Origin of the sequence: Biformimicrobium ophioploci, assembly GCF_030270605.1 — a bacterium.
In the GTDB taxonomy this organism is placed as follows: domain Bacteria; phylum Pseudomonadota; class Gammaproteobacteria; order Pseudomonadales; family Cellvibrionaceae; genus Biformimicrobium; species Biformimicrobium ophioploci.
Window position 1 is genome coordinate 287,739 of record NZ_BSYJ01000001.1, and the last position, 57,351, is coordinate 345,089.

50 protein-coding genes, 1 tRNA gene and 1 pseudogene (2 of these 52 running past the window's edge) are annotated in these 57,351 nt (G+C 61.3%); 27 read left to right on the forward strand and 25 right to left on the reverse strand.

The window, feature by feature from the left end; genetic code table 11:
- Positions 1-758: the 3' portion of a dihydrolipoyl dehydrogenase family protein gene (locus QSJ80_RS01240; RefSeq protein ID WP_285762448.1), read on the forward strand. Its footprint begins 1,396 nt before the window's first position; only the last 758 of its 2,154 coding nucleotides appear in the window; the start codon falls outside the window, past its left edge; it ends in the stop codon at positions 756-758.
- Here the strand turns inward: QSJ80_RS01240 and hemW are convergent.
- The 8 genes from hemW to proC form a co-directional block, all read right to left on the reverse strand.
- Positions 755-1,900 (reverse strand): radical SAM family heme chaperone HemW, encoded by a 1,146-nt coding sequence (gene hemW / locus QSJ80_RS01245; RefSeq protein WP_285762449.1) that lies wholly within the window; start codon positions 1,898-1,900, stop codon positions 755-757. The genes QSJ80_RS01240 and hemW overlap by 4 nt on opposite strands.
- A 1-nt stretch (position 1,901) precedes the next feature.
- Complete coding sequence (rdgB, locus tag QSJ80_RS01250; protein WP_285762450.1) at positions 1,902-2,510, reverse strand: RdgB/HAM1 family non-canonical purine NTP pyrophosphatase; 609 nt, start codon at positions 2,508-2,510, stop codon at positions 1,902-1,904.
- Between the two features lie 57 nt (positions 2,511-2,567).
- Positions 2,568-3,017 (reverse strand): DUF4426 domain-containing protein, encoded by a 450-nt coding sequence (locus QSJ80_RS01255; RefSeq protein WP_285762451.1) that lies wholly within the window; start codon positions 3,015-3,017, stop codon positions 2,568-2,570.
- 36 nt (positions 3,018-3,053) lie between these two features.
- Positions 3,054-3,665, reverse strand: coding sequence for a methionine biosynthesis protein MetW (metW, locus tag QSJ80_RS01260; RefSeq protein ID WP_285762452.1), 612 nt, complete (start codon positions 3,663-3,665; stop codon positions 3,054-3,056).
- Entirely contained in the window at positions 3,665-4,819 is a 1,155-nt protein-coding gene (gene metX / locus QSJ80_RS01265; protein WP_285762883.1) for a homoserine O-succinyltransferase MetX, read from the reverse strand. The genes metW and metX overlap by 1 nt, the downstream gene beginning before the upstream one ends.
- Positions 4,820-4,898: 79 nt before the next feature.
- Complete coding sequence (locus QSJ80_RS01270; protein ID WP_285762453.1) at positions 4,899-6,866, reverse strand: dynamin family protein; 1,968 nt, start codon at positions 6,864-6,866, stop codon at positions 4,899-4,901.
- 246 nt (positions 6,867-7,112) lie between these two features.
- Positions 7,113-7,700 carry a YggT family protein gene (locus tag QSJ80_RS01275; RefSeq protein WP_285762454.1) on the reverse strand — a complete coding sequence of 196 codons (588 nt, stop codon included), beginning with the start codon at positions 7,698-7,700 and terminating at the stop codon, positions 7,113-7,115.
- A 73-nt stretch (positions 7,701-7,773) separates the two neighbouring features.
- Entirely contained in the window at positions 7,774-8,616 is an 843-nt protein-coding gene (gene proC / locus QSJ80_RS01280) for a pyrroline-5-carboxylate reductase (protein WP_285762455.1), read from the reverse strand.
- Between the two features lie 129 nt (positions 8,617-8,745).
- Between proC and QSJ80_RS01285 the strand changes: the two genes are divergently transcribed.
- Positions 8,746-10,746 (forward strand): S9 family peptidase, encoded by a 2,001-nt coding sequence (locus QSJ80_RS01285; RefSeq protein ID WP_285762456.1) that lies wholly within the window; start codon positions 8,746-8,748, stop codon positions 10,744-10,746.
- A gap of 14 nt (positions 10,747-10,760) precedes the next feature.
- Here the strand turns inward: QSJ80_RS01285 and QSJ80_RS01290 are convergent, their stop codons facing one another.
- A complete protein-coding gene (locus QSJ80_RS01290) occupies positions 10,761-11,453 on the reverse strand; it encodes a YggS family pyridoxal phosphate-dependent enzyme (protein ID WP_285762457.1) in 693 nt (230 codons plus the stop codon).
- 99 nt (positions 11,454-11,552) lie between these two features.
- Between QSJ80_RS01290 and QSJ80_RS01295 the strand changes: the two genes are divergently transcribed.
- The 5 genes from QSJ80_RS01295 (at position 11,553) to QSJ80_RS01315 (ending at position 20,065) form a co-directional block, all read left to right on the forward strand.
- Positions 11,553-12,587: a type IV pilus twitching motility protein PilT gene (locus QSJ80_RS01295; protein ID WP_285762458.1), complete on the forward strand. Its 1,035-nt coding sequence runs from the start codon at positions 11,553-11,555 to the stop codon at positions 12,585-12,587.
- A 2-nt stretch (positions 12,588-12,589) separates the two neighbouring features.
- Entirely contained in the window at positions 12,590-13,735 is a 1,146-nt protein-coding gene (locus QSJ80_RS01300) for a PilT/PilU family type 4a pilus ATPase (protein ID WP_285762459.1), read from the forward strand.
- A 214-nt stretch (positions 13,736-13,949) separates the two neighbouring features.
- Positions 13,950-16,838, forward strand: coding sequence for a TonB-dependent receptor plug domain-containing protein (locus QSJ80_RS01305; RefSeq protein WP_285762460.1), 2,889 nt, complete (start codon positions 13,950-13,952; stop codon positions 16,836-16,838).
- A gap of 135 nt (positions 16,839-16,973) precedes the next feature.
- Complete coding sequence (locus QSJ80_RS01310) at positions 16,974-18,668, forward strand: amidohydrolase (protein ID WP_285762461.1); 1,695 nt, start codon at positions 16,974-16,976, stop codon at positions 18,666-18,668.
- 23 nt (positions 18,669-18,691) lie between these two features.
- Positions 18,692-20,065: an APC family permease gene (locus tag QSJ80_RS01315; protein WP_285762462.1), complete on the forward strand. Its 1,374-nt coding sequence runs from the start codon at positions 18,692-18,694 to the stop codon at positions 20,063-20,065.
- 12 nt (positions 20,066-20,077) lie between these two features.
- On the opposite strand, the gene QSJ80_RS01320 is transcribed toward QSJ80_RS01315, so the two are convergent.
- On the reverse strand, positions 20,078-20,833 hold the full coding sequence (locus QSJ80_RS01320) for a LytR/AlgR family response regulator transcription factor (RefSeq protein ID WP_285762463.1): 756 nt from the start codon (positions 20,831-20,833) through the stop codon (positions 20,078-20,080).
- Entirely contained in the window at positions 20,830-21,978 is a 1,149-nt protein-coding gene (locus tag QSJ80_RS01325; protein ID WP_285762464.1) for a sensor histidine kinase, read from the reverse strand. The genes QSJ80_RS01320 and QSJ80_RS01325 overlap by 4 nt, the downstream gene beginning before the upstream one ends.
- Positions 21,979-22,140: 162 nt before the next feature.
- On the opposite strand from QSJ80_RS01325, the gene argH reads away from it, so the two are divergent.
- Together argH and cysK are read left to right on the forward strand one after the other, a co-directional pair.
- Positions 22,141-23,556 carry an argininosuccinate lyase gene (argH, locus tag QSJ80_RS01330; protein WP_285762465.1) on the forward strand — a complete coding sequence of 472 codons (1,416 nt, stop codon included), beginning with the start codon at positions 22,141-22,143 and terminating at the stop codon, positions 23,554-23,556.
- Positions 23,557-23,629: 73 nt separating this feature from the next.
- On the forward strand, positions 23,630-24,682 hold the full coding sequence (gene cysK / locus QSJ80_RS01335) for a cysteine synthase A (RefSeq protein WP_285762884.1): 1,053 nt from the start codon (positions 23,630-23,632) through the stop codon (positions 24,680-24,682).
- 42 nt (positions 24,683-24,724) lie between these two features.
- Here cysK and cyaY read toward each other — a convergent pair whose 3' ends face one another.
- Positions 24,725-25,051, reverse strand: a complete 327-nt coding sequence (gene cyaY / locus QSJ80_RS01340; protein WP_285762466.1) for an iron donor protein CyaY — start codon at positions 25,049-25,051, stop codon at positions 24,725-24,727.
- A gap of 99 nt (positions 25,052-25,150) precedes the next feature.
- Here cyaY and lptM point away from each other — a divergent pair, with 99 nt between their 5' ends.
- From lptM to QSJ80_RS01365, 5 genes are all read left to right on the forward strand, one after another.
- Positions 25,151-25,342, forward strand: coding sequence for an LPS translocon maturation chaperone LptM (lptM, locus tag QSJ80_RS15645; RefSeq protein ID WP_285762467.1), 192 nt, complete (start codon positions 25,151-25,153; stop codon positions 25,340-25,342).
- On the forward strand, positions 25,342-26,586 hold the full coding sequence (gene lysA, locus QSJ80_RS01350) for a diaminopimelate decarboxylase (RefSeq protein WP_285762468.1): 1,245 nt from the start codon (positions 25,342-25,344) through the stop codon (positions 26,584-26,586). The genes lptM and lysA overlap by 1 nt, the downstream gene beginning before the upstream one ends.
- A 97-nt stretch (positions 26,587-26,683) precedes the next feature.
- On the forward strand, positions 26,684-27,514 hold the full coding sequence (gene dapF / locus QSJ80_RS01355; RefSeq protein ID WP_285762469.1) for a diaminopimelate epimerase: 831 nt from the start codon (positions 26,684-26,686) through the stop codon (positions 27,512-27,514).
- Positions 27,515-27,517: 3 nt separating this feature from the next.
- Positions 27,518-28,228 carry a DUF484 family protein gene (locus QSJ80_RS01360; protein WP_285762470.1) on the forward strand — a complete coding sequence of 237 codons (711 nt, stop codon included), beginning with the start codon at positions 27,518-27,520 and terminating at the stop codon, positions 28,226-28,228.
- A 1-nt stretch (position 28,229) separates the two neighbouring features.
- Positions 28,230-29,141 (forward strand): tyrosine recombinase XerC, encoded by a 912-nt coding sequence (locus tag QSJ80_RS01365; protein ID WP_285762471.1) that lies wholly within the window; start codon positions 28,230-28,232, stop codon positions 29,139-29,141.
- A 56-nt stretch (positions 29,142-29,197) separates the two neighbouring features.
- Here the strand turns inward: QSJ80_RS01365 and QSJ80_RS01370 are convergent, their stop codons facing one another.
- The 4 genes from QSJ80_RS01370 to QSJ80_RS01385 form a co-directional block, all read right to left on the reverse strand.
- Entirely contained in the window at positions 29,198-29,458 is a 261-nt protein-coding gene (locus QSJ80_RS01370; RefSeq protein ID WP_285762472.1) for a hypothetical protein, read from the reverse strand.
- A gap of 326 nt (positions 29,459-29,784) precedes the next feature.
- On the reverse strand, positions 29,785-30,123 hold the full coding sequence (locus QSJ80_RS01375) for a P-II family nitrogen regulator (RefSeq protein ID WP_285762473.1): 339 nt from the start codon (positions 30,121-30,123) through the stop codon (positions 29,785-29,787).
- 135 nt (positions 30,124-30,258) lie between these two features.
- Positions 30,259-31,539: an ammonium transporter gene (locus QSJ80_RS01380; protein ID WP_285762474.1), complete on the reverse strand. Its 1,281-nt coding sequence runs from the start codon at positions 31,537-31,539 to the stop codon at positions 30,259-30,261.
- A 47-nt stretch (positions 31,540-31,586) separates the two neighbouring features.
- Entirely contained in the window at positions 31,587-32,288 is a 702-nt protein-coding gene (locus tag QSJ80_RS01385) for a TorF family putative porin (protein ID WP_285762475.1), read from the reverse strand.
- Positions 32,289-32,571: 283 nt separating this feature from the next.
- Between QSJ80_RS01385 and QSJ80_RS01390 the strand changes: the two genes are divergently transcribed.
- From QSJ80_RS01390 to rep, 3 genes and pseudogenes are all read left to right on the forward strand, one after another.
- Entirely contained in the window at positions 32,572-32,799 is a 228-nt protein-coding gene (locus QSJ80_RS01390; protein ID WP_285762476.1) for an accessory factor UbiK family protein, read from the forward strand.
- A 91-nt stretch (positions 32,800-32,890) separates the two neighbouring features.
- Positions 32,891-34,043, forward strand: a pseudogene (locus QSJ80_RS01395) (YifB family Mg chelatase-like AAA ATPase).
- A 63-nt stretch (positions 34,044-34,106) separates the two neighbouring features.
- Complete coding sequence (rep, locus tag QSJ80_RS01400; protein WP_285762477.1) at positions 34,107-36,143, forward strand: DNA helicase Rep; 2,037 nt, start codon at positions 34,107-34,109, stop codon at positions 36,141-36,143.
- Between the two features lie 68 nt (positions 36,144-36,211).
- Here the strand turns inward: rep and QSJ80_RS01405 are convergent, their stop codons facing one another.
- The gene (locus QSJ80_RS01405) at positions 36,212-36,625 is read right to left on the reverse strand and encodes a c-type cytochrome (protein ID WP_285762478.1); all 414 of its coding nucleotides are present in this window, start codon (positions 36,623-36,625) and stop codon (positions 36,212-36,214) included.
- A gap of 174 nt (positions 36,626-36,799) precedes the next feature.
- Between QSJ80_RS01405 and QSJ80_RS01410 the strand changes: the two genes are divergently transcribed.
- Positions 36,800-38,203: a serine hydrolase domain-containing protein gene (locus tag QSJ80_RS01410; protein WP_285762479.1), complete on the forward strand. Its 1,404-nt coding sequence runs from the start codon at positions 36,800-36,802 to the stop codon at positions 38,201-38,203.
- A 14-nt stretch (positions 38,204-38,217) separates the two neighbouring features.
- Here the strand turns inward: QSJ80_RS01410 and QSJ80_RS01415 are convergent, their stop codons facing one another.
- Positions 38,218-40,041 (reverse strand): hypothetical protein, encoded by a 1,824-nt coding sequence (locus tag QSJ80_RS01415; protein WP_285762480.1) that lies wholly within the window; start codon positions 40,039-40,041, stop codon positions 38,218-38,220.
- A 50-nt stretch (positions 40,042-40,091) separates the two neighbouring features.
- A complete protein-coding gene (locus QSJ80_RS01420) occupies positions 40,092-42,314 on the reverse strand; it encodes an OsmC domain/YcaO domain-containing protein (RefSeq protein WP_285762481.1) in 2,223 nt (740 codons plus the stop codon).
- A gap of 235 nt (positions 42,315-42,549) precedes the next feature.
- Between QSJ80_RS01420 and QSJ80_RS01425 the strand changes: the two genes are divergently transcribed.
- Positions 42,550-42,626 (forward strand) — tRNA-Arg (locus QSJ80_RS01425).
- Positions 42,627-43,152: 526 nt separating this feature from the next.
- Here the strand turns inward: QSJ80_RS01425 and QSJ80_RS01430 are convergent.
- On the reverse strand, positions 43,153-44,640 hold the full coding sequence (locus QSJ80_RS01430) for an amidohydrolase family protein (RefSeq protein ID WP_285762482.1): 1,488 nt from the start codon (positions 44,638-44,640) through the stop codon (positions 43,153-43,155).
- 167 nt (positions 44,641-44,807) lie between these two features.
- On the opposite strand from QSJ80_RS01430, the gene QSJ80_RS01435 reads away from it, so the two are divergent.
- The 4 genes from QSJ80_RS01435 to QSJ80_RS01450 are packed head-to-tail and all read left to right on the forward strand — an operon-like array spanning position 44,808 to position 49,213.
- The gene (locus QSJ80_RS01435; RefSeq protein ID WP_285762483.1) at positions 44,808-45,890 is read left to right on the forward strand and encodes an XdhC family protein; all 1,083 of its coding nucleotides are present in this window, start codon (positions 44,808-44,810) and stop codon (positions 45,888-45,890) included.
- Positions 45,887-46,477 carry a nucleotidyltransferase family protein gene (locus tag QSJ80_RS01440; protein WP_285762484.1) on the forward strand — a complete coding sequence of 197 codons (591 nt, stop codon included), beginning with the start codon at positions 45,887-45,889 and terminating at the stop codon, positions 46,475-46,477. Before QSJ80_RS01435 ends, QSJ80_RS01440 begins: the two co-directional genes overlap by 4 nt.
- Positions 46,468-46,959 (forward strand): (2Fe-2S)-binding protein, encoded by a 492-nt coding sequence (locus tag QSJ80_RS01445; RefSeq protein WP_285762485.1) that lies wholly within the window; start codon positions 46,468-46,470, stop codon positions 46,957-46,959. Before QSJ80_RS01440 ends, QSJ80_RS01445 begins: the two co-directional genes overlap by 10 nt.
- Positions 46,952-49,213, forward strand: a complete 2,262-nt coding sequence (locus QSJ80_RS01450) for a xanthine dehydrogenase family protein molybdopterin-binding subunit (RefSeq protein ID WP_285762486.1) — start codon at positions 46,952-46,954, stop codon at positions 49,211-49,213. Before QSJ80_RS01445 ends, QSJ80_RS01450 begins: the two co-directional genes overlap by 8 nt.
- Before the next feature lie 70 nt (positions 49,214-49,283).
- Here QSJ80_RS01450 and QSJ80_RS01455 read toward each other — a convergent pair whose 3' ends face one another.
- The 4 genes from QSJ80_RS01455 to hppD all read right to left on the reverse strand — a co-directional run bounded on the left by QSJ80_RS01455 (position 49,284) and on the right by hppD (position 52,938).
- Positions 49,284-50,078, reverse strand: coding sequence for an SDR family NAD(P)-dependent oxidoreductase (locus QSJ80_RS01455; RefSeq protein WP_285762487.1), 795 nt, complete (start codon positions 50,076-50,078; stop codon positions 49,284-49,286).
- Between the two features lie 148 nt (positions 50,079-50,226).
- Entirely contained in the window at positions 50,227-51,234 is a 1,008-nt protein-coding gene (locus QSJ80_RS01460) for a fumarylacetoacetate hydrolase family protein (RefSeq protein ID WP_285762488.1), read from the reverse strand.
- Positions 51,235-51,265: 31 nt separating this feature from the next.
- The gene (locus tag QSJ80_RS01465) at positions 51,266-51,814 is read right to left on the reverse strand and encodes a VOC family protein (RefSeq protein ID WP_285762489.1); all 549 of its coding nucleotides are present in this window, start codon (positions 51,812-51,814) and stop codon (positions 51,266-51,268) included.
- Positions 51,815-51,843: 29 nt separating this feature from the next.
- Positions 51,844-52,938, reverse strand: coding sequence for a 4-hydroxyphenylpyruvate dioxygenase (gene hppD, locus QSJ80_RS01470; protein ID WP_285762490.1), 1,095 nt, complete (start codon positions 52,936-52,938; stop codon positions 51,844-51,846).
- A gap of 289 nt (positions 52,939-53,227) precedes the next feature.
- Between hppD and QSJ80_RS01475 the strand changes: the two genes are divergently transcribed.
- The 4 genes from QSJ80_RS01475 (at position 53,228) to QSJ80_RS01490 (ending at position 57,267) form a co-directional block, all read left to right on the forward strand.
- Entirely contained in the window at positions 53,228-54,586 is a 1,359-nt protein-coding gene (locus tag QSJ80_RS01475) for a serine hydrolase domain-containing protein (protein WP_285762491.1), read from the forward strand.
- Positions 54,587-54,785: 199 nt separating this feature from the next.
- Positions 54,786-55,523, forward strand: a complete 738-nt coding sequence (locus QSJ80_RS01480; protein ID WP_285762492.1) for a hypothetical protein — start codon at positions 54,786-54,788, stop codon at positions 55,521-55,523.
- 9 nt (positions 55,524-55,532) lie between these two features.
- Positions 55,533-56,693 carry a M48 family metallopeptidase gene (locus QSJ80_RS01485; RefSeq protein ID WP_285762493.1) on the forward strand — a complete coding sequence of 387 codons (1,161 nt, stop codon included), beginning with the start codon at positions 55,533-55,535 and terminating at the stop codon, positions 56,691-56,693.
- Entirely contained in the window at positions 56,686-57,267 is a 582-nt protein-coding gene (locus tag QSJ80_RS01490) for a hypothetical protein (protein ID WP_285762494.1), read from the forward strand. Before QSJ80_RS01485 ends, QSJ80_RS01490 begins: the two co-directional genes overlap by 8 nt.
- 65 nt (positions 57,268-57,332) lie before the next feature.
- On the opposite strand, the gene QSJ80_RS01495 is transcribed toward QSJ80_RS01490, so the two are convergent.
- Positions 57,333-57,351: the 3' portion of a TonB-dependent receptor gene (locus QSJ80_RS01495; RefSeq protein WP_285762495.1), read on the reverse strand. Its footprint extends 2,036 nt past the window's final position; only the last 19 of its 2,055 coding nucleotides appear in the window; its start codon lies off the right edge, out of view — the gene reads right to left on this strand; the stop codon is at positions 57,333-57,335.

The window sequence follows — 57,351 nt, forward strand, 5'->3', positions numbered from 1 at the left end:
GCGGGCAGCAACCGACCCGGGCGAGCGCCAACGCCATGCAGTTCGATTGTGGTGGCAGCGCAAACACGGTGGAGTTTGACCGCCTGCTACTGGCCACCGGGCGCGAGGCGGCGACCGACAAGCTGGGGCTGGAGGCACTTGGTATCACTACCGATGCGCGCGGGTTTGTGCAGGTGGATGCGGCGCTGCGCACGCGCTTCCCGAATATTCTGGCCGCCGGGGACGTGGCGGGCCCCTACCTCTTCACCCATATGGCCGCGCACCAGGCCTACTACGCCTGCACCAATGCGCTGTTCGGCCCGCTGCGGGCAACGCCGGTGGACTACAGCGCCGTGCCCTGGGCAACGTTTACTGAGCCGGAAGTCGCGCGGGTGGGCCTGAGCGAAGCCGATGCCAACGCCCAGGGTATTGCTTTCGAGGTCACCGCCTACGACCTGGAGGATCACGATCGCGCCATTGCCGACGGCTGCGCAAGCGGTTTCGTGAAAGTCCTCACCCGCGCCGGCAGCGACCGTATCCTCGGCGCGACGATAGTGGGCAACGGTGCCAGCGAAATCATCGGCACGCTGGTGTTCGCCATGACCCACGGCATGGGCCTCAAGAAAATCATGGCCACCACGCATATCTATCCCACCTATGCGGAGGCGAGCAAATTTGCGGCCGGAGAATGGATGAAAGCGCGCAAGCCCGAGCGCGCGCTGGGCCTGCTGCAGAAATATTTCCGCCGCGTCAGGGGCAGTACCAGGCAAGAGGGTTAGAGGTACCGGGTCAGCATCTCGTCGACGAAATCAAAGCCCTCCGGTGTGGCCGCCAGGCGTTCGCTGCCGGCAACCGCCAGTCCCTGCGCCTGCAGCTGCCGCCACTGGGGCTCCAGCGCAGACAGCGGCAGGCCGGTGGCACTCGGAAAAAGCTTCGCCGGCACCCCGTCAACAAGGCGCAGTGCATTCATCAGGAATTCGAGTGGCCGCTCCTTTTCACTGACCAGCTTGAGCTCCGGCAGGTGCATACTGGCAGAAAGGTAATGGCGCGGGTGGCGGGTGCGCTGGGTGCGGCCGACCCGGTTACCGTCCGGTAGCGTGATCTTGCCATGCGCACCGGCGCCCACACCGATGTAATCGCCAAACGACCAGTAGTTGATATTGTGCCGCGCGCGCTGACCCGGCTGGGCGTAGGCGGAAATCTCGTAACGCGGATACCCGGCTTCAGCCAGGCGCGCGCGGCCGGTGGCCTGCATCTCGATCACCCGCTCGTCCGCGGGCACCTTCGGCGGATGCCGGTAAAATTCCGTATTCGGCTCGATGGTGAGCTGGTACCAGGATATATGCGGTACACCCAGCGCAATCGCCGTATCCAGGTCCCGCAGCGCATCCACAGTGGACTGGCCCGGCAGCGCATGCATCAGGTCGAGGTTGATATTGTCGAAGCCGGCCTCGCGCGCAACGCCCACAGCCACCCGCGCTTCGTCGGAAGAGTGGATGCGGCCGAGGTTACTGAGCTGCAGCGGATCGAAGCTCTGCACCCCGATCGACAGGCGATTGACGCCCGCCGCGCGGTAGCCGGAAAACTTTTCCTGCTCGAAGGTGCCGGGGTTGGCCTCAAGGGTGATCTCGATATCCGCGGCAAAGCCGAATGTGCGTTCCGCAGTTTGCAGGATCTGCGCGATGGCGGCGGCGGAAAACAGGCTGGGTGTACCACCGCCGAAAAAAATCGTCTGCAGGTGGCGACCCTGCGCCCAGCCGGCCTGGCTCTGCATGTCCGCCGCCAGCTGCTCTACATAGTCCTGTTCGGGAATGGAGTGATCGCCCACTCCGTGTGAGTTGAAATCACAGTAGGGACATTTGCGCACGCACCACGGCAGGTGAATATAGAGCCCGAGAGGCGGTAACTCGAGATGGGTCACTTCAGTGTTCTTCTGCCAGCGCCTGCCAGGCAGCCGCAAAATGCTCCATGGCGCGGGCGCGGTGGCTGATGCGGTTCTTGGTTTCGCGCGCCAATTCCGCCGAGCTGCAGCGGTGCTCCTCAACCCAGAACAGCGGGTCGTAGCCAAAACCCTGCTCGCCCCGAGGGGCCTGCAGGATCCGCCCGCGCCAGCTGCCGGTGCATACGACCGGCACCGGGTCTTCGGCGCTGCGCACAAATGCCAGCGCACAGTAAAAAGCCGCACCGCGATGGCTATCGTCCACGCCCTGCAACGCCTCCAGCAGGCGGCTGTTGTTCTTCGCGTCGTCCGCGCCGGCACCGGCGAAGCGCGCAGAGTAGATCCCCGGGGCACCCCCCAGTGCGTCGACCGCCAGCCCCGAGTCATCCGCGAGTGCCGGCAAGCCGCTGTGGCGGGCGGCATTGCGCGCTTTCAGGATGGCATTCTCGATAAAGCTGAGCCCGGTCTCCTCCGCCTCCGGCACATCGAACGCGAACTGCGGCAGGACTTCGACCTGCCACTCGGAAAAGATCTGGGAAAACTCCCGCAGCTTGCCGGCGTTGCCGCTGGCAAGCACGATTTTGTCGATCATTATTTTCTGCTGTGTCGTGTCTGTCAGAATCGCAGCGCTAGAGCGCCACGGAACCGCTTACTTGTCGAGCTTGCGGCGGAAATCCACCTGCGCGACCTCGCCATTGGGCAGTTCGACTTCGATGCGGAAAGTCAGGGTTTCCTCATCGTTGTAGCGCAGCGGCGCAAGATAGTAGACCGCATCCTTTTCGCGCACCTCGATAAACTCCAACGGACGGCGCTGTTGCATCAGGTTGGAAGCCTGGCCACTGATCTTGGCCGGCAGGCCCTTGGCCTCGCCTTTCTTCACCACCGCCACGTTGACATAAACGCGGTCCTTGGCGCGCACCAGGTTGTAATTGCTGGCGATCTCGGGGGTGAGGAAGTCGCTGTTGAATACGGAAAAAATGACTCGGTAATCACCGAAATCCTTATGGGTATCAATTTCCTTTGCCTGCTGGGCGTTAGCCGAAAATGCCAGCATAAATGCGCAAGCTAGGAAAAAGGTCTTGTGGATCAGGGTTTTCATCCCGGCGATCTCCTGTGGTTTCGCGCTTTGCAGCTTTTAGTCTAGCGACAAATCGGCGCTGCGAGCGAGGTGGTAGATGGCGGTCTCGCCAAACAGGTTTGGCATCCAGTCCTTCAGCAGCCGCCCCGGCCAGGTAGCCGAGACCACCTGGCGGCGCAATATATGCCAGCCGTTCTCACGGCACAGCACCTCGAAGTCGCGGAATGTGCAGAAGTGGATATTGGGCGTGTCATACCATTCGTACGGCAGGCGTTTGGATACCGGCATGCGCCCGCCAAATGCCAGCTGCAGGCGTGCCTGCCAGTGGCCGAAGTTGGGGAACGTGATGATGCACTGCTTGCCCACCCGCAGCATTTCCTCCACGGCATGGTGCGGGTAGCGCAGGGTCTGCAATGCCTGGGTCATCACCACCGTGTCGAAGCTGGCGTCGGCAAAGTTGCCAAGGCCGCGGTCCAGGTTCTGCTCCAGTACGCTGACGCCACGTGCCACGCAGCGCTCGATCTGCAATGGGTCGATCTCCAGGCCGTAGCCGCGCACCTGCTTGTCGCGGGCCAGCGATTCCAGCAGGGTGCCGTCGCCGCAGCCGAGGTCGAGCACGCGGGAACCGGCTGCGATCCAGTCCCGGATCAGGTTCAGGTCTGTGCGCATCAGTCCGCCACCCCTTTCATGTAACTGGCAAACAGGCGCTCGTAGCGCGCATTCGGCAACAGGAAGGCGTCGTGCCCCATATCGGATTCAATCTCGGCGTAGCTGACCGGCACATTGGCATGCACCAGCGCATCCACCAGCTCCCGCGAGCGTTCCGGCGCAAAACGCCAGTCGGTCGTGAACGACACCACAAGGAAGCGACACTGCGCATTGCGGAACGCCGCCACCGGGTCGTCACCGAAGTCGCGGGCCAGGTCAAAATAGTCCAGCGCCTTGGTCATCAGGATGTAGGTATTGGGATCGAAGCGGCCGGAGAAATTCTCTCCCTGGTAGCGCAGGTAGCTCTGGATCTGGAACTCGACCTCGTCCCCCTTGTGAAAATCACCGCGGCGCAGCTCGCGCCCAAACTTCTGCCCCATAACGTCATCGGAGAGATAGGTGATATGGCCGATCATGCGCGCCAGCGCCAGCCCCTTGCGCGGCAGTGTGCCCTGCTCCAGGTAGCGGCCGTCACAGAAGTCCGGGTCCGAGGTAATCGCCTGGCGGGCGGTCTCGTTGAAGGCGATGTTCTGCGCGGTCAGTTTCATGGCGGAAGCAATGACCACCGCGTGGCGCAGGCGGTGCGGGTACATCAACGCCCAGCGCATGACCTGCATGCCGCCGAGGCTGCCGCCGATCACCGCGGCCCACTGGCCGATACCGAGCAGGTCGGCCAGGCGCGCCTGGCTGTTGACCCAGTCACGCACCCGCAGCGACGGGAAGTCCGGCCCCCAGGGTTTGCCCGTGCGGGGGTCGGCACTGGCCGGGCCGGTGGAGCCGTCGCAACCACCGAGGTTATTCAGGCTGACGACAAAAAAGCGGTCGGTGTCGATCGGCTTGCCGGGGCCAATATAGTGGTCCCACCAGCCCGGGCGCCGGTCACTTTCGCTGTGGTACCCGGCGGCGTGATGGTTACCGGACAGGGCGTGGCAAATCAGGATCGCATTACTTTTGCTGGCATTCAGCGCACCGTAGGTTTCATAGACAAGCTCGTAATCCTCGAGCGTACGGCCGCAGGCCAGCGCCAGCGGCTCGCTGAAACGGGCGCGCTGCGGCACCACAATGCCGACAGAGCCGGGTTCCGCAGTAACGGCCTTGCCGGTGGCGGAATCCAGCGGGGAGTTGGGGTTGGACACTAACAAATCCACAGTCAGGTTGAAGGGCCCGCGTGCGGGCCATGTTACTGGCGGCGCCTCAGGCGGGCGTCCGGGTCCCCTTGAGCGGGGTAACGTTATTTGCGAGCGGGGCCTCGCGGGGTTGCGGCGCACTCGCTGCCGACTGCCGCATCAGTGTCTCCAGCACCTGTAGCGCTTCGCTGTTGCGACGCAGTTCGCTCTCGAGTACACGCAGGTCGCCCCGGCGGGTCGCGGACTTCTGCTTGATTTCCGTCAGCTTCTGGATGTATCGGTCCAGCAGGTGCTTCTGGTACTGGACATGCTGGCGCAGCGGCTCCAGGGCCAGGTCGATCCAGTTGTCCACCTGCTCATGCAGGCGCTCGTACAGGCTGCAGACCTCATTGGCAACGGTCTCCAGGAAACGCTCCGTCAGGCGGCTGCGACGCACCAGCAGTAATTGCGGTGAGCGACGCAGGTGCGTTGCCTGCTGGTGCAAACCCTGCAGGGCTTGCCGGCAATGGGAAATATCCAGGTACTGCTGCTTCGACTCGGCACTGCCAATGCCGGCGCGGCTGTAGATGCCGTCCAGCAGGCGATTGGCCTGGTCCACTTCCCGCTCCAGGTTCAGCATCTGGCCATCGACCGCCTCCATAAAGCCGTCGATGGCCCGGGCCATGCCAAGTGGGCTCCAGCGTTCAGCCAGCGCGGAGCGCGTATCCTCGATCAGGCGTCGCAGCTGACCCTGGGCGACCGGCGCCACCAGCGCCGCGCGCTGGCGCTGCAGGGAGCGCTGGCTGGCCTTCAGCCCCAGCAATTCCTGCTGGCAACGCTTGTGCTGTCCGCGCACGGTCACCTGCAGCTGCTCCAGTTCGTTCTGCTGGTTGCTGCTGGCCGCGCTCTTCTGCAGGCTGCGCAGGCTGTGCTCACTGCTGTTGATGCGCCGCTTGAGGAGGTCGCGGGTATCCGCCATCAGGGTCATGGTCTGGTGCAGGATCCGGTGATTCGCGACCTTGTGACGATGGGCCTGCAGGCGCTCGACCAGCAGCGCTTCGAACTCGCCGAAGCGACTGCGCTGTAAAAGGGCCTGGTCGCGCTGTTGCCGCGCCAGCAGGGCCTGCTTGGCAGAAACCCCAACGATATGGTTCGGTTGCAACGCCAGCAGGTGCGAGACTTCGGCGCGCATACGCCGCATGAGCGCTTCTGCATCCTCGTCGGGATCGTCCCAGAGGCTGTCGATCTTGTTGAGCAGGGCAAAAATCGAGGTGCCGCGATTCTGCATCAGCGGCACCAGGTGGGTTTCCCACATGTTCAGGTCTGTACCGGACACACCGGCATCCGCGGACAGCAGGAAAGCAACCGCCTGCGCGCCCGGCAGTGTGCTCAGGGTCAGTTCAGGCTCGTTGCCGAGCGCATTCAGTCCGGGGGTATCGATAATGCGCAGGCCCTGTGCCAGCAGCGGGTGCGGCATATTGATCAGCGCATAGCGCCAGGCCGGCACCTCCACCAGATTGCCATTGCGGTCCAGGTGACGGCGGTCGAAACCGTAGCGCGCCGCCTCATCCGGCAGCACCGACTTGGTAGCGGCGACCTTGAGCAGGGCATTACGGGTGGCCTCGGCATCGCTCGGGTCAAAGTCCACGCTGACCCACTTCTGCGGGATGCGGCGGAAGCTCTCGAGGCTGGTATTGGTGGCGAGCGTCTCGATCGGCAGCAGACGCACACAGGCACTGTCGCTGCCATCGCTGTAGATTTCCGTCGGGCACATGGTGGTGCGGCCCGGGCGCGACGGCAGCAGGCGCTGGCCGTAGGTGTGCGACAGCAGGGCATTGATCAGTTCCGTCTTGCCGCGGGAGAACTCCCCTACGAGGGCGACGGTGAACTGGTCTTCCTCCAGCAGGCGCTGCGCCTGGCGCACCATCTGGCGCGCGCCACTGGAATTGGGGAAATGCTGCTCGAGCCAGTTGTGGAAATCCCTGAACTGCTCGCCCAGCGACTTCTTCCATTGATCGTATTCAGCGATATGCTGTCGCAAAACTGCTTCTTCCATTGTTCCTGCACTGGTATTGATCCGCCATTACACCCTGCTGTACCTCTTCATCCTTGAATGCAACGCGGGGGCTGGCGCTTATTTTGGAAAAACGGGCGGCAATTGAGAAGCCTCCGCCGGCGTTTTTGCGGATTTAATCCGAAAAAGAGTGGAAATCCCGCCTGGATCGGTACCAACGCGCCAGAAAAGGCCCGTAACACTGTCCGCTTTCCGGGTGAAAACCCGCCTGGACCAGAGCCCGGGGATTCAGAGCCCGAGGAAGTAGCCCGCGCGCATGTGCGCGCCCTGCGCCAGGGCGCGGATCAGGATGTCCACCACCCCGAGCCCGAGCAGCACGAAGATCGGGCTGATATCCAGACCACCCATCGGGGGGATCAGCTTGTGGACCGGCGCCATGATCGGGCGCAGCAACTGCGACAGCAGTTCCAGCACCGGGTTGCGGCTGCCGGGGGCTATCCAGCTGGCGATGATACTGACGATCAGGGCCCAGAAATAAATCTTGGCCATAGTAGAGAGGACCCCGATGGCGGACCAGATAAGCGCCTGCAGGACCGGCACCGCCTTGCCCAGCACCATCAGGGTCTTGCCCTCCACCAGCACAAAGCCCACCAGCAGCGCCAGTACCAGCGATGCCAGGTCCAGGCCACCGAGGCCGGGAATCACCTTGCGCAGCGGTTTCAGCAGCGGATTGGTAAAACGGACAATGCTCTGCGATACCGGGTTGTAGAAGTCCGCACGGGCTAGCTGCAGCATGAAACGCAGCAGTACCATGATCAGGAACAGTGTTGCCAGTGTCTGCAGGACCAGTACACCAATCTGGCTGGCGACATTCATCGGGGCGCATTCTCCATTATTATGCTTTTTGCCAAGCTTGCAGGCCTGTGTATTTCGGCAGGATCCGGCGCGCTCAGTCGCGGTCCAGTTCCCGCGCCATTTCCGCGGCGCGCTCGGCGCAGTCATGCATCGCGGCAGCTACCAGTTTGTCGAGGCCATCGCGCTGGAAGCGCTGGATAGCGCGCTCGGTCGTGCCGCCGGGTGACATCACGTTGCGGCGCAACCGGGCGACATCGACGTCACTGCTTTGCGCCAGTTTGGCTGCGCCCAGAGCGGTTTGCAAGGTAAGGCGTTCCGCATCGGCGCGCGCCATGCCCGCTGCCTCCGCCGCGTCGATCATCGCCTCCATGAAAAGGAAGTAATAGGCGGGGCCGGAGCCGGACACCGCAATCACCTGATCGATGCCGCTTTCTTCTTCCACCCACAGGGTGATACCAACCGCGCCGGCAATCTGTTCCGCCTGCTGCCGCTGCGCTTGCGTGACACCGGGCCCGGCATAGAGCCCGGTAACGCCCGCCTGCACCAGTGAGGGAGTATTGGGCATGGCGCGCACGATCGGCAGGTGCTCACCGAGCCAGCGCCGGTAGGCTGCCAGCGGGATACCCGCGGCAAGCGTGATCACCAGCGGCTCCCGCCCGGCGAGTGCCGGCCGGAGTGACTGGCACAGCGCGCCCATGACCTGCGGCTTCACCGACAGCACGATGACCTCGGCATCCGCCACTGCCTGCAGGTTGTCTGTCGCGATGGCAACGCCCCACCTGGTGGAAAAGTCCGCCAGCTTCCGGGTGTCGCGGCCGGTGGCCAAGATCTGCTCCGGCGGATAACCCGCAGCGATCATGCCGCCAATCACCGCCCCGGCCATATTGCCGGCGCCGCCAATAAATACGATTTTCGGGGGGACATTCGCTTGCTGCATGTCGGGCCTGCGTTACCTGTACAGTCTGGTTTATCGGAAGTGCGGCTCATCCCGGCGCGGACCCCATTGCCCATGCCGGCCGCGCGCGCCACTATAGAGCGCGACGCAGGAAAATAACAAGGAACACAAATGCTCTCGCTCAAGAACCTGGCCATCGCCGGCCTGCTCAGCGCAAGCCTGGCGGCCCATGCCACCGAAACGCGAACCCTCAATAATGGCAACCTGGTACTCGAGGACGTGCCGGCCATACCGGCCGCGCTCAAGCAGGACCTGAGCCGCTTCCAGAATATCCGCTCTGCAGCATTCCGCGGCTGGGCCGATGAGGGCCTCTATATCAGCACCCGCTTCGGCGAGGTCGACCAGATCCACCATGTGGCCGAGCCCGGCGCTGCGCGTCGCCAGTTGACTTTCTTCAGCGAGCCGGTTGGACAGATCGCAACCCGTCCCGGACACGATGAAATCGCCTTTACCATGGACGCCGGCGGTAGCGAAGACGCACAGATTTTCCTGCTTGATCCGGATAGCGGCGACAGCCGCATGATTTCCGATGGTGAATCCCGTAACGGCGCCATTCTCTGGAGCGAGGACGGCAAGTTCCTCGCCTACCAGAGCACCCGCCGCAACGGCGCATCTAACGACCTGTGGATCACCCATTTCGGCAAGGCAGGCACGACCGCCAGCATGGCACTGGAGTCACCGGATGGCAGCTGGTGGGGACCGGTAGCGTTCAGCGCCGATAGCCGCAAACTGCTGGTGCAGCAGTACATTTCCTCTACCCGCTCGATGGTACACCTGCTGAACCTGGAATCCGGCAAGCTGCAACGCATCGCCGGCGATGACGAAATCCACAGCCGTAACTACGCCATTGGCTTCGGCCCGGGCGACAGCAGCATTTACTTCACGTCTGATCGCAACGGTGAGTTCACCCGTCTTCTTCGCCACGACCTGGACAACGGCCAGGAACAGGTGCTGACCGGCGATATCGACTGGGATATCTCCGATTTCGTTCTCAGCCGGGACAAGCGCCGCGGTGCCTTCATCACCAACGAGGACGGCATCAGCCGCCTGTACCTGTTCGACCCACGCAATGACCGCTATCGCCTTGTGGATGCCCTGCCCATGGGCGTAGTCGGCGGGCTGGAGTTTTCCGACAACGGACGCCAGCTGGCACTGTCCATCAACACCCCCAGCACCCCCACCGATACCTTTGTGCTGGAGCTCGGCGGCAGCGCCCTCAGTGGCGGCGCGCTGACCCGCTGGACCAACAGCGAAGTGGGCGGACTGGCGACAGAAAATTTCGTCGAGCCGCAACTGGTGCGCTATCCCACCTTCGACGAGGTGGACGGCAAGGCCCGTGAAATCCCGGCCTTCGTATATATGCCACGTAACGCCAAGGGCCCGGTACCGGTGGTGATTTCCATCCATGGCGGCCCGGAGGGCCAGGCGCGGCCGGTGTTCAGCAGTACCTACCAGCTGTGGCTGGAGAAACTCGGTGTGGCGGTAGTCGTGCCGAACGTGCGCGGCTCCGCTGGTTACGGCAAGACCTATGTAGCGCTGGATAATGGCTACAAGCGCGAGGATTCAGTCAAGGACATCGGTGCGCTGCTGGACTGGATCGGACAGAACCCGGCACTGGATGCCGACAATGTGGCAGTCTTCGGCGGCAGCTACGGCGGCTATATGGTGCTCGCCAGTGCGGTCCACTATAGCGACAGGCTCAAAGCGGCGGTGGACATCGTCGGCATCTCCAACTTCGTCACCTTCCTGACCAATACCCGCGACTACCGCCGCGACCTGCGCCGGGTGGAGTACGGGGATGAGCGCATCCCGGAAATGCGGGCCTTCCTCGAGAAGATCAGCCCCAACAACAATGTGGACAAGATCAAGGTGCCGATGTTTGTGGTGCAGGGCCAGAACGACCCGCGTGTGCCGGTGACTGAAGCCGAGCAGATCGTGGAGTCACTGCGCGATGCCGGCAACCCGGTCTGGTATATGAACGCGCTGAATGAGGGTCACGGCTATCGCAAAAAGGAGAACCGCGATGCCTTCTCCGAGGCCACCGCACTGTTCTTCGCCGAGCACCTGTTACAGGCGCCGGTGCCGGGCTGGCAGGCAGACGACGCCGAATGACCCTTAACGGATGATCAATCCCGGGCACCGAAGATATCGGTGCCCACACGCACCACTGTCGAGCCCGCCTCGATCGCGGCTTCCAGGTCACCGGACATCCCCATGGACAGGGTGTCCAGCGGCGCCTCCGGCAGCTGTGATCGCAGCGCCTCGAGCAGTTGCGTCAGGCGCCGGTGCGGTTCCGCGCGGTCCTCGGTGCGCGGCGCCGGTATGGCCATCAGCCCGCGCAACGCCAGGTTCGGCAATGCCGCCACCTGACGCGCCAGCTCCGGCAATTCTGCCGCGAGCACCCCCGACTTGGTGGCCTCGCCATCGATATTCACCTGCAGGCACACGTTCAACGGTGCCATCCCGGCTGGGCGCTGTTCGCTGAGGCGGCGCGCCAGCTTGAGCCGGTCCACCGTATGCAGCCAGTCGAAACGCTCCGCCACCGCGCGGCTCTTGTTGGACTGCAGGGCACCGATGAAGTGCCAGCGAATACCGGGCAGATCCTGCATCTGGTCCTGCTTCTGCAGCGCCTCCTGCAGGTAGTTCTCGCCGAAATCCCGCTGCCCCGCCTCATAAGCGGCACGAAGGTCCCCGGCCGGGCGTGTCTTGGATACCGCCAGCAGCGTGACTGAGGCGACATCCCGCTGATTCGCGTGGCAACTTGTGACAATGCGCTCACGCACGTGATTGAGGTTTTCGATGATCTGCTCTTTGCGCATATACTAGCTTTCAAATAATTTCGGCGGATTCTAAGCGAATCCCACCCATGGCGGCGACTCCCACGGAATCCCGCACAGCGATAATAAGAAGGTAGCTGCATGGATATCACTGAACTGCTGGCTTTCAGCTCCAAACAGGGCGCGTCGGACTTGCACCTCTCCGCCGGCCTGCCCCCCATGATCCGCGTCGACGGCGATGTACGCCGCATCAACCTGCCGCCGATGGAGCACAAGCAGGTCCACGCATTGATCTACGAGATCATGAATGACAAGCAGCGCAAGGATTACGAGGAATTCCTGGAAACGGATTTCTCGTTCGAAGTGCCGGGCGTGGCCCGCTTTCGTGTTAACGCCTTCAACCACAACCGCGGTGCCGGTGCGGTCTTCCGTACCATTCCCTCCAAGGTACTGACCATGGAGGACCTGGGCATGGGCCAGGTGTTCCGCCAGATATCCGATGTACCACGCGGCCTGGTTCTGGTGACCGGCCCTACCGGTTCCGGTAAGTCGACTACCCTCGCCGCGATGATGGACTACATCAACGACAACAAGTACGAGCACATCCTCACCATCGAGGACCCGATCGAATTCGTACACGAGTCCAAGAAGTGCCTGGTCAACCAGCGTGAGGTACACCGCGATACCCACGGCTTTGCCGAAGCACTGCGCTCGGCACTGCGTGAGGACCCGGACATCATCCTGGTGGGTGAGATGCGGGACCTGGAAACCATCCGCCTGGCGCTGACTGCCGCGGAAACCGGTCACCTGGTATTCGGCACCCTGCACACCACCAGCGCCGCCAAGACCATCGACCGTGTGGTTGACGTGTTCCCGGCCAACGAGAAAGCCATGGTGCGCTCGATGCTGTCGGAATCCCTGCAGGCGGTAATTTCCCAGACCCTGATGAAAAGAACCGGCGGCGGCCGGGTGGCGGCCCACGAAATCATGCGAGGCACCCCGGCCATCCGTAACCTGATCCGTGAGGACAAGGTCGCGCAGATGTACTCCGCAATCCAGACCGGTGCGCAGGTGGGCATGCAGACCATGGACCAGTGCCTGCAGGATCTGGTGGACAAACGAATCATCACCCGCGAAGTTGCGCGTGAAAAGGCCAAGATGCCGGAGAACTTCTGATTATGGAAATCGAACGACTGCTACAACTGGTATTCGAAAAAGGCGCTTCGGACCTGTTTATCACCGCCGGTGTACCGCCGTCGATCAAGCTGCACGGGCGCGTGGTGCCGGTCACCAATACCGCTCTGTCACCGGAGCAGGCGCGCGAGATGGTCATCGGGGTGATGAACGAAAAGCAGCGCAAGGAGTTCGTGGCCAAGAAGGAACTCAACTTCGCCATTGCCGCGCGCAATATCGGCCGCTTCCGTGTATCCGCTTTCTTCCAGCGCAACCTGGTGGGCATGGTGCTGCGTCGCATCGAGACCAATATCCCCACCATCGACGGCCTCGGCCTGCCGGAAGTGGTCAAGGACCTGGCCATGACCAAGCGCGGCCTGGTGATCTTCGTGGGTGCGACCGGTACCGGTAAGTCCACCTCGCTGGCCTCCATGGTCGGGCACCGCAACGAGAACTCCAAGGGTCATATCATCTCCATCGAGGACCCGATCGAATTCGTGCACCAGCACAAGGGCTGCATCGTGACCCAGCGTGAGGTGGGCCTGGATACCGAGTCCTTCGAGGTGGCCCTGAAAAACACCCTGCGTCAGGCGCCGGACGTGATCCTGATTGGTGAGGTGCGGACCCGCGAGACCATGGAACACGCAATCGCCTTCGCGGAGACCGGCCACCTGTGCCTGTGTACCCTGCACGCCAACAACGCCAACCAGGCGCTGGACCGGATCATTCACTTCTTCCCGGCGGACCGCCACCAGCAGCTGTGGATGGACCTGTCCCTCAACCTCAAGGCGATGGTGGCCCAGCAATTGGTGCCCACGCCGGACGGCGAGGGGCGCCGTGCGTGCCTGGAAATCATGATCAACACCCCGCTGATGTCGGACCTGATCCGCAAGGGCGAGGTACACAAGATGAAGGAACTGATGACCCGCTCCGGCGAACAGGGCATGCAGACCTTCGACCAGGCCCTGTACGAGCTCTACGACCGCGGCGAGATCACCTACGAGGATGCCCTCACCCACGCAGACTCCGCCAACGACCTGCGCCTGATGATCAAGCTCAAGTCCGAGTCCGACGCCGAGTACCTCGACAATGCCACGGCGGGCCTCAGCATCGAGAAAGAGGAAGAAAAGAGCCCCTCGATCTTCCGCTGATCCACCCCTCCGAACAGAGCCCCGCATTGCGGGGCTTTTTTTGCCCGAAGCCTGCCACTCACGCACCTGTCCGACTATCCACAGAACAATCATCCGAATGAGACGAACGCACCAATACCTCTTGCTTTTTCTTGCTCAGTTCTAGATGATTTATGCGTCACAGGTTGTAACACCAAGAAATAAAAACGATCGACTTTTGTTCGGGGGAACAACAATGATCAAGAAAAAACCATTATCCGTCGTGATCGGCCTCGCTGCCCTGGGGCTGTCATCCGCACTTTACGCGCAAGACGCAGCAGAAGAAGCTGAAGCTGCCAAGATTACCGACGAAGATGTAGAAGAGGTGGTTGTCACCGGTTCCCGCATCATCCGTGAGGGCGCCATTAGCCCGACCCCAGTGACCACGGTTACCGCAGAAGATATCGATCTCAGCGGTAACCTCAACCTGGGTGACTTCCTGAACGACCTGCCCGCACTGCGCTCCACCTTTTCAGGCAACAACTCCGGTCGCTTTATCGGCACCGTAGGCCTCAACCTGCTCGACCTTCGCGGCATGGGCACTGCGCGCACCCTGGTGCTGCAGGACGGCCGCCGGCACATCGCTGCCAGCATCGGCACCTCCTCCGTAAACGTGAATACCATTCCGGAAGACCTGCTCGAGCGGGTTGACGTGATTACAGGCGGTGCATCTGCGGTATACGGTGCTGACGCGGTAACTGGTGTAGTCAACTTCATCACCAAAGATGACTTTGAAGGCACCAAGGTTTCCACCTACTCCAGCGCGACCGACAATGGTGGTGGTGATGCCACCGAGCTCAGCGTGACCTGGGGCCGCAACTTCTTCGATGAGCGCGCTAATGTCGCCGTCAGCGTGCAAACCACCCAGACCGACGAAGTCTATGGCTACGAGCGCGACTGGATCACCGACGGCAAGGGCTTCCTGTTCAACCCTGAGAATACCGGCCCGGATGATGGCATCCCGGATCGTATCCAGGTGAACAACTACTCGGCGCCGATCCTGAACGAAACCGGCGTTATCTGGCCTGCGGCCTGGCTCGGAGTTGGACCCTCCAACTTCGTAACCTTTAACGCTGACGGTACCGCCAAGGCCATGGACTTCGGCACCCAGTGTGACAGCCGCCCGCGCTGTAGCGGTGGCGACGGATACCAGTGGGTCGGTCAGAACCAGATGTACCCGGAGATGGAAGACGTCAACTTCTTCGCCAAGGGCCACTTCGACATCAATGACTCCACGCGTGTGTTTGCGGAAGCGAAGTATGTGCAGAACGAAGCCCGGTCTTTCGGCCAGGCATCTTTCGGCCTGAACATCTTTAGTGTCGACAACCCCTTCCTGGACCCGGTCCTGCGCGACCAGCTGGTAGCCGAAGGCATGCCGATTTTTGGCATGTACCGTATGCATACCGACCTGGGTTACCGCGGCAACGTCGCGGATCGCGAAACCCAGCGCTATGTACTGGGCGTGAAAGGCGATCTGGGCAGCTCCTGGAACTACGAGACCAGTCTCGTTTACGGCCAGTATGACGCCACCGTTGACTACAGCAACAACCGCTGGAATGAGCGTTTTAATCAGGCCATCGATGCCGTTGTCGATCCCGCTACGGGTGAGATCGTCTGTGCCGACGCCGATGCGCGCGCTGCGGGCTGCCAGCCGCTCAACCTGTTCGGTTTTGGCCAGTCTTCCCAGGAAGCTGTTGACTGGGTGATGCTGCAGAATACCGGTTCCACCGAAGAGATGAGCCAGCTGGTCTGGTCTTCCTCTATCAGCGGTGCAGTCATCGAACTGCCGGCCGGCGCACTGCAGGTTGCCGGTGGCCTCGAATACCGCGAAGAGCAGAGTGCCGTGGATTATGATGAAATCATCAAGAACGGCGAAACCTTTATGAACGCGCTGGCACCGACCGACGGCGAGTATGACGTGTCTGAAGCGTTCGTCGAAGCCTCTGTACCGCTGCTGGCTGACCTGCCCGGCGTGCAAGACCTGACCTTCGACACAGCCTACCGAGTTTCCGATTACTCCACCGTAGGTCGGACCAGTGCCTGGAAAACGGGTCTGGACTGGACAGTGACCGAAGATCTGCGCATCCGCGCTACGGCTTCCGAAGCGGTTCGCGCGCCGAACATCGACGAACTGTTTGCACCGCTCGGCCAAAACTTCTTCAGCGTTACCGACCCGTGTGACTCCCGTGAAATCCAGTATGCACCGGATCCGGCACTGCGTGCTGCCAACTGTCGCGCCCTGGGCCTGGACCCGGATACCTTCCTCTCCACCCTGAATGGCGTAACCCTGGCGGGCTTCAGCGGCGGTAACGTCAACCTCGACGTGGAAACCGGTATGACCGAGACGATCGGTGCCGTCTTCACCCCTCGCTGGGTGGAAGGCCTGACCATTACCGTGGACTACTGGGACATGGAAGTTGAGGATGCAATCTCCTACTACTCTGGCCAGACCATTCTGGACAAGTGCGTGGACGGTGCTTCCATCAACAACGCCTTCTGTGGTAACCAGACTCGCGGCGCAGATGGCCAGCTGACCTCTGTAACATCCAGCGCGCTGAACGCCGCCAGCCTGACCGCACGCGGTATCGACTACGAGCTGCGCTACAACTTCGACGTACCGACTTTCGGTACCGAAAACGCCTGGGGTGACCTGACCGTTTCCGTCATCGGCACTCGCCTGCTGGAGCGCGACGATTACTCCTTCCAGGACGACCCGACCAGTGCGGACCGCATCGATGGCGAGCTGGGTGATCCGGAATCCAACTGGGTTTCCAACGTCACCTACCGCCTGGGTGATTTCTCCCTGAACTGGCGCCACGAGTACATCGGTAGCATGCTGACTATCGACTTCCTCGACGGCAAGGAATCGCGCGATGTCTACAGCACCGGCACCATGCGTTACAACGACCTGCAGGCCCGCTACATGCTCGACATGTTCGGTAACGCACTGGAAGTTTACGGTGGTGTGAACAACCTCGAAGACACCGCCCCGCCGGCTGGTCTGAGCGGTATCGGTGGTGGTTCCGGTATGTACGACACCTACGGTCGTTCCTACTACCTGGGCTTCAACTACAGCTTTCAATAAGAAACTGTAGACCCCCAAAAAACCCCGCTCTGCGGGGTTTTTTTTCGCCCTCAGTTTGGTCCCCGCACAGTACCGGTTTGACCCTGAAATACTGCTCTGCGATATTGGTCCGATCACAATAAAAATATAAACAACATGCCGTTTCCAAACCTCGCTCGCTGCGCCGGCGCATTGATCGCCACCCTTCTGTTTGCCGGATGTGCAGAAAAGCCTGCGGCAGACAGGGTGCTGGTAGGCGGTGATGTCATCACCCTGTCACCCAACAATGACATCGCCAGCGCAGTCGCGCTGCAGGGCGACAGAATTTTCGCAACCGGCAGCGATGCGGACATGCTCGCGCTGGCCGGCCCGCATACCGAGGTCATTCCACTGGAGGGCCGCGCGGTACTGCCGGGCTTTGTCGCCGCGCACGAACACCCTGCGATCAGCGCGGTGTTCTCAAGCTTTATCGATCTCTCCGGGTTCAGCCACAGCTCCAACGCATCGGTCTGGCGCACCCTGGAAGACGCCATTGAGAAGGCGCAGCCCGGTGACTGGATTTACGGCATGGGGCTGGACCCGGTACTGGTTCCGGACCTGAAAATGCCCGACCGGGATTTCCTGGACCGGATTGCACCACACAACCCGGTGTTTCTGGTGACGCAGAGCATGCACACCGCCTGGGTCAATTCCGCCGCGCTGCGTGCCATCGGCATCGATGAATCGGTCGAGGACCCGGGCAACGGCTCTTTCTTCGGTCGCGATGAGAGCGGCCGCCTCAATGGCATGCTGGTGGAGAAAGACGCGATCGGCCCATTCGTCGAGCAGCACAAGCGCTTCTGGCGCATCCTGCCCGCCTATGAATCCACCCTGGACCAGCTGCGCGCACAGGGCTACACCAGTGTCGCGTCGCTCGGTTACAACCTCCCGGCGATGCTGGCGCGCTGGGCCGCGCTCGATGGCGTCAGTCCGCGCCTGCGCCAGTTCTTCTACATCCGCGGCGATAATATTGAAGCGCTTCCGACAACGCCCCAGCGCGACAATGATTTCTTTCGCATACTTGGCGCCAAGTACTGGTATGACGGCTCCCCCTACAGCGGCACCATGCTGTTGGAAGCGCCCTACCTCGACACAGCCCTTTCCGAGAGTCTCGGCATCCCGCACGGCAGTCACGGTGAGGCCGTGATCCCGCCGGCAGCACTGGCCCGTGCACTTGCCAGCCATAATCGCAACGACTGGCAGTTCGCCGTGCACAGCCAGGGCGACCGGGCCGGCCGCGAACTGCTGGGGTTATTGTCCGGGCTCTACGATGGACTCGACGACGCGGGCAAGCAGGCATTCCGCAACCGACGGCACCGCATCGAACACGGCGTCTATCTGGATAAAACGCTGCTGCCTGAACTTGCCGCTCTGGGCATCACCCCCAGTTTTCATATCAACCACCTGTATTACTACGGCGAAGCACTGCGCAATGACCTGCTTGGCGCGGCGCGTGCGGAACAGCTATTGCCGCTGCGCAGTGCGTTTGAGCTGGGCATGCGACCCACCCTGCACGCGGACAGCCCGATGTTTCCCCCGGACCCGTTCAGCCTGATGCAAACGGCGATCACCCGTAAAACCCGCAGCGGCGAAATCCTGGGCGCAGCGGAAGCCCTCTCGCCACTGCAGGCCCTGCACGCCATGACCATCAATGGCGCCTACCAGCTGGGGCTGGACGACCGGCTTGGCAGCATTGAGCCGGGCAAACTGGCGGACCTGGTCATCCTCGACCGCAACCCGCTGCAGGTTGACCCACAGCAGTGGCATACCCTGCGGGTCGAGCGCACCATCCTCGCCGGGGAAACGGAATAAATTACTTTCAGGAGAGCATTGCCATGTCGAACGGATTCGCAAAGGTACTGTCGCGCAAGGAGGTCATCACGCTCGCGTTCGGTGCCATGATCGGCTGGAGCTGGGTATTGATGAGCGGCGTGTGGCTGCAGCGCGCGGGCAGCGTCGGAACCCTGCTGGCATTCGCCATCGGTGGCCTGGCGATCCTGCTGATTTCCCTGACCTATGCCGAGCTGGCCTCCGCCATGCCCCGCGCCGGTGGCGAGCATGTCTACACACACCGGGCCTTCGGCCCCGGCATCTCGTTTATCTGCACCTGGGCGCTGATCATGGCCTACACCACGGTGCCCATGTTCGAAGCGACGGCGCTGCCCACGGCTATCGAGTACCTTTTCCCCGGCATCGCAAAGGGTTACCTGTGGACAATTGCCGGAGCCGAGGTGCACCTGTCACTGGTTATTATCGGCATCAGCGCGAGCCTGCTGGTTTGCTGGATCAACGTGCGCGGTATCAAGATCGCCGCCGCGTTGCAGGGCTATATCACCCTCGCCTTCCTGCTGGTGGGGATCAGCTTTTTTGTGCGCAGCCTCGGTGGCAGCAGCAGCGGTGCGGAGCCGTTTTTTATTAACGGCGCCGCCGGGGTCATGAGCGTCTTGATCATGGTGCCGGCGTTGCTGGTCGGCTTTGATGTGATCCCGCAGTCCGCGGAGGAGATCAACCTGCCGCGGCGCGAGATTGGCAAATGGCTGGTCATCTCGGTCGCCATGGCGGTGGCATGGTACGGCCTGATCACCTTGTGTGTTGCGCTGGCGCTGGAACCGGGTGAATACGGCATCACCATGGGCACGGCGGTGGCGAATGAGCGGGTATTTGGTGCCGGCTGGGCCGGCGACCTGATGGTGGCTGCCGGCATCGCGGGCATGCTGACCAGCTGGAATGCGTTTATCGTTGGCGGTAGCCGCGTGATTTACGCGCTGGCCCGCTCCGGCATGCTACCGCCTATTTTTGCCAGGCTACACCCGCGCTACCACACACCCTATGCGGCCATCTGGATGCTTTGCAGCCTGTGTGTGGTCGCGCCCTTCTTCGGCAAGACCATCCTGATCTGGCTGGTGGATACCGGCAGCTTCGCCGTGATGATCAGCTTTATCTTCGTGTGCGCCGCATTCCTGAAGCTGCGCCGCACCGAGCCGGAGCTGGAGCGCCCCTTCCGGGTGCCGCACGGGCAACTGGTGGGCCGGCTCGCGCTGTGGCTTTCAGTGGGTATTGTCCTGATCTTCCTGCCCGGCAGTCCGTCGGCTCTGATCTGGCCCTATGAGTGGGTCATGGTGCTGATCTGGGTGGTACTCGGCAGCGTACTTTACCGACGCAGTCGCCACCTGCCGCAAGCCGGTGCTGATCCGGTGAGCAGCTCCTGAGGAAAAGGCGGGCTACGCCGGCGAGCTCGCCAACTCATCGACAAAGTCGCGCACTGTCGCTGCGAGGCGACGGCTGACCTGTGGCCGCACCGAAACCCCGGACAACACCACCGCAAGCTGGCCCGCCGGGTCCTTCTCCAGCCCCGCGATATGCTCGGTGGCCACCAGCGCATTGCGATGTACGCGCAGGAAGCGATCACCAAATTCACGCTCAAGGTCCTTGAGCGACTCATCCAGCACACTCTCGCCCCGGTCGTGGTAAGCGGTTACATACTTGGAGTCCGCTAGAAAGCAGCGCACCCGCTCTACCGGCAACAGGCTCATGCCCCGCGCGGTGGTCACGCGCAGCTGGCCGCGACCCTGCCGCGCTGGGTTATCGGCTGCAATGCCCGCCTGTGCGCGGGTGGCGCGACGGGCGCGTGCGATAACCGCATGCAACTGTTCTGCTTCCACCGGCTTGAGCAGGTAACCCGCGGCATTGGTCGAAAATGCCGGTAGCGCGAATTCATCGTGGGCAGTGCAGAACACCAGCGCCGGCGGCAGCGCCATCGTGGCAATTTCCGCACCCAGCTCCAGGCCGCTGCGCCCGGGCATCTCAATATCCAGCAACACCAGGTCGGGCGTGAGGCGCTCGATCAACACAGACGCCTGCTCGGCATCCCCGGCCTCCCCCAGCAACTCGACCCCTTCCACCTGTTCCAGCATGCGTGCGAGGCGCGCGCGTGCGAGCGGCTCGTCGTCGACAATCAGTACACCCAACTGCTTCAAACCGTCTGCTCCCTTTTGCCGGTAACGGGTTCGCTCCAAGCTGCCTCCACTGCCCCGGCCGTCAGCGGCATCTCCAGGCGCATATTGAAATGGCCGGCCTCGGGCCGGGCCTCAAAGACAAAGTGCCGGCCATAGAGCGCCGCCAGTCGCAGGCGGATATTCTCCGTGGCCATGCCATTGCCTTCACTCGGCGACAGGCTTTCCGGCAGGGGGTTGGTGACACTCAGGCACAGCCTGGCTCCGTTACCGGTGCCACTGGTATGCAACGCAATCACTATCTCACCACCCCGGCGACAACGCGCCACGCCATGCACGATGGCGTTCTCCAGCAGCGGCTGCAACAGCATGGAGGGCATGCACGCTTCGGCAGGGAAGTCGCCGATCCGCCAGTCCGTTTTCAGGCGCGCACCGAGGCGCAGGGCTTCGATATCCAGGTAGCGCCTCGCCAGTGCCAGCTCCTGCTGGACCGGCACCAGCCGCGGTTCGGCCAGACTCGCACGAAACAGCGCGGAGAGGTCCAGCACCATCCGTTCGGCACGGGGCGGATCCACCGCAATCAGGCTGGCCAGGCTGTTCATGCTGTTGAACAGGAAGTGCGGGCGAATGCGGGACTGTAGCGCCTGCCAGCGCGAGTCCATTTCCGCGCGCTGCTGGTTGGCCAGTTGCTGCTGCAGGTAGGCGTAACGCAACACGATGCCGGCACAGATGGCACCGACAAGGAAATCCCCGGCGGCCTGGCCCAGGTCCAGATGCCCCATCCAGCGCACCTGTAGCAGCAACACCACCGCAATCACTGCCAGCACCACCAGGTAAGCGACGATCCCGGCATGGCGCGGCTGCATCCTCGCCAGCCGCGGCCGCAGCTGGCACAACACCGCCGCCGACGGCAGTACGATCCACTGGATGGAAAGTGACACCAGGCCCAGACGGGTCCAGTCGAATGGGTACAGGCCCGAGCCGGCAAGCACCAGCACCAGTGCCAGCAACTCGCCGAGCAATAGCAGGAACAGGATGGAATAGACGCTGCACAGGTCCGGCAGGAACGGCATGGCATCCGGGGTGCCGTCCGTTATAATGCCGCGCTGGGGTTTATCCCGCCGCGCCATGTCGCCGGTGCTTTGCGCCCGCTCCGATGTATCTGTCATGGCGTTTTCTTATTGTGCATTTTATATGCAGGTATCTGTTATTGCGGCCGCACCCGGCTGCCGTTTTATACCTGACGATACCACTTACCGCGCACCCGTGCAGGCCCCGTGCCGACTGCGGGGCCGCAGCCGTTTAAGCCGTATTTCAGCAGAAAGGACTTCATGAGCAAGGATTCCCAAAATCAGGCCAACCCGGCCGCCAAACTCTGGGGTGGACGTTTTTCCGAAGCCACCGACGCCTTCGTCGAGCGCTTCACCGCCTCCGTCACCTTTGACCAGCGCATGGCACTCGAGGATATTCAGGGCTCGCTGGCGCACGCACAGATGCTGTCAGAATCCGGCGTCCTGGAAACCGCGGAATTCGAGGCCATCCGCGACGGCCTCAATGCCATTGCCGAGGAGGTTCGCGCCGGCAAACTGGAGTGGTCCGTGGCCCTCGAAGACGTGCACATGAATATCGAGGCCCGTCTGACCGATCGCATCGGTACCGTGGGCAAGAAGCTGCACACCGGCCGCTCCCGTAACGACCAGGTGGCGACCGATATTCGGCTGTGGCTGCGCGGCCAGATCGACGCCATCGGCGCCGAGCTGACCCGGCTGCAGTCCGGGCTGGTGGAGCTGGCAGCAAAGGAATCCGACACCATCATGCCGGGCTTCACCCATCTGCAGGCAGCACAGCCGGTGACCTTTGGCCACCACCTGCTGGCCTGGAATGAAATGCTGCAGCGCGATTACGAGCGCCTGATGGACTGCCGCAAGCGCGTTAACCGCTCGCCGCTGGGCGCCGCGGCGCTGGCCGGTACCACCTACCCCATCGACCGTGCCCGCTCCGCCGAGCTGCTGGGTTTCAGCGCCCCCACCGAGAATTCGCTGGATTCCGTCAGTGACCGCGACTTCGCCATCGAATTCTGCGCCTTTGCCGCGCTGCTGCTGACCCACCTGTCACGGGCCAGCGAGGAGCTGGTGCTGTGGACGTCCTCGCAGTTCAACTTTATCGAGCTGCCGGACCGCTTCTGCACCGGCTCCTCCATCATGCCGCAGAAAAAGAACCCGGACGTGCCCGAGCTGGTGCGCGGCAAGACTGGCCGGGTCAACGGTCACCTGATTTCACTGCTGACCCTGATGAAGAGCCAGCCACTGGCCTACAACAAGGACAACCAGGAAGACAAGGAGCCGTTGTTCGACGCAGTCGACACTGTGCGCGACTGCCTGCGTGCGTTCGCCGACATGGCCCCGGCCCTCAAGCCGCGGCGCGAGGTCATGTACGAGGCGGCGAGACGCGGCTTCTCCACTGCCACCGACCTGGCTGATTACCTGGTGCGCAAGGGCATGCCGTTCCGCGATGCGCACGAGGTGGTAGGCAAATCCGTCGCCTTCGGCGTGGCCGAGGGCCGTGACCTCTCTGAAATGAGCCTCGACGAGCTGCGCCAGTTCTCAGATACGATCGAGCCGGATGTTTTTGACGTCCTGACGCTGGAAGGCTCGGTCGCGGCGCGTAATCATATTGGCGGCACGGCACCGGCCCAGGTACTGGCTGCGTGCGAGCGGGCGCGAAACCTGCTAAAAGAGAGGCACTAACAACAAAGGCGCTGGCCGACTCCGCGCATGCGGGGCCCGACAGGCACCCAATAAGAACAGGCAAAGGAGATGCATTGTGGCCCGTTACGAAAATATCCTCGGCACCATTGGCAATACCCCGGTGGTCAGGCTGAACAAGCTGGCCCCGACCCACGTTAACCTGTACGCCAAGATCGAGGCGTTCAACCCGCTGGGGTCGGTCAAGGACAGGCTCGCCCTCGGCGTGATCGAGCACGCCGAGAAAAGTGGCGCGCTCAAGCCCGGCCAGACCATCGTCGAGGCCACCAGTGGCAACACCGGCATCGGCCTCGCCATGGTCTGCGCGCAGAAAGGCTACCCACTGGTCATCACCATGTCAGAGAGTTTCAGCGTGGAGCGGCGCAAGCTGATGCGCTTCCTCGGCGCCAGGGTGGTACTGACCCCGGCAGCGCTCAAGGGTAGCGGCATGGTGGAGAAGGCCCGGGAGCTGGCGGAAAAGCACGGCTGGTTCCAGACCCGCCAGTTTGAGAACGAGGCCAACGCCGACTTCCATTCCCGCACCACCGCGCCGGAGATCCTTGCAGACTTCGCCGATATCGGCCTCGATTACTGGGTGACCGGCTATGGCACCGGCGGCACCCTGAAGGGCGTATCGCGCGTGCTGCGCGAGAAGAGCCCCAACACCCGCATCGTGGTGAGCGAGCCGGATATCGCCAGCCTGCTCAGCAGCGGCATCGAGCAGAAGCGCAATCCCGATGGCACCCCGGCGGGCACCCACCCGGCCTTCACCCCGCACCCGATCCAGGGCTGGACCCCGGACTTTATCCCCAAGCTCACCAAGGATGTAGTGGACGCGCACAATTTCGACGAGTTACTGACCGTCAGCGGCCAGCGCGCAATCGAGTGCTCGCGCATGCTGGCGCAACAGGAAGGCATATTCGTGGGCATCAGCGCAGGCGGCACCTGCGCCACCGCGCTGGAAGTGGCGGAAAAGGCTCCGGCGGGCAGCAATATCCTGTGCATGCTGCCGGATACCGGCGAGCGCTACCTGAGTACGCCGCTGTTCGAGGGCATCGAGGCGGAGATGTCCGAAGAGGAGTGGGCGCTGGCACGCACCACCCCGGCCGCCATCCCGGAACAGGCCTGATCCGGGTGGGTGTGGACCGGTCAAGCCGGTGCCCGCACCGAATCAGAGTGACAGGGTGACCGGCTCGCTGGACTGTTCCGTCAGGACCCGGTCCAGCAGTACCGGCAGCGCCTCGCCGGTCTTGCGGCATAGCCAGCCGTCCCCGTCCATCGCCAGGTGATAGCCGCCGGAACGCGCGGCGACCCACAGCTCCTGCGCGCCGCTCTGGCGCGACAAAATCACCTGGGTGCCGTTTTCTTCCAGCTCCAGGGTCAGCACCGAAGCGCTGCGCTCGTAATCGATATCGAGGCCGCTGTCGTCGATCGCCTCTTCCACTGCGGAAAGGGTGTGCTCGATCCGCTCCTCAAAAGCCAATGATGCATTTGCCATAGATTTACTTCCGTTTTGCACGGGCGTCGCTTTTGCCCTGTGCTGGGCGTGGCTATACTAGCACCTCTTTTGCCCATAGGCCCCACACCGGATTTTGTTATGCAGGGACCCCTCCCCAAGGCATCCCAGGCCAGTCGCACACTGGCTGGCGCAGCACTGATTTTCGCACTCCTCGCCACAGCGGGCTGCGGCCAGAAAGGACCGCTGTACCTGCCGCAGGACGTGGCCGAGCCAGCGCCCGCCACTGACGAAAACCGGGACGAAGACGCACAGGACGCACCGCCGAAATAATGACAGATTTTAGCTACAGGGATGGCGAGCTCTACGCCGAAGAGGTGCCGCTACAGCAAATAGCGGCGGAACATGGCACGCCCGCCTTTGTCTACAGCCGCGCGCATATCGAGCGCCAGTACAAGGAGTATGCCAGCGCGCTGGCAGACCAGCCCGGCCTGATCTGCTATGCGGTCAAGGCCAACAGCAACCTGGCGGTGCTCAATCTGCTGGCACGACTGGGTGCCGGCTTCGATATCGTATCCGGCGGTGAGCTGGAGCGGGTGCTGGCGGCCGGTGGCGACCCGTCCCGCATCGTCTTTTCCGGCGTTGGCAAGACCGCAGCGGAAATGCAGCGCGCGCTGGAAGTGGGCGTGCACTGCTTCAATGTGGAATCTGCAGCAGAACTGGAGCGCCTGGCGCACGTGGCGGAGAGCTGCGGCGTGGTCGCGCCGGTTTCCCTGCGGGTAAACCCGGACGTCGATGCCCAGACCCACCCCTACATCTCCACAGGCCTCAAGGAAAACAAGTTCGGCGTTGCCATCGATCAGGCACCCGAGGTGTATGCCAGTGCGGCGGCTTCCCCGCACCTGCAGGTGATTGGCGTGGACTGCCATATCGGGTCCCAGCTGACCGAGTTGGCGCCGTTCCTCGATGCACTGGACCGGGTACTGCTGCTGGTGGATGCACTGGCCGAATCCGGCATCAATCTCAAGCACATCGACCTCGGCGGCGGCCTGGGCGTGCGCTACCGCAGCGAGAACCCACCGGCGATCGGCGACCTGGTCGCCGCGGTGCGCGACAAGATCAGCGCACGCGGCCTGCAGCTGGTGCTGGAGCCGGGGCGCTCCATCGTCGCCAACGCCGGCGTCCTGTTGACGAAAGTCGAGTTCCTCAAGCGCACCGAGGCCCACAACTTTGCCATTGTCGACGCCGCCATGAACGACAACCTGCGCCCTGCGCTATACCAGGCGTGGCAGGACATAGTGCCGCTGGTGCCCGGCCACGGCCAGCCGGAGCTTTGGGATATCGTTGGCCCGGTGTGCGAGACCGGTGACTTCCTGGGCAAGAACCGCGAGCTGGCACTGGAGCAGGGCCAGCTACTGGCGATGCTGTCCGCCGGCGCCTACGGTTTCACCATGAGCTCGAACTACAATTCGCGCCCACGCGCGGTTGAAATCCTGGTGGACGGCAATGCGGTGCACGTGGTGCGCCCGCGAGAGAGTTTCGAGGACCTGGTGCGGGGCGAGCAGCCCCTGCCCTGACCGCCGCTGCCTGATCAGACGCCGCGAAATTTGCCCTGTGCAAGCGGGGCGTTTTGCGGCAATCTGTCCTGCAGGTTTTGTTACAGAGGCACCCGCAATGCGGCTCAAGTTCACCAAGATGCACGGACTCGGCAACGACTTCGTCATGCTCGACGGTATCAGCCAGCGGATCGCCCTGACCCCGGAAAAAATTCGCGAAGTTTCAGACCGCCACACCGGTATCGGCTGCGACCAGATCCTGCTGGTGGAAGCCCCGCGCAAACCCGATATCGACTTTCGCTATCGGATATACAACGCCGACGGTAGTGAAGTGGAGAACTGCGGCAACGGTGCACGCTGTTTTGCCCGCTTCGTTCGCGACCAGCGCCTCACCGCCAAGGATGTCATTCGCGTGGAAACCAGCAGTGAAACCATGCAGCTTTCCGTGCGCGACGACGGCCAGGTGCAGGTCGACATGGGCGTGCCGCGCCTGGCGCCTGCAGTGATTCCATTCGAAGCAGACAGCGAGTCTGTCACCTACCCGCTGCAAGTCGGCGGCCAGACGCTGCAAGTGAGCGCGGTATCCATGGGCAACCCGCATGCGGTACTGCAGGTTGACGATATCGATAGCGCGCCGGTGGAAACCCTCGGGCCCGCGGTCGAGTCACACCCGCGTTTCCCGCAGAAAGCCAACGCCGGTTTCGCCGAGGTGGTATCCCGCAAACATATCCGCCTGCGGGTCTACGAGCGCGGTGCCGGCGAGACCCGTGCCTGTGGCACCGGCGCCTGCGCCGCGGTAGTGGCCATGCGCCTGCGCGAGCTGGTGGATCCGGAAGTGCGGGTATCCCTGCCCGGTGGCGACCTGACCATACACTGGCAGGAGCCCGGCCAGCCGGTTACCATGACCGGACCGGCAACCAAAATTTTCCACGGCCACATCAATCTCTAGAACATGACCGAACAAACATTAGAAGAACAAACGGTACCTGCGGCGCGCGATGACGGACGGGAAAAAGACCTGGTGGCCCGGCAGGTCAGCCGCTACCTGCGCAACAACCCGCAATTCTTTCTCGACAACCTGGAGCTGCTGGACACCATCCAGATCCCGCAGGAGAACGGCAAGACCGTGAGCCTGCTCGCGCACCAGGTCAAACTGCTGCGCGAGCGCAATGTCTCCATGCGCCAGCGCCTCGACCAGCTGCTGGAAACCGCGCGCAGCAATGATCAGCTCTTTCACCACACCCGCACCCTGGTGCTGCAACTGCTGGATGCGGATTCCGTCGCCGCGGTGACCGCCGCGCTGTACCGCAGCTTCCGTGAGGATTTCGGTGTGGCCCACACCAGCCTGTACCTGTTCAAGGGTTCGGACCGGGCGGCGCCGGCCAGGCGCTGCTCCCTCGCCCGTGCGGAGGAGAACATTGGCGGCCTGCTGCGCACCGGGCGCACTTTCTGCGGCACGCTGCGCGACGAGGAAAAACAGTTCCTGTTTGGCGAAGACGCCAGTGAAGTGGCCTCTGCCGCGGTGGTGCCGCTCGCGGACGAACTGGGCATTCTCGCCATCGGCAACCCTGCGCCCGACCACTACCGCTCCAGCCTCGACACCATGTTCCTGAGCTATATCGCAGAGGTCCTGCAGAAGGTCCTGCCGCAACTGGCGCGCTGACATGGCCGGCCCGGGCCTCGCGGAAGCCATTGAAGCATTCCTGCTATCGCTGGAGCGCGGCGGACGCCATTCGGCACACACGCTGGCAGCTTACCGCCGCGACCTGGGTAAACTGCAACGCCTTGCCGACCAGGACCAGGTCAGCGCACTGCGCGATATCGATGAAAAACAACTGCGCAGCTGGCTGGCTGGCCTGCACCGCCGCGGGCAGAAGCCCAAGACCCTGCAGCGCTGGCTTGCCGCGGTGCGCGGCCTGTTCGAATTTTCCCTGCACGAGTACCGCCTGCCGTTCAATCCCGCCCGCGACCTGCGCACCCCCAAGGGCGAGCGGCGCCTGCCAAAACTGCTGGACGTCGATGCCGCGACCAGTTTTGTCGAGTCCGCCGATGATGACCTGCTCGGTGTCAGGGACCGCGCCATGGCGGAACTCTTTTACAGTTCCGGGTTGCGTCTTTCCGAACTGGTGCAATGCCGCTGGCAGGACCTGGACGAGGGCGGCAGCCTGCTCAGGGTGACAGGCAAGGGCAACAAGGAGCGCGTGGTACCCGTCGGACGCCACGCACGCGAGGCACTGGCCCGCTGGCGGGAACAGGGGCCGACGACAGACGATGATTTCATCTTCACTTCGACCAGGGGCCAGCCGCTGAGTGCGCGCGCGATACAGAAACGCGTGAGCCGGCTCGCACAGGTCGCCGGCAATGGCCAGCACGTGCACCCGCACATGCTGCGCCATTCATTTGCCAGCCACATGCTGGAATCCAGCGGCGACCTGCGTGCGGTACAGGAATTGCTGGGGCATGCCGACATCGGCACCACCCAGATTTACACACACCTGGATTTCCAGCACCTCGCCAGTGTTTACGACAAGGCCCACCCGCGGGCGACCGATACCAGGGAACAAGACGAAGAATAATTCGGGAGGGAGCAGCCAGGTTACCGGAACCGGTAACCTGGCCTTCACCAGCAGGATCAGATAGGCCGGCTGCCGTATTTTGGCTGCGGCTTGCGCGGCGGGTCGGCAGTCACATTCGGGTCTATCTCGCTGATAGTCCCGCCGGATGCCAGAAACGATTCGACATCATCCGTAAGGCGCTCCCTTGCACGCAGGCGCGAGCTGATACTTCGCTCCTCACCCAGGTCCTCGAGTTTGCTGTCTTGCTTCGGGGCGCGCCCCTTGCCGCGCCCGGCTGCCGCCTTACCAGAACCGTTTGAATAGATCTCTTCTGCCATGACCTGTACCTCGTAACTCCGGCACAGCAAACTGCCGCTGCGCCTCAACCCCTGTTACACAGGCGGCGTGGTCGACCTACCGCCTGTAATCAGGCCTTGCCGCGCACAAAAAGGTTGCCCCCTGGATCTGCACGGACAGGCGATAAATATATAGGTCTAAAGGGGAGAGGTTGCGAGCGAGTCACGCGCCGCACCGGTACGATACTGGCGTACAATCTAACTTGTCTGGCGGGTCCCGCGACTTTTGACCGGGGTTCCCGGTGTGGCTTGCAGGTTGCGAGCCGGAAGGAGGAAAGGGATGCCGGCGAGCCGGCATCCCAAAGTCATCAGACGGCTTCCGCGCCAGTTTCCGCTGTGCGGATCCGGATCACTTCTTCCAGACTGGTGATAAAGATCTTGCCGTCACCGATCTTGCCGGTCTGCGCGGCCTTGGTGATGGCCTCCACCGCGATGTCGACCATGCTGTCGTCCACGGCCAGCTCCAGCTTGACCTTCGGCAGGAAGTCCACCACGTACTCGGCGCCGCGATAGAGTTCGGTGTGACCTTTCTGGCGACCAAAACCCTTAACTTCGGTCACGGTCATGCCCTGTACACCCACTTCGGACAGTGCAGTGCGCACGTCGTCCAGCTTGAAGGGTTTTACCACTGCGGTAATCAATTTCATGTTCTGCCCCTTGTTTGGCTGCCGGCGCCTATCGCGCCGGCCCGGATTGCTGCATGGCTGCTAATGTAACATGGCGTTGGTTACATCAGCAGCTTCCAGGTATCTCTACCGGTTTCAGTCACTGTCACCAGTCACTTACTTGTTCATAAATTCCGGGTAGGCTTCCATGCCGCACTCGGCAATGTCCACACCCTGCATTTCCTCGTCTTCGGTCACCCGGATACCGGTTACCAGACGGATCACATACCAGACCGCGAAGGAAGCTGCGAAGACCCATGCGAAGATGGTGGCCGCACCGGCCAGCTGTCCGGTAAAGGTGGAACCATCGTTGGTTACCGGCACCAGCATCAGGCCCAGAAAGCCCACAACACCGTGCACGGAAATCGCACCGACCGGATCATCGATCTTCAGCTTGTCCAGGGTGATGATGGAGAACACCACCAGTACGCCACCGAGGGCACCGAACGCAGTCGCCTGCATCGGGGTCGGGGTGGACGGTTCTGCGGTAATCGCAACCAGACCCGCCAGGGCACCGTTGAGCAGCATGGTCAGGTCGGCCTTGCCGAACAGCAGACGCGCAACCAGCAGGGCCGCAACGGCACCGCCGGCAGCGGCAGCATTGGTATTCAGGAATACCATCGCCACGGAGTTGGCACTGGCAGCATCGCCGAGCTTCAGTACGGAACCGCCGTTGAAGCCGAACCAGCCCATCCACAGGATGAAGGTACCGAGGGTGGCCAGCGGCAGGTTTGCGCCGGGAATCGCATACACTTCACCGTTGGGGCCGTACTTGCCCTTACGTGCACCCAGCAGCAGTACGCCAGCCAGGGCAGCAGCTGCACCAGCCATGTGTACGATGCCGGAGCCGGCGAAGTCGGAGAAGCCCAGTTCACCCAGGTTGTAGAGGCCGAATACGTCATCGCCGTTCCAGGTCCAGGCGCCTTCCATCGGGTAGATGAAGCCGGTCAGGGCCACGGCGAACAACAGGAAGCTCCACAGCTTCATGCGCTCTGCAACAGCACCGGAGACGATGGACATGGCAGTCGCCACGAACACCACCTGGAAGAAGAAGTCGGACGCATCCGAGTAAACCGCGTCGCCGTCAAAACCGGCTTCGACACTTTCCGCCAGCACCGCAGCCGTGAGTGCGTCAGCGGAGTCGGCGCCGTCCAGCGCGATGCCGGCCAGGCCGTAGCCGCCGCCGTACATGATTTCATAACCACACAGGAGATACATGACGCAGGCAATCGCAAACAGGGCGACATTCTTGGTCAGGATCTCAGTGGTATTTTTGCTGCGTACCAGGCCGGCTTCCAGCATGGAAAAACCGGCGGCCATCCACATGACCAGCGCACCGCAGACCAGGAAATAAAAGGTGTCAATTGCGTACTGCAACTGAAAGATATTGCCTTCCATTTATCGCTCCAAGTTTCTGATGATTGTTATTTACCTGCGCCAGTGGCTTACAGGCTCTTGCTAAAGGACAGGACGCCGGTCGCTTCACACCAGTCGGTGTCGTAACAGCCGAAATCGTCAACATCGGTTCCCACCAGGGCCAGGCCAACCTCAACGCCATTGAACTCCTTGCTCAGGGCAACGGAGTAATCCAGGTAGGAATCTTCATCCTGCACGAAGCCCACTTCGTCGAAGCTGTTGTAGCCGACATGGGCACTCAGACTTACTCCAGCAAGTTCCGTGCCATAATCCAGCGAGTAGTAGGTGAATTTACCGGTCTCTGCGAAGTAATCGTCGGAGTAGGCAATGCCGAAGGAGAAGTCGGCGACGCTGATGCTGCCGTACAGCTCCTGGTAATCTTCCTTGACGTCACTTCCCGGGTAGTCGTAGTAGAGGTAGCCCACGTCGAAGCTGACAGTTTCCGATACCGAGCCGCTGTAGCCCATGTACCAATCCTGCTCCATGGAAGTACCGGCATAGCCGAAGTCGACGCTGGAACCCCAGGTGCCCGCATAAAAGCCGTTACCCAGGTCCAGGTCGAAGCCGCCCTGCAGGGCAACACCAGTGTCGGACTGGGAGATACCGCGGAAGCGATAGTCGCTGGTCAGCGCGAAGTTGGCACTGAAGGCCGGACCTTCTTCCTGGGCGATGGCCGCGGGGCCAGCGGTCAACGCGAATCCGAGCAGTGCGAGTTGGATGTGCTTGTTCATTGTGTCTTGTTCCCTAAGTGTGTGCGTTGTTGTTTACCGACGCAGGCTTCATTGCAGGGAAGGTGCCAATTTTGAAAACTGCTTGTTTTTCAGTCGCTTGCAAATTTCCTGCAACCCTTGCGCAGGAATTGATTCGCGCCGGCATCGCACACATGCACCACAACGGGCACGCGCACTAAATCGGTGCACCAATTTGGACGCGGCTTGCCCGCTTGCGGTGCTGGGTTACAATGCCGGCCTGTCGCAGGTGAGCGACGACCTTAAAAAGCGGAGGCAAAAGCAAATGGCGGATGAACGCTGGCAAACGTTCCTGAACGACCTGCAACAACAGGGCGCGGTGATCGGCAGCGACCTGCGTGCCGCCCTGAAAATCGCCCTGGGCAAGTTACCGGTCGTCAGCCAGGAAGAGTTCGACACCCAGGCCGCCCTGCTCGCCCGCACCCGCGAACGGCTGCAGCAACTGGAAGACCAGGTTGCAGAGCTGGAACGACAGCTGGACGCTGACCACTAGCCGGGAATAAAAAGCAACGACAGCACACGGCGGACGCAAGGCACACACCAACAAACCAATAACCGCCGAATACAGTCAAGGATGATTGTCGATGTCGCTATCCATCGTGCTCGCGCGCGCCCAGCTGGGTGTGCAGGCCCCGCTCGTCACCGTTGAAACTCACCTCTCCAATGGCCTTCCGGCCTTCCATATCGTCGGCCTGCCGGAAACTGCTGTGCGCGAGAGCCGCGACCGCGTACGCAGCGCACTGCTCAACAGTCACTTCGTATTTCCGGACCAGCGTATTACCGTCAACCTGGCCCCCGCGGACCTGCCCAAGGACGGCGGCCGCTACGACCTGGCGATTGCCATCGGCATACTCGCCGCGTCCGGGCAGGTGCCGGCGGAAGCGGTCCAGGCACTCGAATTTATCGGCGAGCTGGCGCTCAGCGGAACCTTGCGGCCGGTGCCCGGCGCACTGCCCTGTGCCATCGCCACCCGCGACGCCGGGCGCAGGCTGGTAGTACCGCAGGCCTCTGGCGGCGAAGCAGCGCTGGCTGGCGAACATGTACTCGCGGCCGGCTCGCTGCTGCAGGTCTGCGCCGACCTGCACGGGCGCGAAGCCCTGCCGGTCGCACAGGCTGAATCCAGCACTGGCCCGATTGAAAGCAGGGACCTGGCCGATGTACGTGGCCAGCTGGCGGCGCGGCGCGCACTGGAGATCGCCGCTGCCGGCGGCCACAACCTGTTGTTTTTTGGCCCGCCCGGCACCGGCAAGACCATGCTGGCCAGTCGCCTGCCGGGCATCTTGCCGGCACTTTCCGCGGAAGAATTCCTGCAGGTCGCAGCACTCTATTCCAGCGCCGGTCTCGGCCAGCCCGCCGCACGCCCGTTCCGCGCGCCGCATCACAGCTGTTCGTCGACCGCGCTGGTCGGCGGCGGCAGCCGGGGAGGACTCGGCAACCGTGCGGGCGCGGGTGGAGGTGGCGCGCGAGCGCCAGTTGCAGCGCCAGGGCGGCGTCAACGCCGGGCTGCACGGTGCGGCCCTGGACCGGCACTGCGCCCTCGGGGAGGAGGAAGCCTCGCTGTTGCAGCAGTCCGCCGAGCGGCTCGGCCTGTCGGCGCGCAGTTACCACCGGGTGTTGCGCGTGGCGCGCACCCTGACAGACCTGGCCGGCCGCGACCGCATAACCACTACCGAACTTGCGGAAGCGCTGGCGTATCGCAACCTCGACCGGGCGGTGACGGTCACGCCCGCTTGGTGATGTGCGGCGGCGCGCTTGCTAAAATGCGCCGCCTCAACCCCGACAGCACCGACTGAATTTGCCATGACCAAACTCAACCCGCGCCAGGCAGAAGCCGTGAAGTACATCGATGGTCCCTGCCTGGTGCTGGCGGGGGCCGGCTCCGGCAAGACCAGCGTGATCACCCGCAAGATCGCCTACCTGGTAGAGGAATGCGGCTTCCAGGCACGCAACATCGCCGCGCTCACCTTTACCAACAAGGCCGCACGGGAAATGAAGGAGCGGGTCAGCAAGCTGCTGAAGGAAGGCAACGTGGCCGGCCGTGCGACACAGGGCCTGACCGTATCCACGTTCCACAACCTGGGCCTCAATATCCTGCGCCGCGAACATCGCGCGGCGGGCTTCAAACCGGGCTTCTCGATCTTCGATTCGGACGACGCCCGCGCCCTGATCAAGGAACTGATGCTGCGCGGTGGCGACCTGGATACCGACCTGCTGGACAGCGTGCAGAACCAGATTTCCAACTGGAAGAACGAGATGGTGGCGCCGCAACGCGCGCTGGAACTGGCGGAAAGCGCCGGCGAGCAGGCCGTCGCCATCGCCTACGGCCGCTACTGCGAAGCTTTGCGGGCCTACAATGCAGTCGATTTCGACGATCTGATCCTGCTGCCGGTACAGCTGTTCGACCAGCAGCCGGAAATCCTGGCCAAGTGGCAGCGCAAGATCCGCTACATGCTGGTGGACGAGTACCAGGACACCAACAGCGCCCAGTACCTGCTGGTGCACAAGCTGATCGGTTCGCGCGGCGCGCTGACCGTGGTAGGCGATGATGACCAGTCGATCTACGCCTGGCGCGGCGCGCGCCCGGAAAACATGAGCGAGCTGAAGAAGGACTTCCCCAGCCTGCGAGTGATCAAGCTGGAGCAGAATTACCGCTCCACCAGCCGCATCCTGCGGGTCGCCAACCACCTGATCGCGCACAACCCGCACGAATTCGACAAGGCGCTGTGGTCGGACAAGGGGCTCGGCGAGGAGCTGCGCCTGATCCGCTGCCGCAACGAAACCGACGAGGCCGAGCGGGTTGCTAACGAGATCTACCTGCAAAAGCATCGCCGGGGTGCGCGCTTTATGGATTTCGCGGTGCTGTACCGCGGCAACTTCCAGTCGCGCCTGATCGAGATGAAGCTGCAGGAGCACCAGATTCCGTACCAGCTGTCCGGCGGTACGTCTTTCTTTGCCCGCGCGGAGATCAAGGACGTGATGGGCTACCTGCGCCTGATCGTCAATCCCGACGATGACAACGCCTTCCTGCGGGTGGTCAACACGCCGCGGCGCCAGATTGGTACCACCTCGCTGGAAGCGCTGGGTAACTACGCCAAGGAACGCGAAATCTCCATGTACGCGGCCTGCTCGGAGCTCGGCTTCCGCCAGGTTATCAGCGAGCAGGGTTACGAGCGCCTCAACCGCTTCGTGACCTGGATGGATGTGGTGCGTCGCAACTGCCTGGAGGCCGAACCGCATGCGGCCCTGCGCGAGATGCTGGCGGATATCGACTTCGAGGGCTGGATCCACCAGAACGCCTCCAGCGAGAAGGTGGGCGAGAAGCGCATGGAAAACGTGTGGTACCTGCTCGACTCGCTGAAGAAGATCATGGAGCGCGACGACAACGAGAGCGAACTGGACGAGGGCGTTACCATCGAAAGCGCCATCTCCAAGCTGGTACTGCGCGACATGCTGGAGCGCCAGGAGGAGGAAGAAGCCACCGACAAGGTCAGCCTCATGACCCTACACGCGTCCAAGGGACTGGAATTCCCGCACGTGTTCCTGGTGGGCATGGAAGAGGACCTGTTGCCGCACCGCAACAGCATCGAGGACGACAATATCGAGGAAGAGCGGCGCCTGACCTACGTCGGTATTACCCGCGCGCAACAGACCCTGACCATGAGTCTGGCGGCCAAGCGCAAGCAGTTCGGTGAGATGCAGGAAACCACCCCGAGCCGCTTTATCGACGAGCTACCGGAGGAGGACGTGGTTCGCGAGGGCTTTGCGGAGGCGACACCGGAGCAGAACCAGGCCAAGGGCAAGGAAACCCTGGGCTCGCTGCTGAGCATGTTCGACTGAACAGCAGGCCAACCTACAGACAACAAAAAAGGCCGCTTAGCGGCCTTTTTCGCAGAAGATCGCAGCTTTTACTTGCTGCCTTCCACCATGTAATCCACAGCGGCCTTGATCTCGTCATCGCTGCAGGTCATGCACAGGCCCTTGGCCGGCATGGCATTGATGCCGTTGATGGCGTTGCTGTACAGGGTATCCATGCCCTTGCCAATGCGGTCGGTCCAGGCTGCTGCATCGCCGAAACGCGGCGCGCCTGCGGCGCCGGTGCCGTGACAGGAGAAACAGCTCGCCTTATAGACGTCTTCGCCACTGCGGGCTTCACCGCCGGTAGCCGCCTGGGCGGGGGCCGCGGCAGCACACTCGTCACCGGCCATGCACACGCTTCCCACCGGGGCGATACGGTTCTTGATTTTTTCATCGTCGGCGCCGGCAAATGCAGTACCCATGACCAGGCCGGCAGCCAGCAACAAGCTCAACATGTTCTTCATAACCATTCCCCTTTTGCCCGGTGCGGTCACGGGCCTTTCTCGTCCGGCACCACAGCGCACCGAAATACCGCGTGGCATTATAGTCATTTCCGCCCCGACGTGCGAAGCTTGTTTGCCCGACGGGCAACGAATTCCGGCGGCTCCAGCCTAAACCGACAATAATTGAAGCTGACCATGCATTATTTCCAGCGCCTGACCCTGAGCGTCATTCTGGCCACTGCGGCCAGCCACGGCCTTGCCGACACCAGCCTGACCAAGCGCAGCCTGGCTGCCGGCTACAAGGCGGCCTTCACCTGCAGCGCCACCTTCAACGCCGGTCGCAGCGAGGCAGAAATCGAGGCGGGAGAGCTCAGCGGCATCTATCCGGATTACCGCGAGGCCATGGCCGGACTCGGCGGCGCCAGCATCGATGAGGACGGCCGCACCGTGGCGGTGACCTACGATGACAGCGCTCCACCCCGCTACGCCGCCTGGCGGGGCAACAGCGGCTGCGTGCAGATTCCGATGGGGTCGGACCCCAAAAGCTTTGACCTGCCGCCGGAGGTGCGCTTCAAGCGCGTGGACCAGAGCCAGACACCCTGGCCCATGGGCGACAAGGTTGGCAACGCCAATGGATCCGCGGCCCTGCGCACCATCGTCGACGATGCCTTTACCGGTGAACGCTACGGCGCCGGCACCAATACCACCGCCGTACTGGTGACCAGCCCGCAGGCGCTGATCTACGAGGCCTACCGCGAGGATTTTGGTCCGTTTATTCCGCAACGGACCTGGTCCGTGGCCAAGAGTATCGCCGCCTCCGTGGTGGGCACCGCAGTGCTGCGGGACATGCTCGCGGTGGACCGCCCGGTGCCAATCCCCCAGTGGCAAACCCCCGGCGATCCGCGCCAGCAGATTACCTGGACGCACCTGCTGCACATGGCCAGCGGCCTGGAGAGCGGCAGTACCGGCTCACGCACCGATGCCACCTACTTCGGTGGCCAGCCGGTGGCGGAAACCGCCCCCACCCATGCACTGGAAGCCGTGCCCGGGCAGCGCTGGAAATACGCCAACAACGACACCCTGCTGCTGATGCTGGGCCTGCGCAGCCTGTTTGACGATACCGACCGCTACGGCCAGTTCCCGTTCCGCGCGCTGCTGCACCCGATCGGCATGTACCACACCTACCCCGAGCGCGACTGGCAGGGCACCTTCGTCATGTCCAGCCAGGTCTGGACGACCGCGAGAGACCTGGGCCGACTCGGCATCCTGTACCTGGAAGATGGTGTGTGGGGCAACCAGCGTATCCTGCCCGAGGGCTGGAGCCAGTTCGTGCGCACCCCGGCGCCGAGCCAGCCGCCTGAACGCAATTCACGCGGCCAGCCGTCGCCCGGTTACGGCGCACAGTTCTGGCTGCTGGGCGAGCGCCACAGCAAGCTGCCGGTGGATACTTTTGCCGCCATGGGCCATCGCGGCCAGTATGTGGTGGTCATCCCGTCGCGCAACCTGGTGATCGTGCGCCGCGGCCTGGATGAGTCGGGCGGCACACGTTTCGATATCGGCAGCTTTACCCTGGATATCCTCAGGGCACTGGGCAGCTAATACGCAGCTGAACGTCAGGGCAGCAGGCTGCTCTGCGCGACCTTGCGCTTGTACTCCGCCTTGCTGGCACGGATGGACTGCAGGATCTGCTCGCGGAACTCCTCCCGCGACAGCATCTCTTCCACCTTGAGCAGGGCGGCATCGATGGATACCCCCACCACCAGCCCCACCCCGGCACCGATCACCGCGCCCACCAGGTTGCCCACACCCGGCACCACGGAGCCCAGTGCTGCGCCGGCCGCCGCGCCTGCGCCGGAGGCACCGGCCTTGGATACCAGCGCCTTGCTCATGGCTTGTGTAGCGAGTTTCAGGGTGCCCTTGCCGGCAGTTTTCATCACCACCTTGGAGGCGACCATTGCCGACAGTGCACCGACACCCGCCCCCGCGGCACGCATATTGAGGTTGATCAACTCGATCTCGGCCGCAGGCCCCTGCACCACCGCGGCGGGGATCAGTTCCGTCACCGCAAACTCACCTTCGGGCATTGCGATTTCGTTTTCGGCCAGCAGGCGCCCGGCCTGCGCGCGATAATCCTGCAGTGCCTGACGGTTGTCCGCTTCCAGTGCCTGGAGTGTCTGTTGCACCGGGGCAAACGGATCACCGAACGAGAGCTTCTCCTGTAACTTGCTGCTGACTTGCTCCTCCAGCGAGTTGGTCAGCATCGCACCGATGCGCAGGTACTCCGCCGGCAGGCTGTAATACCAGTCCAGGTAATAATCGACATTCTGCTCCATCGCCAGGAATGCCATATCCACCTGCCGGTCCAGCAGTTGCTGGCCCGCAGCCAGGCGCGCGATCGTCTGCGCGCGCAGCGCCTCCAGTTGCGCCGCCGTACCGGGCTTGAAGTAGCGTCCCTCCCACACTTCCAGCTGCGGGATCGCCGCCTGTTCACGGCGCTGCAATTCCTCCAGGAAGGTTTCACTGTTGCGCACCGACACTTCAAGGTAGGCAACCAAAGGGGTATACAGGAACAGCAACACCACCACGGTAACCGCACTGGCGGCTATCACACGCCCCGGTGACGGGCGCTGCGGCAGCGGCGCCTCATCCAGAGGCACCAGCACACGACGATACTCGGTGCCGGGCACCATAAACGCGGAAAGCGCCACGGCAATGCTCGCCAGTGCCGCAACGGATCCTGCAAAAGCCAGCAGCAGAGCCTTGCTGCCAAAACTCTCACGCAAGACATCGAGCCCCAGGTTTTTCACTGCCTGGTAGTAGCCGCTATAGCGCTCCAGGTACTGGGCAATAATGCTCTGCTCCATTGCCGGCATGGCGGTGTGCGATTCGCGCATCACCTCGGACAGTAGCGGCGCCTGCTCGTCGGCGAGTACGAACACCTGCAACGCGAGCAGCCCCAGCGCTGTGATCAGGGTGAAAGTCCAGCGCGACCAGACCAGCGCCCGGGACAGAGCCCGGTACGGCTTGTATTGCGTCAGTGCCAGCGGATAGAAACGGTAATGCAAGGCGAACAGTAGTGGCACTGCGGCGCCGAGAAAGAACCACTCGACTGGCAACAGCGACCGGAACCAGTAAAGCAGGAACAATCCGGTCAAAAGCGAGAACAGGCCCCAGAAAACGGCGGGCAGCAGGCGCCGGCTACGGAAATACCGGAGCAGGCTACCGCGCCGGTACTGGTGCACATGGAATATCTTGTTGACGCTGCCCGTATACAGGCGCGCCATAAAAAAAGGGGCACCCAGGCACACACTGCCCGCGATCAACACCCAGAGCTCCCGTCGCGGCAGCAGTTCCGAAAGCCACCAGCCGAGCCCCAGCCAACTCCAGCAGAGCAGCAGATAGATCAGAAAATGTTTACCCGAATATCGAAAGTGCATGGGTTCCTTTGCTGCTGCTCGACCACACAGCGGTTCATGCGTCCAACTGTTCAACTGCCTCCAGCCGCCTTTTCATCACGGGCAGCACGGGCGGCGCGGGCCGCATGCAGTTTGCGGTAGCTGTCGACCAGGCGCAGGTGTTTATCCAGGCCTTCCATTTGCATATTGGTCGGGGTCAGGCCGTGGAAGCGCACACTGCCGTCCAGCGAACCGGTGACCGCCTTCATGGTATCCAATCCGAACATGCGCCGGAAGTTATCGATAAAGTCTGAAAGCTTTAGTTCTTCGTCCAGCGTCACCTCCAGCGCCGCCTGCAATGCCTGGTAAAACAGCCCGCGCTCGACGGTATTGTCATTGTATTGCAGATAGAGTTCCACCAGCTCCAGTGCTTCGTCGTGCTGCCCCAGCGCGAGGTAAATCAACAGCTTGAGTTCCAGCACCGTCAACTGGCCCCAGACGGTATTCTCGTCGAACTCCACACCGATCAGGGTGATGATGTCGGTGTAGTTATCCAGCTGGCTTTCCTCCAATCGCTCCACCAAGGCTGCTAACTGTTCGTCATCGAGTCGGTGCAGGCTGAGAATATCCTCGCGATAATCCAGCGCCTTGTTGGTGTTATCCCAGATCAGGTCCTCCACCGGATACACCTCGGAATAATCCGGCACCAGGATGCGGCAGGCCGGTACGCCCAGGTCGTCGTAACTGGCGATATACACTTCCTTGCCCATATCCCTGAGGATCTCGAGCAGGTGATCCGCCTCCTGTGTATTCGTTTCCGTATGGTCGCCGGTGAAATCCCATTCACAGAATTCGAAATCGCTCTTCGCGCTGAAGAACCGCCACGACACCACGCCGGTGGAATCGATGAAGTGCTCCACATAATTATTCGGCTCGCGCACCGCCATGCTGTTGAATGTCGGTTGCGGTACATCATTCAGGCCCTCGAAGCTGCGGCCTTGCATCAATTCTGTGAGGCTGCGTTCGAGTGCCACATACATGCTCGGGTGCGCGCCGAATGAGGCGAACACACCTCCGGTACGCGGGTTCATCAGGGTGACGCACATCACCGGGAAGCGTCCGCCGAGAGAGGCATCCTTGACCAGGATCGGGAAACCCTGTTTTTCCAGTGCCTCGATCCCCTCGACAATATCCGGGTACTTCGCCAGCACCTCTGCGGGCACATCCGGCAGCGCCAGCTCTTCTTCGATGATGTGCTTTTTAACGGCGCGCTCGAAAATTTCAGAAAGGCACTGCACCTGTGCTTCCTGTGCAGTGTTGCCTGCGCTCATGCCATTACTCAGGAACAGGTTTTCGATCAGATTGGATGGGAAGTAAACCACTTCGCCATCGGACTGGCGCATGAATGGCAGCGAACAGATACCCCGGTCTCCGCGGCCGGAGTTGGTGTCGATCAGGCTCGAGCCGCGCAATTCGCCATCCGGGTTATAAATGGCGAGGCAGTGCGCATCGAGGATGCCATCCGGCAGGGCGTCATCCGGGCCCGGCACGAACCATTTTTCATTCGGGTAATGCACAAATTCGGCATTGGCAATCTCCTCGCCGAAGAACTGGTCGTTGTAGAAGAAATTGCAGCTGAGTCGCTCGATAAACTCTCCCAGCGCGGAGCACAGCGCAGCCTCCTTGGTGGCGCCCTTGCCGTTGGTGAAGCACATGGGCGACGCCGCGTCGCGTACATGCAGGGACCAGACATGCGGCACGATATTGCGCCAGGACGCAATCTCGATCTTCATCCCCAGACCCGCGAGGATGCCGGTCATATTGGCGATGGTCTGCTCCAGCGGCAGGTCCTTGCCCTCGATGAACGTCTTGTGGTCAGCGTCCGGCTTGACCATCAGCAGCGCCTGCGCATCCTCGACCAGGTTTTCCACCGCCTCGATCTGGAACTCCGGTCCCGTCTGCACCACCTTCTTCACCGTGCAGCGATCGATCGAGCGCAGGATACCGGCGCGGTCTTTTTCGGACAGGTCCTCCGGCAGCTCCACCTGGATCTTGAAGATCTGGTTGTAGCGGTTCTCCGGGTCGACGATGTTGTTCTGCGACAGGCGGATATTGTGCGTGGGGATATCCCGCGCCAGGCAATAGACCCGCACGAAATAGGCCGCGCACAGCGCCGATGACGCCAGGAAATAATCGAACGGGCTGGGCGCAGAGCCGTCGCCCTTATAACGAATCGGCTGATCGGTGATGACCGTAAAGTCGTCGAATTTGGCCTCCAGGCGGAGGTTGTCGAGAAAGTTGACGTTGATTTCCATGCGAGAATCGGGGTTCCGGGAAGATTAGTGGCGCTGTACGCCGATATATGCGGACAAATAGAGCCGCGCATTATGCAGTTTTGCACAGACCGCGTCCCGAAGCGCTGCGCGCAGGACTGGTGAAGTTTTGACCGCCATACGCCAGCCGTGATTTGCCGGATTAGCGCTAGGCGCACCGCCGACGCTTGGGTATAATCCGCGCCCCAAACGTGAAAACCACGTTGGAATCAGTTTTCCGCCCGTAGCTCAGCTGGATAGAGCGTCGCCCTCCGGAGGCGAAGGTCAGAGGTTCGAATCCTCTCGGGCGGGCCATCTAAACGAAAAGGCCACCCATCGGGTGGCCTTTTCGTTTAACCGCCTGATGCGGTTCCGTTGGTCCTCGTTCGAGCCGAGCGCCGCAGGCGCGAGACCAGCGAGCCCGCAGGGCGAAGCTAATCCTCCGCTGGATGGGGTCAGAGATGAGTGGGGTCAGAGTCGTAGACTCTGACCCCTGATGTCATCGCGCGGCCTTTTTTGTTTAACCGCCTGGTGCGGTTCCGTTGGTCCTCGTTCGAGCCGAGCTCCTTAGGCGCGAGACCAGCGAGCCCGCAGGGCGAAGCTAATCCTCCATGGAAGGGGTCAGAGATGAATGGGGTCAGAGCGGCAGCTCTGACCCCTGATACAATCGGGTGGCCTTTTTCGTTTAACCGCCTGATGCGGTTCCGTTGGTCCTCGTTCGAGCCGAGCGCCACAGGCGCGAGACCAGCGAGCCCGCAGGGCGAAGCTAATTCTCCATGGAAGGGGTCAGAGTTAACGACTCTGACCCCGAAAGCACCCTCCCACTCGGCACCGTGGACCGCTATCCTTCTTCCCGAGTTGATCGAGAATACGCCTCAACGTTTCGCAGCAACTCGTCAAGATCACTTCGTCTGAAGACGCGCCCATTGGCAATGACCGTATCGATTGCCAGGGTGTTGGAGATGTCCTCTAGAGGATTCGCAGTAAGGAGAACCAGGTCGGCGAGCTTACCGTTCTCTACAGTACCCAGCAGATCTTCCTGCCCCCGGTAACGCGCAGGACTTAGCGTAGCCGCCCGAAGCACATCCGCCTCGGTCATCCCCGCTTCGACCATGTATTGCAGTTCAGTATGCAGGCTGAAGCCCCAGATGACGCCATACTCACCAGCGTCAGATCCCGCCATGACGGGAATGCCGGCCTCGTAGCTATCGCCGGCTACCTGAAACATCTTGCGGAAATATGGTTGCATCACACGCTTGTAGTCCGGAATGTCACCGAAATAGGCCTCTTCAAGCCGCTCCCATATGACCACCTCCCCGCGAGGCACATATTTCAGATTTGGGTCTTCCCGCCACTCTCCTCTTTGCGACCGGATTCCGTTATAAAACGCCCAAATGTTAAGTGTCGGCACGCTCCAGGTGCCGTTGCCCGCAACGTGTGCGTAAACGCGTTGACATTCTTGCTCGTCAACGTCCTCAGCAAGCTCTAGCAACGCATGCCAAAAGTCGACGGGACGATCATAGGATTCAATGAGTTTGAGTCGCTGTACTTCTTCATTGGCGGAGCACTGTTCCAGGAAGCCCATGGCGTGTTCAATCGTTGAGTGCCCAGCATCAGAGGCCTCAGTGACCCGTACGGTAAGGGGCACTTCTCCTCCAAACTCGAGCCCTAGTTCCTTCGATTCGTCAGCCATCGCGAAATACGCTTCGCGATACATGCCACTGTAGACCTTTATGAGATCGACGCCTCTGCTCTTCAATAACCTTGCATAGCCACGTGCATGCTCTGCAGTTGCCGGGTTCTCAATTGCCGACGCCTCTACGCTGTCAGGACCGTTGGTGTAATAGCTTGAACCAGCAAGCCGCGGACCCACGAACTCGCCAGAAGCGATTTTTTGTCGCCAACCGTCGAACACATGAAACGCCGGGACGGGCTCCCCACAATCACCGCTCTCAAGATGGCAGTCTGCCGCCATACTCCTCGCACCGGTTACACCGTTTGCGATCAGGAGCGGCAACATCGCCTTGGTCGTGTCTTCAACGTCCGCCGTATGGATATGCATATCCCAAAGCCCGGGAATCAGGTACTTGCCGGACCCGTCTATGACACTTGCGCCTGCCGGTGCGACTACATCAGAAGCAGCCCCTACCACGGATATTTTGTCGCCGTCGATCACCACCGATTGGTGAGGAACCACCGAACCGGACCGTGTATCAATGACAGTTGTGTCCTGAATCAGCCAGATCTTGCTCTGGCCGGGCAAAGATCCTTGATCAGAACTGCATGCGAACAGGAAGAATGCGGTAACGAAGATAATAAGGCGTTTCATGGGTCTCACCAATCAGTGAAAGTCGCAAAACTCTAACATGCCCGAGATGAATGGGGTCAGAGCTGTCGCTCTGACCCCATCCACATTCGACTCGGCTCTGACCCCATCGACTCTGACCCCATTGATTCGTATAGTGGTTGGCATCGCATAAACGACCCGACTGAGCGATGCAGAATAAAAACAAACGTACCGCCAATCACCTGACGGCGCTGCTCGATACCTGGTACCCGGAGCGCGATACACGCCGCTGGATACTCGGCACCGTGTACAAGACCTGCGGACCCAGTTACCGCAAGGCCGGCTCCATGATGCTTTGCGATGACCTGGGCAAGTTCTACGGCCTGCTCAGTGGCGGCTGCCTGGAATCCGACATCCTGCGTCACGCCCAGAAAGTACTGGCCAGCGGGCAGGCCACCACGCTGCGCTACGATGGCGCCGACGAAGACGATATCTCTTTCCAGCTCGGGATCGGCTGCGGCGGGGAAGTTCACATCGCCCTGCAACTCATCACGCCCGAGAATAACTACCTGCAGCTTGCAGAATTGCGGGCGCAGCTTTTACAGCGCAAAACCTGTATCTATCGCCAGAAAATTCCCGTTGATGGTGAGTCCCTCGCGCAGTTGACGGAAGACGCCCCTGACGACGTGGGTAAACTGTTTAACCCCGCTACGCGACGCTCGGTGCTTTCCTCAATCGACGGTGACCAGTGGCTGCTGTCAAGGATTGCCCCGGCGCCACATATCCTGATTATGGGCGGCGGCATCGACGCACAGCCCATGGCCGAACAATTCAGGCTACAGGGCTGGGAGGTCAGCCTGTGCGACCCGAGGCCGGCGAACGCGCGTCCGGCTTATTTCCCGGACTGTCACACCTATCGCTGCGCACCGGAAGCATTATCGCAACAACTCGACCTCGACAGCGTCGACGCGGCGGTGGTGATGAATCACAGCTTGCGGCTTGACGCTGCGGCAATTCGGCTGCTGCAACAGCGCCCGCTGCACTACCTCGGACTGCTCGGGCCACTGAGCCGACGCGACCGGGTACTCTCACTTGCCGGCTTGCCTCCGGCAGCTGTGAACAGGCTCTGTGCCGGGATCTTGCGCGCCCCAATCGGCCTCGACCTGGGCGGCGAGTTACCGGAAAGCATAGCGCTGTCGACCTGTGCCGAAATTCACAGCATCCTGCATCGGGCTGATGCCCAGCCACTGAATAAAAAGCAAACCGGCTTCGCACTCGAGGAGAGCGCGTGAGCAAGCTGGCTACCGTGGTACTCGCCGCCGGCGCCGCCAGTCGTTTTGGCCAATGCAAGCTGTTGCTGGCGCAGGACGGTAAAACACTACTGCAGCGCAGGGTCGACGCCGTACGTTCAGCCGGCCTGGCAGAGCCGGTTATTATCACCGGCGCCTGGCATGCGCGTGTGCATGAAAACCATGCGGACCTGGACCTGCGCTTCAACCCGGACTGGGCGCAGGGCATTGGGGGTTCCATTGCATTTGCGATTACGCAGTTACCGGAAAGTGCCGAAGCGGTGCTGTTCCTGCTCGCGGACCAGGTCGCAGTGACAGCCGAGGACCTGCGTACACTGGTAAAACAGTGGGAACAGCACGGGGGAGTCGTAAGTGCTTTGTACCAGGGCGAACCTGGAGTACCCGCGATTTTCCCTCGCAGGCTGTTCGGCGAGCTGCTGCAGCTACACGGCGACCGCGGCGCGAAGAAATTACTGAACAACGATGGCGGCGATGCGATCTATGTGCCCATGGCAGGCGCCGCCATCGATATCGATACCACTGAAGACTGGAATAACTGGCTTGCGAACGGAGAACAAGCATGGAGCTAACCGTTAACGGAGAGAAGCATCAGATTGATGCGGATGAAAACATGCCACTGTTGTGGGCACTGCGGGACTTGCTGCAATTGACCGGCACCAAGTTCGGTTGTGGTGCGGGCCTGTGCGGCGCCTGCACCGTGCATGCCGACGGCATGGCCATCCGCGCCTGCCTGACCCCGGTAAAAGCCGTTGCCGGCCAGCAGATCACCACCATCGAGGGCCTGTCCAGTGCTGGCGACCATCCACTGCAGGAAGCATGGATCAAACATAATGTGCCGCAATGCGGCTACTGCCAGGCCGGCCAGATCATGACCGCGGCTGCGTTTCTGGAAAAGAATCCTTCGCCCTCAGAAGCGGACATCAACCAGGCGATGAGCGGCAACCTTTGCCGCTGCGGTACCTACCCGCGTATCAAGGCCGCCATCAAGGACGCCGCTGCTTCCCACCCGGGCAAAGGGGACGAAATCAATGGGGGCGAAGTCAATGGATAACCGCAAAGGCATCGCGCTGGTCAGCCGGCGTAAATTCCTGCAACTGGCCGGCCTCAGTGGCGGCAGCCTGATCCTGGGCGCGAGCCTGCCGGGCTGGCAGCCTGCCTGGGCGAGTGGGCTCGAAGCAGACACCAAGCTGAATCTTTTTGTCAGTGTCGACTCCGATGACACCGTTTCCATCATCTGCCACCGCTCCGAAATGGGCCAGGGCATTCGCACCGGATTGCCCCAGGTGGTAGCCGATGAAATGGAAGCCGAGTGGGCCAAGGTCAAGGTGGTCCAGGGCCTCGGTGACAAGCGCTACGGCAGCCAGAACACGGACGGTTCCCGCAGCGTGCGCCGCTTCTATGACACCATGCGCAAGATGGGCGCCAGCGCACGCACCATGCTGGAGGAGGCCGCGGCACAGCGCTGGTCTGTGCCGGTTGCCGAATGCGAGGCGCGTGCACACCGGGTGCACCACAAACCCAGTGGCAAATCGGCAAGCTTCGGCGAGCTGGCGGAACTGGCAGCCACCCAGAAAGTACCCGATGACGCATCGCTCAAGCTGAAACCTGCTGAAAGCTTTAAATATATCGGCAAACCGGTGCCGACCTATGACACCCCGGACATGGTCACGGGCAAGGCCGTGTTCGGTCAGGATGTCGTCATCGACAATATGCTGATCGCCAGCATCGAGCGCGCACCCGTTCTCGGAAGCAAACTGGAAAAACTCGATGACAAGGCGGCAAAAAAAATAACTGGTGTGATTGCGGTAGAACGGCTCGATGGCGGTATTGAGCCACCCCTGTTTCATCCGCTTTCAGGCGTAGCTGTACTGGCCACCAATACCTGGGCAACGATGCAGGGCCGCAAGGCGCTGAAGCTAAGCTGGAGCGATACGCCACATGCCCAACACGACAGTGCATCCTTTATCGAGACCCTGAAGCAGCGTGTTTCCGAACCGGGCAAGGTTATCACCCAACACGGCGATGCACAGAAAGCCCTGGAGGCTGCAGACAAGCGCCTGCAGGCCACCTATTCCGCGCCCTACCTTGCGCACGCCACCATGGAACCGGTGAGCGCCACTGCACTGGCGAAGGAAGATGGCTGCGAAATCTGGGCCTGTGTGCAGGACCCGCAATCGGTACAGGCACATGTGGGCACGGCGCTCGGCCTGCCCGCAGAAAAAATCAAAGTTAATGTCACCCTGCTTGGCGGCGGCTTCGGGCGCAAATCAAAACCGGACTTTGTGGTGGAAGCCGCATTACTGTCGAAAAAGACCGGGCGCCCGGTGAAAGTCGTCTGGAGTCGCGAGGACGACATCCACCACGATTACTACCACGCGGCCAGTGCGGCCTTTTTCGAAGCCGGTCTCGACAAAGATGGGAAAGTCAGCAGCTGGTTGCAACGCACTGCCTTTCCCTCGATCGGCGGAACCTTTGCACCCGGAGCGGATCATCCGGCCCCTTTCGAGCTGGACCTTGGCTTTGCCGATATGCCATTCGCAATCGACAATCGCCAGTGTGAAACCGCGCAGGCCGAATACCATACCCGCATCGGCTGGCTGCGCTCGGTGAGCAATATCCAGAATGCATTTGGTGTATGCAGCTTCGCCGACGAAGTCGCGCACGCTGCGGGGAGCAACCCGGAAGAGTTCCTGCTCGAACTGATTGGCCCAGACCGAAAGTTCGACCCGAGCCAGGGCGAATACAAATACAACAACTATGGCGAGAGCCAGGAAAAATTCCCGGTAGATACCGCGCGACTCAAGGAAGTATTGCGCAGGACAGCCGCGAAAGCCGATCTATCATCAGTAGCAAATGGCAGATCATCCGGCGAAGGCTGGGGCATCGCGGTGCATCGCAGTTTCCTATCCTACGTCGGTATCGCCACCAAGGTGCGCGTGCAAAACGGCAAGCTGGAAATACTGGAGATGCACTGCGTCTGCGATGTCGGCCTTGCTGTCAACCCGGACCGCGTGGAATCGCAGATGGAAGGCGCCATGGTATTCGGGCTTAGCCTGGCCCTGATGGGCGAGATAAAAATGGAAAAAGGCGCGGTCAGTAACAGTAATTTCCACGATTACCCATTGCTGCGCATCCAGCAGTGTCCTGCAATGTCGGTGGAAATCATTGCGTCCGAGGAACCACCCGCGGGCGTGGGTGAACCCGGCGTGCCGCCGGTTGCACCGAGTATCACCAACGCCATCTTTGCGGCAAGTGGTACGCGCATTCGAGACCTGCCGATCAATCGGCACCTGACGCTGGCTTGAGTAATAGCTGAGGAAAGGCCCGCATTGGTTTTTCCATGCGGGCCCTGACCCTGCTCGCAGGCCGAGGCGGTCAGACAATACTTTTTATCAGCCCGCCCTCTGCCTTGATGCTGGCACCGTTGACCGCTGCACTGAGCGGTGACGCAATAAATGCAACGACGGCCGCAATTTCCTCAGGCTTGATAAACCGCTGCAAAAGAGAGTTCGGCTCGGTTTCCTGGAAAAAATCTGCCACGAACTGATCTTCTGTTTTGCCCTGCACTTTCGCGCTTTCCTTGAGCCACTGCTCCACACCTTCGGTCAGTGTGGGCCCCGGCAGGACCGAATTGACGGTAATATTTTTGCCGGACCCCTTGGTAAGGTTGGCGAGTCCCCTACCCATCACAATCTGCGCACCCTTGGTCACCGAGTAGTGCACCATGCTCTCCAGGCCGCGCATGCCGGCCTCGCTGGAAATATTGATGATGCGGGCAAAATCCTGCTGCTGCATTTTCGGGAAAAAATACCGGCACAGGCGCACCGTGCTCATCACATTGATATCGAGGATGGACTGCCATTCCTCATCGGAAATCTCGGCGAAGGGACGCGGACTAAAGATACCCATGTTGTTGATCAGGATATCCAGCGGTCCGTGCTGCTCTATCTCCGCGCAGATCCGGTCAGTCTCCTCCGGCTTCGATAAGTCGCCCTCCACACCCAGGGCTTCTCCCATCGCGCTGAGCTCTGCGACTGCGGCTTCGGTACCGGAGCGACCATTGATAATCACACGGGCACCGTCGCGCAACAGTGCCTCCGCGACCGCACGGCCAATACCCTTGGTGGAGCCACTGATAAATACGAGTTTCCCCTTGAGCTGCAGGTCCATAAACATTCTCCCGGTTTCCCCGGGAATGATAGTTTCAGCAGGTGGTGATAGCAGGCCTGGGGAGGAGTTTAGGTAAGGCGGCTTCGTTTGCGATCAAATGCCTCCCCTGGCAGGCAAACACCCGCCAGGGAAGATTGGGAAGGGAAAATCAGCTTTTTTCTACGACCTGTTCAATACGCCCGAAGATGGACTGGCCGCCCTGGTCGAACATCTCGATGGCAACGGCATCGCCGAACTTCATAAACGGCGTGGACGGTTTGCCATCCTTGATGGTTTCGATCATGCGGATCTCCGCAATACAGCTGTAGCCGACACCGCCCTCGGCCACCGGCTTGCCCGGGCCGCCATCGAGCTTGTTGGACACGGTGCCCGAGCCGATGATGGTACCGGCACACAACGGGCGCGTACGTGCGGCGTGCGCGATCAACTGGCCGAAGTCGAATGTCATGTCGACGCCGGCTTCCGGTTTGCCGAAGACCTCTCCATTCAGGTGCGATACCAGCGGCAGGTGCAGCTTGCCACCCTTCCAGCTTTCGCCGAGTGCAGCCGGGGTCACACAGACCGGCGCAAAGGCGCTGGACGGCTTGGACTGGAAGAAACCGAAGCCCTTGCCCAGTTCATTCGGGATCAGGCCGCGCAGGGATACATCATTGACGATCATCACCAGGCGGATATGGTTCAGCGCCTCTTCCGCTGATACACCCATGGGCACATCGCCGGTAATCACGGCCACCTCGGCCTCGAAATCGATTCCGAAGCCCTCGTCCTGCGGCATCACGATGGGCGCACGCGGGGCCAGGAAGCTGTCGGAACCACCCTGGTACATCAGCGGGTCGGTCCAGAAGCTTTCCGGCATCTCGGCGTTGCGCGCCTTGCGCACCAGCTCCACATGGTTCACATAGGCACTGCCGTCTGCCCATTGGTAGGCACGCGGCAACGGTGAGTGGCACGCAGCTTGGTCGAAGGCCTGCCCCTCTACCTCACCACGCTGCAATTTTGCATGCAGGTCCTCGAGCTTTGCCGAAACACTGTCCCAGTTGTCCAGCGCGTTTTGCAGCGTCGGGGCGATTTCAGCTGCGGATACCATGCGGCTAAGGTCGTCACTGACCACGACGAGTTGGCCGTCTCGGCCGGAAATCAGGCTGGCTAGCTTCACGGTGCCTTCCTCTTGCTTTCAGTCTGTGAGTTTAAGGGTCCAGGGATTTGAATTTTACGTCGCCGTGCATCCAGGCGGCGTGTCTAGGCGCTTTCTTGGTGCGCGACCACTCTTCCAGCATTTCTTCCGCCACCCGCTTGAGCTCCCGGTGCATGCCCGGTTCCGCGGTGTTGGCGGCGAGCTCTATACGGTGCCCGTTCGGGTCGAAAAAATAGATCGACTGGAAAATGGTGTGGTCGGTGGGGCCGAGTACTTCAACGCCCGCACCCTCGAGTTTGGCTTTCATCGCCAGCAGCTCGTCCATGCTCTCCACTTCCAGGGCGATATGTTGCACCCATGCCGGCGTGTTTTCATCGCGGCCCATTTCCGGGGAGTTGGGCAGCTCGAAAAACGCCAGCACGTTGCCCTGCCCCGCATCCATGAAGATATGCATATACGGGTCCGGTGCCCCGGTGGAGGGCACCCTGTCTTCGGCAATGGCGAGCTGGAATTCCATGCCCAGCAGGTCGCGGTAGAACTCCACCGTTTCCCTGGCGTCGCGGCAGCGATAGGCGACGTGATGAATACGCTTTATAGCCATATCAGGCCTCCGGTATACATACGGCCTTATCAGGCCGCATCGTCCTTGCTCTGGTCGCCAATCACGCCGCGATTGAGCTGGTCACGCTCGATGGACTCGAACAGCGCCTTGAAGTTACCTTCACCGAAACCCTCGTCTTCCTTGCGCTGGATAAATTCGAAGAATACCGGGCCGAGCATGTTGGCAGAGAAAATCTGCAACAGCAGGCGCGGCTGGCCGCCTTCGGTGGTACCGTCCAGCAGGATGCCGCGGCTCTTGAACTCTTCGGTGGGCTCACCGTGGCCCGGCAGGCGCTCTTCCAGCATTTCGTAATAGGTATCCGGCGGCGGGGTCATGAACTCCATGCCGCGGGCCTTGAGGCGATCCCAGCAGGCGATGAGGTCGTCACAGGCAAAGGCAATGTGCTGGATGCCCTCACCGTTGTACTTCATCAGGAATTCCTCGATCTGGCCGCCGCCGCCAGCGGCTTCCTCGTTCAGCGGGATACGGATCTTGCCGTCAGGCGCGGTCATGGCCTTGGACAACAGGCCGGTGTACTCGCCCTTGATATCGAAGTAACGGATTTCACGGAAGTTGAACAGGTCTTCGTAGTACTTGGCCCAGTAATCCATACGGCCGCGATAGACGTTATGGGTGAGGTGGTCCAGAGTGTGGAAGCCACAGCCTTGCGGATGCTTGTCAACGCCTTCCAGCCAGTGGAAGTCGATGTCGTAGATGCTCTCGCCTTCCTTGTACCGATCGATCAGGTACAGGGTCGCGCCGCCAATACCCTTGATCGCCGGCAGGCGCAGTTCCATTGGGCCAGTTTCCACGATCACCGGCTGGGCGCCCTTCTTGATCGCTTCGTTGTATGCGAACGTGGCATCTTTCACGCGGAAGGCCAGGCCACAGGCGGACGGGCCGTGCTCGCGCGCGTAGTAGTCGGCATGGCTGCCCTTTTCATAGTTGGTGATGAAATTGATATCACCCTGACGCCACAACTCCACGTCTTTGGTACGGTGGCGGGCCACCTTGGTGAAGCCCATAGCCTCGAATACGGTTTCCAGAATGCCCTTTTCCGGCGCTGTGAATTCAACAAACTCGAAGCCGTTCAGGCCCATCGGGTTTTCAAACAAATCGGACATAGCATCCTCCAGTCTCTGTACGGCCCAGCGCCATTGTCGCTGCGGTGATTGTTATAGTAATTTCAGGCGCACAAAAATAGTTTCACATGTAACCAAAGTAAAGAGGCGATCGAGAACAAAGTCCATTTTTCGGTCACATCTGTCTGAAAAAGACGCATTTCCGTCCCGCAAAGGCCTTTTTCGCGCCAGCGGGACCGGTACAATCGGCAGTTGCTTTCCAGATACGGCCCGCGCGGGCGTATATGCGTCATACGAAAAGACAAAAAGTACGGTAAAGACAAAGAGTACGATGAAGAGACTAATCACGATCCCGCTGGCCACCCTTGCCGCGCTGGCACTGGCCTTCGCCCTGCTGGCCCCGAAGCTGCTCGGCTTTTCCGCCACCCAGCTGCCCGCCGCCGTGCGTGTAGCCACCGGCATGGGCGCCAAACTGGCCTGTTCCGCCTATTTCGTATCCGGTTTTGACAAGGACCGGATTTTGGAGGACCTCGCCTCCTATTCCCCGGCCAACCGCCTGCTGGATCTCGAGTACGGCGCCCAGAGCGTGACCGCGACCCTGTTCGGCCTCGGCAAGACCAGTGCCACCTTCCGCAAGGATCTCGGCTGTAGCCTGGATATCGGCAACACCGCGCCACTCAACACCGTACGCGCGCCCGCCCCGATCGCCGTGGACGCGCCATGGCCTGCGGGCGACAAGCTCGACAGTATCGACCCGGCGCTGCAGCTGCGCCTGGACGCCATTCTGGCAAAGGATAATGGGGCAGGCCTGGATACCCGTGCGCTGGTGGTGGTGCAGGATGGCAAGCTGGTTGCCGAATCCTATGGACCGGGCATCGACGCTCGCACACCACTGCTCGGCTGGTCCATGGGCAAGAGCGTCACTGCCATGCTCTATGGGCGCATGGAAGCCCTGGAGATTGCCAATAGCGCCGGTACGCCATTATTCAGCAGCTGGGCAGACGACGCGCGTGCGAAGATCGAAATGGACGACCTGTTGCATATGGCATCCGGCCTGCAATTCGATGAGACCTATGCGCCGGGGAGTGATTCCACGCGCATGCTGTTTAACGCACACAGCGCATCGGACGTGGCCATGGACAGCCCGGCACTGCACACGCCAGGCCAGCACTTTTCCTACTCTTCCGGCACCACCAACCTGATTGCGCGCTGGGTGCACGACCAGCTCGGTGGCAGCGCGCAGGAAAGCATCAATTTCCTGCACCGCGAGCTACTGCAGCCACTCGGGATGCAGCACACCATTCTGGAAACCGACCCCAGCGGTGTGTTTGTCGGCAGCTCCTACATCTACGCCAGTGGCCGCGACTGGGCACGCCTGGGGCAGGTCATGCTCGATAAGGGTGAGATGAATGGCCAGCGTATCCTTTCCGAGGACTGGGTGGCGCGCGCGCAGGCACCGAACAATTCGGAAAACGACCCCCGTTACGGTTACCAGTTCTGGCTGAACGGTGGCGGCGACGCCCTGCGCTTCCCGGAGCTGCCGGCCGATGCCTACTTTATGCTGGGCAACCGGGAGCAGGCACTGATGATCTCGCCCGCCACCGGCACCGTGATTGTGCGCGTCGGCTGGACCGCGACCGACTACCCGACCGGGGAAAATTTCAGCCAGCTGCTACCGGCTTCCCACTGAGTCCGCACTCTGCGCCTGCTCAACGTCATTTTAGAGCGCTGTCAGGCGCAGAATCTGCGGTTGACGCTGTAATTTTTCCGCAACTGCATAAATAGGGCGTCCGTCCCTATTTTTTGACTCCCAATTCCCTTAACGTTGCAATCTGGCCGCTTCAGCGGCCGGATAAAAAACAATAAATTTCTTGGGGGAATTTGTCCGAATGGATCACACCACGACCATGCGGAGCGCGCGCTCGTTCCGCAGTATTACAAAACTGCTGCTAACCGCATTCGCGGTCATCTACCTGAGCGGCTGCGCCGCGACCCACGTATCCAAGATCGATCAGCTGAGCACCATCGATGGCAGCTCCGAGATCGTGCTCATGCCCCTGGATGTGGAGCTCAGCATTCTGACAGCCGCCGGTCTTACCGAGCCGCAGGCAGAGTGGACCCAGAACGCGGTACAGCACATCAAGACTGCTGCCAGGGAGGAGTTTGCCCGACGTAATTCCAACCTGTTGCTGTTCGACGCCGGTGGCCTCAATGCCGAATCCACCCTGGTCCAGCTACAGAAGCTGCACGAAGCCGTCGGATACACCATCCGCCTGCACCACTACGGGCCGCTCAAGCTTCCAACCAAAAACAACCAGATCGACTGGACCCTGGGCGACGATATCGCGGCACTCAAGGAACACACAGGCGCGGACTATGCGATGTTTGTTTTCGTGCGTGACAGCTATGCCAGTGCCGGCCGCGTGGCCGTTCAGCTGCTTGGCGCAGTAGCCGGAGTTGGTGTTGCCGGCGGCACCCAGTACGGCTTTGCTTCCCTGGTCGACCTGAACAGCGGCGAGATTGTCTGGTTCAACCAGCTCATCAGCGGCTCCGGTGACCTGCGCACCAAAAAAGCGGCCGACAAGACAGTGACAGCGTTATTGAAAACCCTTCCTTCCGCGGGGTGAGTCAATCGCATGCACACACTTACTCACAGACTGCTGGGCCTTGTAATGGCCTCCCTGGTGAGCAACGCCGTTGCCGCAGCAACCAGCTATCCGCCGGCTTTTGACCCCGGTTACCGGCCCGAAGCTTCCTCCGACGAAGGCGGTTTCTGGTATCAGGTCGATAAGCTGGAGCGGGACATTCAGCACTCCCCGTTTGTGGTTACGGACCCCGCGCTGAACGACTACGTCGGCAATATGGTCTGTAAACTTGCGGGAGACTACTGCAGCGATATCCGGGTTTACGTTATCGAAAATCCGCATTTCAATGCGGCCATGTTTCCCAACGGCATGATGCATATCCACTCGGGCCTGCTGCTGCGCGTCGAAAGTGAATCCCAGCTCGCGGCTGTACTTGGGCACGAGATAGGTCACTACCTGCGCTCACACCACCTCAAGCAGTGGCGCGGCCTGCGTGATGGCGCTGGCGTTTCCATGGTGTTCGACATGTTGCTGACCGGTGGGCTGATGACCTGGGCTGTGATGGCCGGTAATAGTTCTTTTGGGCGCAACCAGGAAATTGAAGCCGATGCCATCGGTGCCAACCTGATGCACGCCAGCGGATATGCGCCTGTCGAAGCTGCAAACCTGTGGCGCTATGTAGATGCCGAACAGAAAGCAGATAGCAGCAGGCAGGCCAGCAGCGTATTTTTCGCCACCCACCCTCAGCCCAAGGAGCGAATAGCAAAACTGGAAGCGCACATCAGCCAGCTACCAGAAACCGGAAATACGCTAAAGAACAACGGCCTGATCGAAAAGATCATGCCGCTTTATCGCACGTTTATGGCCAACCATCTGGAAATGCAGGAGTACGAACAATCCGAATTGTTGCTCGCGAAACATGAAGAGATGGGCTACCCAGAGGCGGAAGTGCGTTTCTTTCGCGGGGAACTGCACCGGTTAAGGAACCAGCCAGGCGACCAGGACCTTGCGGTTGATGCTTACACCGCATCCCTGAAACTGGACAACCCCGTCCCGGATGCGCACAAGCACCTCGGCTATCTCCATTTACGCAAGAAAAACAATACCGAGGCTTTATCGCACTTCCGCAACTACCTGGCACTCGCACCAGACGCTTCGGACAAGCAGATGATCGAATTCTATATAAATTCTTTGGAGTCAAAAAATGATTAAACAGATTAAAAGGCTATTTATACTGGGCTTGCTTTCCTCCCTCGCAGGCTGTGTCCAGTACAGCCTGGTGCCAGCCGGATCCGCTGTCTCGGCCAAGGGTATCACCGTCACCCCGCCAATGGACTGGAACAAGTCTCCTGCGAACCTTGGTAAAAAAGTTGAGATCTGGACCCGCGATGGGGTAAGCCTCGACCAGCTGATTTTTATTGGTGGTATCAGTGACGGGGAAACACTGTTCAAATCCTGGAACAAAGCTCTGCCCATGCCAGCCTTCAATGCGGGCATGCTGCCCAATGATGTTGAAGACCTGGTAAAGACCTCACTGAAAAACCTGGCAGGCGGTGAAATCCAGATTGATACCAGTAACCTCAAACCCACAGAATTCGGTGGTACCTTCGGATTTGAGTTTGAACTGGATTACTTCGAAAAGAGCGGCCTGAAAAAACGTGGCAATGCGTTTGCGGTAATCAAGGATGAGCAACTTTATGTCATCCTGTTTACTGCGGCTGACCTGCACTACTTCGGCGAACACCTTCCGGAAGTACGCAAGCTCTTTGAGTCTGCGGTAATCTGATTCAGCCAGGAGCGGCTGACAGATTTTGCTACAGGGGCCACCACGTGGCCCCTTTTTATTTTTATCTACAACTCAAATTTCGCA

Excerpts from the sequence above, each read along its gene's own strand:
- lysA (WP_285762468.1), top strand. The coding sequence starts at position 25,342 with ATGACAGATTTTAGCTACAGGGATGGCGAGCTCTACGCCGAAGAGGTG.
- hppD (WP_285762490.1), bottom strand. The coding sequence starts at position 52,938 with ATGTCCGATTTGTTTGAAAACCCGATGGGCCTGAACGGCTTCGAGTTT.
- QSJ80_RS01445 (WP_285762485.1), top strand. The coding sequence starts at position 46,468 with ATGGAGCTAACCGTTAACGGAGAGAAGCATCAGATTGATGCGGATGAA.
- QSJ80_RS01385 (WP_285762475.1), bottom strand. The coding sequence starts at position 32,288 with ATGAACAAGCACATCCAACTCGCACTGCTCGGATTCGCGTTGACCGCT.
- QSJ80_RS01485 (WP_285762493.1), top strand. The coding sequence starts at position 55,533 with ATGCACACACTTACTCACAGACTGCTGGGCCTTGTAATGGCCTCCCTG.
- QSJ80_RS01450 (WP_285762486.1), top strand. The coding sequence starts at position 46,952 with ATGGATAACCGCAAAGGCATCGCGCTGGTCAGCCGGCGTAAATTCCTG.
- QSJ80_RS01415 (WP_285762480.1), bottom strand. The coding sequence starts at position 40,041 with ATGCACTTTCGATATTCGGGTAAACATTTTCTGATCTATCTGCTGCTC.
- QSJ80_RS01290 (WP_285762457.1), bottom strand. The coding sequence starts at position 11,453 with ATGCGCAAAGAGCAGATCATCGAAAACCTCAATCACGTGCGTGAGCGC.
- argH (WP_285762465.1), top strand. The coding sequence starts at position 22,141 with ATGAGCAAGGATTCCCAAAATCAGGCCAACCCGGCCGCCAAACTCTGG.
- QSJ80_RS01275 (WP_285762454.1), bottom strand. The coding sequence starts at position 7,700 with ATGAATGTCGCCAGCCAGATTGGTGTACTGGTCCTGCAGACACTGGCA.
- cyaY (WP_285762466.1), bottom strand. The coding sequence starts at position 25,051 with ATGGCAAATGCATCATTGGCTTTTGAGGAGCGGATCGAGCACACCCTT.
- QSJ80_RS01405 (WP_285762478.1), bottom strand. The coding sequence starts at position 36,625 with ATGAAGAACATGTTGAGCTTGTTGCTGGCTGCCGGCCTGGTCATGGGT.
- QSJ80_RS01475 (WP_285762491.1), top strand. The coding sequence starts at position 53,228 with ATGAAGAGACTAATCACGATCCCGCTGGCCACCCTTGCCGCGCTGGCA.
- QSJ80_RS01270 (WP_285762453.1), bottom strand. The coding sequence starts at position 6,866 with ATGGAAGAAGCAGTTTTGCGACAGCATATCGCTGAATACGATCAATGG.
- rep (WP_285762477.1), top strand. The coding sequence starts at position 34,107 with ATGACCAAACTCAACCCGCGCCAGGCAGAAGCCGTGAAGTACATCGAT.
- QSJ80_RS01365 (WP_285762471.1), top strand. The coding sequence starts at position 28,230 with ATGGCCGGCCCGGGCCTCGCGGAAGCCATTGAAGCATTCCTGCTATCG.
- QSJ80_RS01285 (WP_285762456.1), top strand. The coding sequence starts at position 8,746 with ATGCTCTCGCTCAAGAACCTGGCCATCGCCGGCCTGCTCAGCGCAAGC.
- QSJ80_RS01300 (WP_285762459.1), top strand. The coding sequence starts at position 12,590 with ATGGAAATCGAACGACTGCTACAACTGGTATTCGAAAAAGGCGCTTCG.
- QSJ80_RS01420 (WP_285762481.1), bottom strand. The coding sequence starts at position 42,314 with ATGGAAATCAACGTCAACTTTCTCGACAACCTCCGCCTGGAGGCCAAA.
- QSJ80_RS01360 (WP_285762470.1), top strand. The coding sequence starts at position 27,518 with ATGACCGAACAAACATTAGAAGAACAAACGGTACCTGCGGCGCGCGAT.
- proC (WP_285762455.1), bottom strand. The coding sequence starts at position 8,616 with ATGCAGCAAGCGAATGTCCCCCCGAAAATCGTATTTATTGGCGGCGCC.
- QSJ80_RS01310 (WP_285762461.1), top strand. The coding sequence starts at position 16,974 with ATGCCGTTTCCAAACCTCGCTCGCTGCGCCGGCGCATTGATCGCCACC.
- QSJ80_RS01410 (WP_285762479.1), top strand. The coding sequence starts at position 36,800 with ATGCATTATTTCCAGCGCCTGACCCTGAGCGTCATTCTGGCCACTGCG.
- QSJ80_RS01315 (WP_285762462.1), top strand. The coding sequence starts at position 18,692 with ATGTCGAACGGATTCGCAAAGGTACTGTCGCGCAAGGAGGTCATCACG.
- QSJ80_RS01295 (WP_285762458.1), top strand. The coding sequence starts at position 11,553 with ATGGATATCACTGAACTGCTGGCTTTCAGCTCCAAACAGGGCGCGTCG.
- QSJ80_RS01305 (WP_285762460.1), top strand. The coding sequence starts at position 13,950 with ATGATCAAGAAAAAACCATTATCCGTCGTGATCGGCCTCGCTGCCCTG.
- QSJ80_RS01455 (WP_285762487.1), bottom strand. The coding sequence starts at position 50,078 with ATGGACCTGCAGCTCAAGGGGAAACTCGTATTTATCAGTGGCTCCACC.
- lptM (WP_285762467.1), top strand. The coding sequence starts at position 25,151 with ATGCAGGGACCCCTCCCCAAGGCATCCCAGGCCAGTCGCACACTGGCT.
- dapF (WP_285762469.1), top strand. The coding sequence starts at position 26,684 with ATGCGGCTCAAGTTCACCAAGATGCACGGACTCGGCAACGACTTCGTC.
- rdgB (WP_285762450.1), bottom strand. The coding sequence starts at position 2,510 with ATGATCGACAAAATCGTGCTTGCCAGCGGCAACGCCGGCAAGCTGCGG.
- metW (WP_285762452.1), bottom strand. The coding sequence starts at position 3,665 with ATGCGCACAGACCTGAACCTGATCCGGGACTGGATCGCAGCCGGTTCC.
- QSJ80_RS01430 (WP_285762482.1), bottom strand. The coding sequence starts at position 44,640 with ATGAAACGCCTTATTATCTTCGTTACCGCATTCTTCCTGTTCGCATGC.
- QSJ80_RS01255 (WP_285762451.1), bottom strand. The coding sequence starts at position 3,017 with ATGAAAACCCTGATCCACAAGACCTTTTTCCTAGCTTGCGCATTTATG.
- QSJ80_RS01480 (WP_285762492.1), top strand. The coding sequence starts at position 54,786 with ATGGATCACACCACGACCATGCGGAGCGCGCGCTCGTTCCGCAGTATT.
- QSJ80_RS01375 (WP_285762473.1), bottom strand. The coding sequence starts at position 30,123 with ATGAAATTGATTACCGCAGTGGTAAAACCCTTCAAGCTGGACGACGTG.
- QSJ80_RS01435 (WP_285762483.1), top strand. The coding sequence starts at position 44,808 with ATGCAGAATAAAAACAAACGTACCGCCAATCACCTGACGGCGCTGCTC.
- QSJ80_RS01490 (WP_285762494.1), top strand. The coding sequence starts at position 56,686 with ATGATTAAACAGATTAAAAGGCTATTTATACTGGGCTTGCTTTCCTCC.
- QSJ80_RS01370 (WP_285762472.1), bottom strand. The coding sequence starts at position 29,458 with ATGGCAGAAGAGATCTATTCAAACGGTTCTGGTAAGGCGGCAGCCGGG.
- QSJ80_RS01325 (WP_285762464.1), bottom strand. The coding sequence starts at position 21,978 with ATGACAGATACATCGGAGCGGGCGCAAAGCACCGGCGACATGGCGCGG.
- QSJ80_RS01380 (WP_285762474.1), bottom strand. The coding sequence starts at position 31,539 with ATGGAAGGCAATATCTTTCAGTTGCAGTACGCAATTGACACCTTTTAT.
- QSJ80_RS01390 (WP_285762476.1), top strand. The coding sequence starts at position 32,572 with ATGGCGGATGAACGCTGGCAAACGTTCCTGAACGACCTGCAACAACAG.
- QSJ80_RS01465 (WP_285762489.1), bottom strand. The coding sequence starts at position 51,814 with ATGGCTATAAAGCGTATTCATCACGTCGCCTATCGCTGCCGCGACGCC.